This window comes from Kribbella antibiotica, assembly GCF_004349055.1.
Lineage (GTDB): Bacteria > Actinomycetota > Actinomycetes > Propionibacteriales > Kribbellaceae > Kribbella > Kribbella antibiotica.
Map to the genome: position 1 here is coordinate 115,343 of NZ_SMKX01000001.1, position 54,920 is coordinate 170,262.

Below are 54,920 nucleotides of genomic sequence, written 5' to 3' on the forward strand. Positions count from 1 at the left end.
CGCACAGCCACAGTTCGGTCGAGATGTACAGCATCGAGGCCGAGACCTGGACGCCGGTCGCCCCGCTGCCGATCGGTCGGGCTCGGCATCAGGCACTCGTTTTGCGCGACGGGCGGCTCCTTGTGAGTGGCGGCGCCGACGAGGCCAGCCTCCAGGTGGGCTATGCCTCGACTGTCATCTACGACCCGCTCTCCGGAAAGTGGTCGGCCACCGGAGGACTCGCGACCGGACGCTACGACCACGGAGCTGTCCTCCTGGAAGACGGACGTGTACTAGCAGCCGGAGGACTCGCAGCGGCCCAAACCGTCACGCCCACGACAGAGCTCTTCACCGCCTGACGCCGGTCTCCCACCGGCGTGGCCATTCCGGCCGTCCTTGCTCTCCTCAAGCATCCCGCCGACTCCCCAAGACTTTCGGGGTAGTCACTATCAAGGAGTCGTCCTTCGCGTGGATACGATCAAGCCGGGCGCTGCCCCCACCACTCCAGGCGTCGATTCGTCCAACAGTCGGCCGCCGAAGGAAGCCGGCCCACAGCGCGACCGGCCGTCGTTGTCCTTGCCGACAGCCGGTGGGGCTGTCCGCGGGATGGGCGAAAAGTTCGCCGCGAATCCGTTGACCGGTACCGCGTCCCTTACGGTGCCGATCGCCGTCACCGCCGCTCGTGCGGGTGGTACGCCCGAGCTGTCGCTGACCTACGACTCCGGCGGCGGCAACGGCCCGTTCGGCTTGGGGTGGTCGCTGGAGCTGCCGTCCGTGACCCGCAGGACCGACAAAGGCGTACCGCGCTATGTAGACGACGGCCCGCAGGCCGACGTCTTCCAGCTCAGCGGAGCGGAGGATCTGGTCCCGGTGCCCGGTACGGCGACCTATCGCCCGCGCACGGAAGGTCTGTCGTCACGCATCGAACGCATCGAGGAGCAGCGCTCCGGCGTACTGACCTGGCGGGTGACGACGACGGAGAACACAGTCAGCGTGTTCGGCAGCACCGACGCATCCCGAGTCTCCGACCCGAACGATCCGGGACGCGTCTATCGCTGGCTCCTGGACGAGACCATCGACGAGCGCGGCAACCGCATTCGGTACGACTACCAGGCCGATGGTGCCCAGCGGTATCTCAAGCGGGTTCGATACGGCAACCGGACCGCGACCGGCGACTTCTGCTTCGAGGTTGTTCTCGACTACGGCGAGCACGACCAGGCGCGGCCGACGCCGGACGAGAGTGGCCAGTGGACGACGCGGCCGGATGCGTTCTCGGTCCGGCGGTCCGGGTTCGAACTCCGGACCAAGCGATTGTGCAGCCGAGTGCTGATGTTTCACCGTCTGCCCGAGCTCGGCACCGATCCGGTGCTGGTCGCGTCGACCGATTTCGAGCACGCGCTTGAACCTGCGTCCACGAAGTTGACCTCCGTCACCCACTTCGGCTACCTCACATCGGAGGACGGCTATTCCCGTGAGAGGCTTCCACCACTGAGATTCGGTTACACCCCTCGCGTCGTCGCGCCTGTGCAGGGTGACCTGATCGGTGCGCCGGAGGAGAACGGCTACCGATGGACCGATCTCGACGGCGAGGGCATTCCAGGGGTCCTCAGCGAGCAAGCCGGTGCCTGGTACTACCGGCCTAATCTCGGCGGCGGCGTGCTCGCTCCGCCGCGCGCAGTGGATCCGCTGCCCTCCGGAGGCAGACTCAACAAAGGCGCCAGACTGGGCGATCTCGCCGGCGACGGCCGCCAGACACTGGCCGCCTTCGACGGCACAGCGCCGGGCTACCACCGTCGTACCAGTGACCGGAACTGGACCGACTTCTCGCCGTTCGATCGTTTGCCCCAGCTCGACTGGAACGACTCGAACCTGCGATTCGTCGACCTCACCGGTGACGGTCTGGCCGACCTACTGCAGACCAGTTCTGACGGGTTCACCTGGTTCCCCTCACTGGGTTTGCGCGGATATGACGACAGCTTCTGGCAGCCGGCGGCACGCACCGAGGACCATGGCCCGCGGTTGGTCTTCGCCGACCTGGCGCAGAGCATCTATCTCGCCGACATGACCGGCGACGGCCTCACCGATCTGGTCCGCATCGGCAACGGCGAGATCGGGTACTGGCCCAATCTCGGCCATGGCCGGTTCGGCGGACTGATCCGGATGGCGGCCGCGCCGGTGTTCGACCATCCCGACAAGTTCGACCAGCGGCGTGTGCGGCTGGCGGATGTGGACGGAAGCGCGCCGACCGATCTGCTGTACCTCGGGGAGCACGGCATCCGCGTCTGGTTCAACCAGGCTGGCAACTCGTGGAGTGCGCCGGAGTTGCTCGGTTGGGCGGGCGTCACCGAGCCCGACAGCGTCCAGTTGGTCGATCTGCTGGGCACCGGTACCGCATGTCTGGTCCGCGCCGAGCAGCGGCCGGACGGTGAGCCGCCGGTCCGCTACTTGGACCTGATGGCAGCCGGCAAGCCACACCTGATGACTACGGTGACTAGCGGGATGGGCTTGACCACGACGGTCCGCTACAGGTCGTCCACCACGTTCGCGCTGGCCGATGCGGCGGCGGGACGCCCGTGGCTGACCCACCTGCCCTTCCCCGTGCTCGTCGTTGCCGACACCACCGTCGAAGACGAGGTCGCTGATACCAGGTTGGTGACCAGCTACCGCTACCGGCATGGCTTCTACGACGGGGCCGAGCGCGAGTTTCGTGGCTTCGCCTATGTGGAGCAACGCGACGCGCTGTCGTTCAGTGGTTCGGTCGACAGACTTTACCAACTGCCTGCCGTGGTGAAGCGATGGCAACACACCGGCTGGTATCCCGACGCCGACCAGATCAGCCGCCAGTTCCTCGACGAGTACTGGCGATCCGGTGCCGGCCCGCTGCTCCAGGACACGATCATCCCCGAAGGGTTGTCGGTTGAGGAGGAGCGAGAGGTGGTCCGCGCGCTGCGCGGCCATGCGCTGCGGGAAGAGGTCTTCACCGAGGATGAGGATGGCCGGCTGGGAAATCCGTACACCGTCACCGAAACGAACTACCGCCTGCGGCTCCTTCAGCCCAAGGGCGACGCTCCGTACGGCGTAGTGATCGCGCTGCCAGGCGAGACGATCACTGCGCACACCGAGCGCCATTCTGACGACCCGCGGATCGCGCATACCGTCGCACTGGACGTCGACGACTGGGGCAACGTTCTGCAGTCGGTCACCATCGCCTATCCACGGCGCACCGGTGACGATCCGGAGCAGGCACGCCAGTACCTGACCCTCAGCGAACACGACATCGTCAACGTGTCCGGAGCGACCGGGCCGTGGCGGATCGGGATCGGCGCCGGGTCCCGGACCTACGAACTCGGCGGCCTGCCCCGGCACGCCGATATCTTCACTGCGCAGGAGATCAGCGACGGTCTGGCGATCGCCGACGACCTCCGCTTTCAGGACGAGGTTTCCGGATCGGTACCGCAGCGCCGCTTGCTCAGCCGGACCCGGCAGACGTACTACGCGTCGGATCTGAGCACGGAGCTGGGGTCGGAAGAGGTCTCGTTTCCGCTGCTGCCCTATCGCAGCTACGAGCAGGTATTCGACTCCGGCCAGGTGCCGCTCCTCTACGGCGACCGCGTCAGCGACACGCTGCTGATCGACGCCGGATATGTCGAGGCACAAGGCCTTTGGTGGACGCCGTCCGGGCGGAATGTGTTCGATCCGGCCAGGTTCTACCTGCCGACGTCCTCGATCGATCCGTTCGGATCTACCTGGCAGGTCGGCTACGACCGGCACCTGCTGCGCCAGGTACGGTTCGAGGACCCATTGGGCAACGTCAATCAGGCTGAGCTGAACTACCGGGTTCTCCAGGCCTGGTTGCTGACCGATCCCAACCTCAATCAGAGTGCGGTCCGGTTCGATCACCTGGGGATGGTGGTGGCCACCGCGCTGCTGGGCAAAGGCGAAGGAGACAGCCTCGATCTGTCGACGGCGGAGGCATCGGCCGCCGACCGGCCCAGCACCTGGCTGACCTATGACCTCGGCGTCCGCCCGGTCGTGGTCCGCACCTTCGCGCGCGAGCTGCACGCGAAGGCCGGGCCGATCCAGGAATCCAAGGCCTTCAGCGACGGGACCGGCCGGACCATCCTCACTAAGGTCCAGGCCGAGCCCGCGACGGACGGCGCTCCACGGTGGATCGGCACCGGCCGCACGATCTACGACAACAAGGGGAATCCGGTCAAGAAGTACGAGCCGTACTTCGCCGCCGACAGCGGATTCGACACCGAGCCAGCGATGGTGCAAAGCGGCGTCACCACGATTCTGCGGTACGACGCGCTGTCCCGGCTGATCGGTACGGACTACCCGGACGGCACCTTCTCCAAGGTCGTCTTCGACGCGTGGGACCGGGAGGACTGGGACCGCAACGACACCGTTCTGGACAGTCAGTGGTACGCGAGCCGCGCGGTGCTGCCGGTGGACGATCCACGCCGGCAGGCGGCTGACTCGGCGGCTGGACATGCGGGGACGCCGACGCGTTCGTCGTTCGACACCCTCGGCCACGCGCACGTGGTCCGCGCCGACAACGGGACGGGGTTCCTCGAGACGACGGTCGATCGCGATGTCCAGGGCAACGAGCGGTCGACCACGGACCCCCGCGGCCTCCGGGTGCTCGAGCAGCGTTTCGACATGCTCGGCCGAGTCGCTCACTCGATCAGCCCGGACTCCGGGCAACGGTGGCTGCTCGCGGACGTCGCGGGAAGCCCCGCGCACGGCTGGGACGACCGCGGAACGACGACCCGGGTCCGCTACGACCGGCTGCATCGCCCGACCCACTCGTACGCCGGTACCGTCGGTGGTCCGGAAATACTTCGGCTGCTGACCGTCTACGGCGAGCGCACCGCCGACGCGATCACCCACAATCTGCGCACCCGGCCCGCGATGGTTTTCGACGGAGCAGGGTTGCAACGGACGGCCGAGATCGACTTCAAGGGCAACACGCTGATCGCGGAGCGGCGACTCGCGATCGACCCCCGGTCGGAGCCGGACTGGACCGACCTCGAGAACCTGAGTGAGCCGGACGACGTACTGTCCACGGCCGACGCTCTCCTGGAGGACGTCACCTATCGGACATCGACCACGTTCGACGCCCTCAACCGTCCCAGCTCGTCCACCAATGCCGACGGAAGTCGGACCCGTCTGCACTACAACGCCGGGAAGCTCCTCGAGACCGTGGAGACCCGGTCGGACGGTGCGGCCGCGTGGACTCCGGTCGTGACGAACATCGACTACAACGCGCGCGGCGAGCGCGTTCAGTTGGTGCGCGGGAACGGGGCCCGCACCGTCTACGGCTATGAGCCCGACACGTTCCGCCTGTCGTCGGTCGACACCACGGCTACGGACTCGGTCATCCAGACGCTGCGCTATACCTACGATCCGGTCGGGAACGTCGTACAAGTCGCGGATCCGTCGCAGGACACGGTCTTCTACCGCAACACCGCGGTCGGTTCGACCCGTAGTTATCGATATGACCCGGTCTACCGGCTGTCGAGTGCGTCCGGCCGGGAACACATCGGCCAGACCGGCCAGCCCGCTGCGGCAGACCTCGACTTCGGCCCGCTGCCGCATGCCAACGACGGCACCGCGCTGCGGGAGTACACCGAGACGTACCGGTACGACCCCTCCGGCAATCTGACCGAACTCGCCCATCTCGCCACGGCCGGAAGCTGGACCCGGCAGCACCTCATCGATGCCTCCAGCAACCGGCTGGTGGCCAACAGCATCCCCGGCGACGATCCCGGAACCTTCTCTGCTCGCTACACCTATGACGCCGCGGGCAACACCCTCACTATGCCCCATTTGCCGAGCGTGGACTGGGACGTCGAGAACCGGCTCGTGCATGCGGGACTCGGTGGTGGTGGTGACGCACATTACCAGTACGACGGGAGCGGCCATCGGATTCGCGCGACCGTCACGCGGGCCGGCGCCACCGAGACCCGGATCTACCTCGGCTCGGTCGAGCTCTACGTCAAGCAGGTCGGTCAGTCGGCCCGGGTCCGTCGTGAGACCTTACGAGCTGCCGACGGCGTGGCACTGATCGAGACGACGACCGTTGACGACGGCCGTCCGGTCGCGAACCCGGTACCACTGCGACGCTTCCAGCTCACCGACCACCTGGGTTCGGCCACCGTCGAGCTCGACGACTCGTCGAACGTACTCAGCTACGAGGAATACCACCCGTTCGGTACGACGTCCTTCCACTCGGCGCCCCGCAACAATGTGAGCCGCAAGCGGTATCGCTACACCGGCAAGGAACGTGACGAGGAGACGGGTTTCTATTACCACGGCGCGCGGTACTACGCTCCCTGGCTGGCCCGCTGGACCATCCCCGATCCGGCCGGGCTGGTGGATGGACCGGGGCGCTACTCCTATGCCAGGAACAACCCGGTGCGACTGGTCGATCCGACGGGTCTGGAAGGTGACGACCCGCAGCGGTGGCTGAGTCAGAGCCGGCCCTACTGGCAGGAGGTCACCGCGACGGGAGCCACCCGTGGCATCACCGACGGGCATCGCGCGAACCTGGTCAAGGCCACCCAGATCTGGGGTGGGCCGGACGGCAAGATCCAGGCTGGGCACCTGGGCACGCCGTTCGTGATCACGCGGGCAGGGGAGAAGGGATTCGTCTTCGCCCAGAACGGTCCCGAGAACGCGAGAGATGCGAAAGGCGACAAGGCGATCGGCAATGCGGCCCGCGGCGCTGGGCAGTTTGCGCGGACGAACGAGGTCGATCTCACTGTTGCCCCAAGAACGAGGTACGGTGTGTCGCCCGACTCGCCCGCCTTTCTCGAGCCTGGGTTCAAGGATTTCAAGCTGCCGGCCGGCCCGACGGCGCCGAACGAAGGGCCGCGCGGTCAACTGCGGCTGCCGTTCGACCCGGAGGTCTTCGAACCCAAGCAGGGCCCGGCCGGTCCGTCGCCTCAGCTCGAGCTTCCGTTCGAGAAAGGTCTCGCGACCAAGGAACCGGCAGCGCCCGCCGCGCCGAAGCCACAGCAACTGAGTCTGCCCTCGGCCAAGAGGCAGGCAGTCGCGAGCGCTTCCCAGCCCCGGTCCTCCGGTATGACCGCCACCAGGGCGGGGAACGTGGGCGCGAGTGTCGCGCGCACAGTGCCGCTGGTCGCCGAGGCTGAGATCGCAACGAGCACCGCCGCGGTTTATGCGCATGCGTTGGGCTACACGGCGACCGGATCGGCGCTGACGACGGCCGCGGCGGCAGTCCCCGTGGCCGGTGCCGCAGTCGTCACCGGAGCGGCCGTCGGCAACCTGGCCGAAGCGTTTGCTACGCAACGCGGTGCCAGCCAGCCGACCGCGCAGGCGGCGGGTGTGGTCAGCGCGGCACTGGCGGGTGCCGGTGTCGGCGCTCTGGTCGGCTCCGCGGCGGGTGGGATCGGCGCGCTGCCGGGCGCAGCGGTTGGCGCGGCATTCGGTATGGGCGCCTACTACCTCAGCAAGATGTGGTGAACGTGCGCCGGAAACGCTCAAAGACAACTCTGAAAACCCTTAAGTTGCGGCGAGGGATGCGACCAGGGAGCGGGCTTCGTCGAATCCGGCCGCTGCCGGGCTGGTCCCCACCGCGGAGACGACCGTGGCAAGGGTCCGGCGGTCGTGGGCGTACATCCCTTTGCTTGTCTCCTGGCTGCAGACCAGGAATCCGGTCACGGCGGTGGCCACCGTCTGGTTGCCGAGCAGGAGCGCGGCATGGGCCAGATGCACGAGGTCGACGTGTTGTTGCTCCAGATCGCCGATCTCGGTGCGGATTCCGAGCGCGCCTAGGAGGAGGGGGACTGCCTCGATTGTCCGGCCGAGAGCGAGGAGGGATACTCCCATGCCGCTGAGGCCGTTGCCGGTCAGGTTCACGATTCCAACGCTCGGCGCCAGCGCCACGACGCGGAGGAATTCGAGACGGGCTGCGGCTGGCTGGCCCTCACCGAGTAGGAGAAACCCGAGTTCTTGCCGCGCGTAGGCCTCGAGCGACGTCGTGTTGGCCGCGAGCGCCATGGCGAGGGCTGTCTCGAGGTGAGGCCTGGCTGCCACCAGGTTGTTCTCCTTGAGGCTGACGATACCGAGGAACGCATGGGTATTCATCACGACGTCCATCAGCCCCGCCGTCGTGGCCGCCGCCAGCGCGTCTTCAAAGAACCTGCGGGCGGGGACGACCTCGTGCTGCATCTCATGCTCGCGGCCCCGTCTGAACAGCTCGTCGATGCGCTGACGTTCGGTCAGGTGCTGGCCGGCTTCAACTTGATCCGCCATGGGACAACTATTGCCGATCATGCTGCGAGGAGTAGGGGATTTCTTGACTCCGTCCGGTTGTGGGTCGAGACGACGGCGACCGCCGGCGCGACCCCTGCATGTGATGTGTGTTCCACGGGGCCATCCCTTCGCTACGTAGGAGATTTGTGGCGGTCAGGCGTCGAGGTTGTTCGATGCGCGACGAGCCTCGAGCAGTCGGCCTGAAGGCGGACGAGTGGGCGAACGGGCACATCGTGTCGCGCCCGGACGGTGTCGTGAACCCGCTGATTCGCCTGACCTGCAAAACCGGGACCGGCGACATTCGGCCGCCGCGCACCACCTGCGCGTCCGAGGGCACGCCATGGGTATCCACCTGGGAGGACAAGGCAGAGGCCTATATCTACAGGGGTGCCAACACGATCACGGCTGTCGGTGCGACGGACTGGAACGGCTGACACGGTCCGACTGACTCTGTGGGCTCCGTACGGCGACGTGCGGGGCAGCAGGGTGTCGGCGTCGGAGCTGGCTGGGCACCGGGCGTTGGCAACGGCGGCCGAAGGCGAGAACCCTGGAAGTCAGCAACGATGAGCAGCGATGTGACATGACGCACGGTCACGATCAGATCAAGACGGGCGGATGGCCGCCGGATCAAATGAGTGCGTTTTGAGTGTGTGCGGGCAACACGAAGGCCCGGTGCACATTGCGATGTGTGCCCGGGCCTTAATGTTTGTGCGCCGCCAGGGACTTGAACCCCGAACCCGCTGATTAAGAGTCAGCTGCTCTGCCAATTGAGCTAGCGGCGCATGTTCTTTTGTGGTCTTGCCTTCCAACGAAGAGGAGCTTAGCAGGGGTTTTGGGGAGATGTGAAATCGGTTAGCGGGTGAGGATCGTCATGGCTGCGTTGTGGCCGCCGAGGCCGGAGACGGCGCCGCCTCGGCGGGCGCCGGAGCCGCAGATGAGGAGGTTGGCGGTGTCGGTTTCGGTGCCCCAGCGGCCGACGGTTTGGTCGTCGGGGGACCAGGGCCATTGGAGGTCGCCGTGAAAGATGTGGCCGCCGGGCATGCCGACCGATTCCTCGATGTCGTACGGCGTTTTGGCCTCGATGCAGAGGTTGCCGTCGGCGTCGCGGGCGATGCAGTCTTCGAGGGGTTCGGCGAGGTAGGACTCAAGGCCGGCCAGGGTGCGGCGGGTGGCTTCGGCTCGGGCCGTTTCGTTGTCAGAGGCAAATAAACGGGCGGGGAAGTGGACGCCGAAGACGGTCAGGGTGTGGTGGCCGGAGGCAATCAGCTCGGGGGAGAGGATCGACGCGTCGGTCAGCGAATGGCAGTACACCTCGGACGGCGGTACGGCGGGGAGGGTGCCGCCGGCTGCGGAGCGGTAGGCGGTCTCGAGTTGGGTGTAGTCCTCGTCGATGTGGAAGGTGCCGGCGAAGGCTCGGGTGGGGTCGTCGCCGGAGCGCAGGGCGGGGAGCCGGGACAGGAGCAGGTTGATCTTGAGCTGCGAGCCCTCGGGCTTCAGGGAGACGTCACGACCACGCAGAGTGTCGAGTGTGGTCGGTGCGACGTTGGAGAGAACGTAGGAGCAGTCCACGGAGCGCTCTCCGTCGCCGCCGAGCCAGGTGACGGATCCGCGCACCCCGTCGACCTCGACGGACGTCACGGAGGCGTTGGTGATGAGTGAGGCGCCGGCCTGGCGCGCTGCGAAGGCCAGGGCGTCGGTGACAGCGCCCATGCCGCCGACGGGCACTCGCCACTCACCTGTGCCGTTGCCGATCAGGTGGTAGAGGAAGCAGCGGTTCTGGATGAGTGAGGGGTCGTGCAGGCTCGCGAAGGTGCCGATGACCGAGTCGGTCGCGACCACGCCGCGGACGGTGTCGTCGGCGAAGCGTCGCTCGACGGACTCACCGAAGGGGTGATCGACCAGCTCGTCCCACAACGCAGGGTCGAGGCGGGAGCGCAGTGTGGCAGCGGACTGGAGTGGTTCGAGCAGGGTGGGCGCGATGACCTCGGCCATGGCGCCGACTGAGCCGTAGAAGGCGGTCCACGCGTCGTACTCGGCGTCGCTGCCAGTGAGTCGTGCGAAGGACTCGCGGGTCGCCGCACCCTCCGGGCGCTCCACCATGAGGCCCAGGTCGCGACCAGAGCGCCGTACGGGGGTGTAGGACGCTACGGAACGGGAGCGGAGCTGCAGGGAGAGGTCTAGGTCCGTGATGATCTTCTGGGGGAGCAGGCTGACCAGGTACGAGTAGCGGGAGAGGCGGGCGTCCACTCCGGGGAACACCTGCTGGCTGACCGCTGCGCCACCGGTGTGGGGTTGCTGCTCGAGGACGAGTGTGGACAGGCCGGACTGCGCCAGGTAGGTGGCGGCGACCAGGCCGTTGTGCCCGCCACCGACGATCACTACGTCGTAGAAGTCCATCAATCACACCGGCCAATCGAGCTTGGTGTATGCGGCGTCCCAGAACATCCACTCGTAACGACAGGTCGTCGCGAAGTGCTGGTGACAACGTTCCCGCTCCGACGCTCCCACGTCCAGTGCGTCGGTCACTGCAAGAACGGACTCCACTACGGCATCGAATTCGTCCGAGCCGTAGGTCTCGATCCACTCCCGGTAGACCGGGTCGGGCGAGGACCGCTTCAGCAGTTCGCGCCCGACGTCGCGGTAGATCCAGTAGCAGGGCAGTACGGCGGCCACGGCCTCCGCGTACGTGCCCGTGGCGCACACCGCCGTCAGATACGACATGTACGCCGTTGTGGTCGGCTTCGACCCGGTTGCCTCGACATCGGCCGTGGTCAGGCCCAGTGAGCCAAGGAGTGAGCTATGGAGCTCCCGCTCGACCGCAATGGCGTTGGCCGCGTGCAGCGCGAACATGCTGACCGCATCCTCGTCAGTGGCGCGCGCTGCGACCAGGCTGAGCGCCCGCGAGTACGCCCGCAGGTAGTGACTGTCCTGGACGATGAAGTAACGGAACGCATCGTGGTCGAGTGTCCCGTCGGTGAGCCCGGTGATGAACGGATGCCGCACGATCTCGTCGTACACGCCAGCGCCGCCACGGGCCCACAACTCACCGGAGAACGTCATACCGACGACCCTATAGGCCGTGCTTCTTCTTGGTCAGGGACTCCTGGTAGACGTCTGCGTACGTCGGGATGTCCTGCAGCAGGCCGTCGACGAAGGCTGCGACGTCGGGGCCGGTGATCTGCAGCACGCCCTTGCCTGCCGCGACGCCCTCCTCGAAGAAGTCGACCAGCTCGGTGAGCAGGGGACCGTCGAGCAAGTCGACCGGTCCGACCTTGAAGACGTACCGCTGGATCTCGTGGTAGACGATCTGGTAGTCCGGCGGGAGGTTCTTGATCCGCGCAACGTGCGCCCGCCACTGCTTCTTGCCCTCGATGATGTCCCGGATGCCCATGTCAGCCTCCCAGCTTGTTGAGCTTCTTGGCGACATTCGCGTTCAGCTGCGCACGCCACTTGTCGCGGTAGTTGCGGGCACCTTCGCCGCCGGCCAGTGCTGCGCTGAAGCCCACGACGTCGTCACCCACCACCTGGTAGATGGTTTGCCCGTCGGCCGCCGACTCCTCGAGCAGCCCCAGTGCGCTGTCGAAGATCGGTGTCAGGTTGCGCCCGGTGAAGTCGCCGTACGACATCAGTGCGGTCTTGATCTCCTCCCAGGCGGCCCGGTAGTCGTTCGGCAGGGCCGCGGCCCGGGTCTCGAACGCGTTCCACTCCCGGGTCATGTCGCTGCCGGTGATGGTCTCCCAGAACGTCATCTCGCGCCCTCCTTCAGCTTGTCGATGCGTGATGTCATGAATTCCCACTTCGCCCAGAACGTCGTGAGCTCGGCGCGGCCGGCATCGTTGAGCGCATAGAACTTGCGCGGCGGGCCCTGCTCGGACGGTCGCTTCGTCACCTGGACGAGCGCGTTCTTCTCCAGCCGCAGCAAGATCGTGTAGACCGTGCCCTCGACGACATCGGTGAAGCCGAGCTCGTTCAGCCGGCGGGTGACGGCGTACCCATAGGTCTCTTCGGCGCCGATGATCTCCAGCACACAGCCTTCGAGCGTGCCTTTCAGCATCTCGGTCAAGCCGTCCATCCCGGACCTCCTTCCAGTACTCGGTGTTACTCAGTACCAGTGCAAAGTATCACCGAGTACCGGGGCTGCCAAGTCACCGCAGGCCGCTTACCCTGGCGGCATGACGATCCAGGACGACCGCGTGCAGGCTCCGCCGGACTCTCCGTTGCTGCGACGCATTCGCGCGTCGGTGATCGGGGACGACCAGGTGATGCCGGGGCCGTACGGGCCGCGGCGGGTGACGTATGCGGACTACACCGCGTCGGGCCGGGCGCTGACCTTCCTGGAGGACTTCATCCGCGAGGAGGTTCTGCCGCGGTACGCGAACACGCACACCGAGTCGAGCGGGACCGGGCTGCAGACCACGCGGCTGCGCGAAGATGCGCGGCGGATCATCCACGAGAGCGTGGGTGGCGACGATGAGACCGCGCTCATCTTCTGTGGCTCAGGCGCGACCGGTGCGATCGACAAACTCGTTGGTGTGCTGGGTTTGCGGATTCCCGCCGAGCTGGATGACACGTATCACCTGAGCGAGCAGATCCCGGCTGACCAGCGGCCGGTGGTGTTCATCGGGCCGTACGAGCACCACTCCAACGAGCTGCCGTGGCGTGAGTCGATCGCCGATGTGGTGACGATCAGCCAGGACGCCGACGGGCACATCGACATTCCGCAGCTCGAGGCGCGACTGATCGAGTACGCCGATCGCCCGCTCAAGATCGGCTCGTTCTCGGCCGCCAGCAATGTCACCGGGATCGTCAGCAACACGCATCGTGTCTCGGCGTTGCTGCACAAGCACGGTGCGTTGTCGTTCTGGGACTTCGCCGCGGCGGCGCCGTACATCGAGATCGACATGTACGGCGGTCGTGACGCGGACCCGCTGTCGTACAAGGACGCGATCTTCCTCAGCCCGCACAAGCTGATCGGCGGACCGGGGACCCCGGGCGTGCTCGTGGTGCGCCGCGAACTCCTGACGAACCGGGTTCCCGACGTACCGGGTGGTGGCACTGTCGCGTTCGTGAACCCTGCCGGGCATCGGTACGTCGACGACCCGATCCACCGCGAGGAGGGCGGGACGCCGGAGATCATCGGGTCGATCCGGGCCGGCCTGGCGTTCCAGCTCAAACAAGCCGTCGGAATCGACGTGATCCGGGCCCACGAGGACGCGTACCTGCAACGCGCGGTCGAGGCGTGGCGGAGCAACCCGAACATCGAGATCCTCGGGAACGTGGACGCCGAGCGGCTGTCGATCGTGTCGTTCGTGGTCAAGGCGCCGTCCGGGCGCTACCTGCACCACAACTACGTGGTCGCGCTGCTGAACGACCTGTTCGGCATCCAGTCTCGCGGCGGTTGTTCGTGTGCGGGGCCCTACGGGCACTCGCTGCTGAACATCGACCTGGCGCGCTCGGCCGAATTCGCCGAGGAGATCATGCACGGCTGTGAGGGCATCAAGCCCGGCTGGGTGCGGGTCAACTTCAACTACTTCATCTCCGAGGCAGTCTTCGAGTACGTCGTCGAGGCCGTGCAGCTGGTGGCCGAAGGCGGTGCGCGGTTGCTCGGCGACTATCGGTTCGACCCCGAGTCGGGCCTGTGGCGGCACCACCGTGGACCGGTGGAGCCGCCGATGCGGCTGTCCGCGGTCGGCTACGACGCCGACGGCAAACTGCGCTACCCGCGGCACGACCACACCGCCCCGGAGTCGGCCCTCCAGGACTACCTGGCCGAGGCCCGCGAGCTGCTCACCGGAAGTTCAGACCGCAGCGCAGAGGCCGAAGGCACCGTCAACACCGACTTCGACCAACTGCGCTGGTTCGACCTGCCGTCCCGCTGCCTGAGCTGAGCGGGACGGCCCAAGGGTCTACTTGGTGACCTTGGCCGGGAACTTCCACGCCTGGTCGTCGGCGAGCTTCGTCAGCTGGGCGACGGTCAGGATCGGCACGGCCCGGGTGTGCTTCGTGCCCTTCTCGGACACGCCGTTGTACGACGTCGCCGAGATCTGCCGACCGTCCTTGCGGGTGATCTCCACGTAGTTGTAGACGATTCCGAACTCCTGCTGGCGGTCGTCGGAGTACTCGGGAATCAGGCTCGACGACCGGATCGTCGACCCGTCAGGCCGCTTCTTGCACCCCGGCTCCCCGGCACAGCTGGCCGGTCCCTGGTGCCTCTCCAGCAAGACCTGGATCCGCGACCCGCCCTTGCCGTCGTCGACGACCAAGCCGGCCCCGAAGAAGCCATCTTGCGCCCCGCCCCAGGTCTCCGGCAGCGACAACGTCCGGCCGGGTCCCTGCACCAGCGACTTCAGCGTTGCCAGCGTCGGCCCACCCGCCTTGCTGGGAGGAGGCGTCTGCACCGTCGGCGTCGTACTGGCCGCAGGTGTCGAGATGGTGGGCGGTGCAGCGACCATCGGCCCACCGTCCGCACGTCCGTCGAAGTGCTGCACCGTGCCGACCACTACGCCCACGGTTGCCAGTACGGCGACGCCAGCCGCCGTACCGGCCAGCACACTCCGCCGCTGCCGTAATCGCGTTCCCTGCGCCACACTGCGCTCGACCAGGTCCACCGACTCCGGCTCGAGGTCCTCTGTCGCCTGGCGCATCAGCTCCGGCAACTTGCTGTCCAGATTGCTCACAATTCTCCTCATAGGGCGATCAGGTGGATGGCGTCATCACCCAGCACCGCACGCAGGCGCTCCAGCGCCCGCGCCGTCCGCGTAGTGATCGCACTCGGCTTCTTTCCAAGATCCAGCGCCACCTGCTCAACGCTGCGATCTTCGAAGTACCGCAGCACCAGCACAGCCCGATCCAAAGGCAGCAGCTCACCCAGCGCCCGCGCCAGCGCAATCCGCAGATCCGGGTCCCCGGACGCCTGCACCTGCTCCGGCAAGTCAGCCGTCGGCCGCTCCGACCAACTCCGCCGGCGGCGCTGCGAAACGAAGGTCCGCACCAACGCCGTACGGGCGTAGGCCTCCGGTGTGTCGATCCGGCCCCACACCTTCAGCATGTTCGCCAGGGTGTCCTGCACCAGATCCTCAGCGTGGTGCCGGTCCCCGCACAGCAACCAAGCGGTCCGGTACAGCGGCCCTACTCGAGCCCGAGCGAACTCCTCGAACTCCGTTATGCCTTTCATCCACCCTCCAGCCGTTGCCTACACCCCACTAGACGCACCCACCGCCGATTTGGGTCACACCCCTGGCAAGATGACCTTGTGAATGGAAGCTCCTGGTTCGCCTATGCAGTAGTCGTGGCCGTGACGTTCGTCGTAGCCCTGCTGGCTTTCACGACCTGGGTCCTGACGCTGGTCTTCTGAGGAGAAGAATCGGCGCGAGAAGGGTCATCCGGCGTTCGGGCAAGTAGGGATGGACTGCCTCCGTCTCGAAGGGCCTCATGACCCTCCATGCCCGTCTCGAAACCAGCCGCCCGAAACGCCTCGCCACGCCAGGGAAACTCCTGATCCGGACGAAGGAGCTCGGGTGGCTTGCGGCTGCCGACCGCACGGTCCTTAGCCTGTACTTGCTGACCCGGGTCGCGATCTGGCTGACGGCGTACGCTGCCGTCTGGGTGTTTCCCGCCGACGGGCGGGCTCGACAGCCCGCCGATGTGCGAACGGCGTTCGCGCGGTGGGACTGGAACCACCTCGTGAGCATCGCCCGCGAGGGCTACTTCCCAGGTGACACAGGGCCGTGGAGCGAGGGCTGGGACAACCGGGAAGCATTTTTCCCCGGCTTTCCGCTGGTACTGCGGGCTGTCCATTCCGCCGGCGGTGACTGGATCTGGGCTGGACTGCTGATCTCGTTCGTCAGCGGGGCCATCGTTGTGCTGGCCTTGGCGCGGATCGCTCGGCTGCACTGGCCCGGCACCGACGTCGACCGGACTGCGGTGCTGTTCTTCCTGACATCGCCGTGCTCGATCTTTCTGGCCGTCGGGTACACCGAGGCGCTCTTCCTCGCGTTGGCGCTACCGGCGTGGCTGGCCGCGCGGCGACACCGCTGGGCCCTTGCCGGCATTCTCTGCACCCTCGCGACGACCGTGCGCATCACCGGCCTGTTCGTCGCTGTTGCGATCGCGGTGCAGTTCCTCGTCGATATCGGGGTGCATCGGAACTGGCGCGCCGTCTCGTGGCTCGTGGCGCCAGTCTCGGCCGCGCTCGGCTACGGGATCTACTTGTTCGAGAAGACCAGCGATCCGCAGGCCTGGCGACACGCTCAGGAGCGGGGTTGGGACCGGAACGCCACCAACCCCTGGCACTCCTTGACGACCACCTGGGAGGCCGCCTTCGGTCACACCTACAGTACGGCGTACGCCGTCGAGTTCCGGGCCGAGTTGGTGGCCATAGGCATCGGCTTGGCGCTGCTCGTGTTCTTGCTGTTCCGCCGTTGCTGGGCTGAGGCGACCTACATCGCACTGAACCTGGCGGCCCTTGGTGCGTCGTACTGGTATCTGTCGATTCCCCGCGCGACCTTGCTGTGGTGGCCGTTGTGGCTGTGCCTAGCGGGCCTGCGGCACCCGTTCGTCCGCACGATGTATCTCTGCGTCATTGCACCTCTGTCGACGATCGTCGCCCTCGTCTTCCTCACTGGGCGCTGGGCAGGCTGACTACTGGAAGGTTGCCGTCATGGCCGGGGTGGTGGTCGTGGTCGAGGTCCCAGGCCGGGAGCGGATCCTCAAAACTGACCCAGCCGGCCGGTCCCAGGGCGAGCTCGTCGTCGGTGAGCAGGGCCGGGCCGAGCCGGCGGAACGGTTCCTCCGGATCGAGGTCGATCCCGATGAACACGAGTTCCTGACCCGGTGCAGCGTCGGGAGCACGCAGTCTCTCGCCCGGCTCGATGGTGAGGTTCGGCCCGGCCTGTGACCAGACTGCCACTACGTCCGGCCGGCTGGCGATCCAGCAGAAGCCCTTGCTGCGCAGCACTCCTTCCCAGTCCGCCAGCGCGTCCATCAGGCGGGCCGGATGAAAGGGCCGCGGGGACCGGTAGGTGGACGATCGGATGCCGTACTCCTCGGTCTCCGGTGTGTGTCCACCTTCCAGTTCGGCGATCCAGCCCGGCGACTGAGCCGCGACGACCGGGTCGTAGCGATGGGTGTCGAGGACCTCGCCGATCGGGATGTCGCCGTACCGGCCGTAGATCAGCCGGGCCGTGGGGTTGAACTTGCGCAGCACTCCAACGAGTCGGCCGAGTTCGTCGGGCGAGACCAGGTCGGCCTTGCTGATCACGAGGACATCGGCGAACTCGACCTGATCGACCAGCAGGTCCGAAATACTGCGTTCGTCCTCCGGCGCGGTCGCCAGGCCGCGCTCGCTCAACCGGTCGCCGACCGACAGTTCGCGCAGGAACCCGCTGGCGTCGACGACGGTCACCATGGTGTCGAGCCGGGCGTGGTCGGACAGGCTGCTGCCGTCCTCGAACTCCCACTCGAAGGTTGCGGCCACCGGCATCGGTTCCGAGATCCCGGTGGACTCGATCAGGATCGAGTCGAAGCGGCCGTCCGCGGCCAGCTCGGCCACGCTGGCCAGCAGGTCCTCGCGCAGCGTGCAGCAGATACAGCCGTTGGTCAGCTCGACCAGTCGCTCCTCGGTCCGGTCGAGTCGCCCCTGGCCGGCGATCAACGCGGCATCGATGTTCACCTCACTCATGTCGTTGACGATCACCGCGACCCGCCGGTTCTCCCGGTTGGCGAGTACGTGGTTGAGCAGGGTGGTCTTACCCGCCCCGAGGAATCCGGACAGCACGGTGACCGGAACCGGCTCGCCGCGAGGACGACGGACGGGAAAAGGCGGCGAGCTCGGTTCGAACACCATCGATTGTCACTTTCACTAGTGGGACAGCATGGTCAGTGGTTGATGCCGCTGAGCTCATTGGGGGCCTTCGGCAACGGAACTGTCGTCACGACCTTCCCGGCCGCGCCTCCTGCCACTCCAGCGGCTCCTGCCACTTCGTGAGGACTGAAATGGTCTTGGTGACCTTGCCCGCTTCGGGGTCGATCACATGGATCTGACCGTCGGTGCCCAGCAGGTTCCCGCCCTGGAGCGACGCCAGGGCGACACCCGGCAGCATGCCGTGCGCCATCGCGTCGCCCAGAAAGGCCATCCCCCGCAGGACGACCCAGGTGCCGGCCAGCGCACAGATCAGCGACACCAGAATGCCGCCCCACAAGGCCCGCTGAACGAATGTCACCTCGAAGGGTGCCGTCAACCAGTCCATGACCCAGACCCTATAATGAAAATGATTATCAATTCAAAAGGAGTCTCATGGCAGCCTCTCAGGTCACGCTCAGCGCTGTGGCGGCCGGGTACCTGGGCCGGCCGGTCCTGTCCGGCTTCGCTGCGCAGATCCCGGCGTTCGCGACCACTGCCGTCGTCGGGGCCAACGGATCAGGGAAGTCCACGCTGCTCGGCGTCCTGTCCGGCGTGATCCCGGTGACGGCCGGAACGGTCGTGCATCGCACCAAGGGCTGGCCCGCCTTTGTGGTGCAGCGCAGCGCGATCGCCGATACGTTCCCGCTCACCGTCCGCGAGACCGTTGCGATGGGCCGCTGGGGACATCGCGGACTGTGGAGGCGCCTGACCGCGCATGGTCCCAGGTCCGCAGGTTGGCGCCTTCGTCCATGACACAGTTCTCGACGTCGAAGTATTTGCCGCCCTTGATCGCGGAGATCGCGTACCGGTTGTCGAGCTGCTGCAGGTTCAGCGCGGGACGCAGAACCCACTGCTGGCTCGCGACGGCGGCGCAGGTCTGCTGTACGAGCGGTTTGGCGTTCTCCACCGAGTCTTTCTCCACGCCGGCACACTTCCCGCTGTGCGAACTTCAGCCGTACGACGGTGTCGTAGCTGGAGCCCTCGACGTACTCGACCGTCATCTGCTGGTTGGCCTGTCCCGCGCACGGCCATTGCACCAGCGCGACGCCGTCTTCGCTCGACTGGTTGCCGACGTCCAGGCAGCGTGGCTTGCCGTCGTCGGCATTGGAAGACGTCGGCCCGGATCGGCGCCGACATCGACACCAAGCTGCAGGCGCTGGAAGACGCCAAGAAGGTCGCCGACTCAGTTAAACAGAAGGAGGACGACGACAAGAAGTTCGCGGAGGACCAGGCAAAGAAGACCGAGGAATCGGCGACCAAGGCAGCGATCAAGTTCGGCATGGGGGTGGCGGCCGGCGTGGGCTGCGGCGCGATTCCAGGCGTCGGCGTCTTCCTGGCCGCTTCCTGCGGCGCCTATGGAGCCATGGTCGGAGATCTCGTCGCCGACCAGGCCTGGCTTGCAGTTGAGCGGCAGGAGCGCAATCGTCCAGCTGCCCTCGAAGCTGCGTCGAAGCGTTACCCGCCGGGTACCTGCCACTACGCGATGGGCTCGAACTTCTGCACCAAGTAGTCACGCGCTGAAAGGAACGAGCCCCCGGCCGGGATGATCCGGCCGGGGGCCGTCCAGCTTGTCCTGGTTGATGTCGGCCGTCTCGTAGCCCACCTTCAGGCCCTCGCCCGAATCCGTTCGCCGGACAGAGGCGTTCGATAGAGATAGACGTTCGATCGCACCCGTCCGCTGCGCCCGCCGCGCGCATTTCGTGACTGATCGAATGGATTGTCCGGCTCCAGCCGCCTGCCTAGGTTTTCCGGAACTGCATTCCCGACCCCAGGAGGATTGATGCGAGTTCATAGAAAGGCCGGCCTCGTTGCCGCCGGGCTTGCCGCGCTGGCTACCGCAGTCGGCGGCGTATCCGCCGCCCATGCCGCTGTTCCGGCTCCGGCTCCGGCTCCGGCTCCGGCGCCTGCTGCTGCCGGCTACGTGGTCGAGGCGACATCTGGAACAACGCCGCTGGCGGGCTTCCGGCTGCGCAACCGGGCGACTGGACGATGCCTCACCGCCGAGTGGAACGATCATGTCCACGCCGCCCCGTGCGACGGGCGGTGGAGCCAGGACTGGAACTGGGTAGCCACCAGCCAGGGCTGGAACGCGCTCAAGAACGATCAGACCAAGCGTTGTCTGGACGGGACGCGGGCCACCGGTGCGGTGTACGCCGGAGGCTGCAACGGTGGCCAGTACCAGAACTGGTCCCGGAACAGCGGCGGTCAGATCATCCAGCACGAGTCGACCCAGCGGCTGGACAGCAACGGTGCCGGCTCGGTCTACCTCTCCCCACCGAACAACGGTGACTTCCAGCGCTGGGACTGAGCCACCGCTGGAGAAGCCCCAGATCAGGCCCTCGCGGGCACCGATCTGGGGCTTCCCCCTTGAGGGTGAGTCCTGCTGGTCACCCTGTCCTCGGCCGTCGGGTCGTCGACGGTATGACGCTGGGCGCCGGTAAGTGACTGCGACCGAAAGCGAGTTGAGATGAAACGTCTGATGACGTCGATGCCCTTGATACTGCTCCTCGGACTGTTGGTCCCGTTAAGCGCTCCTACCGTCGCGGTCGCAGCCGGTCCTGCGGTGTGGATCCAGAACGCCGCCGACCGTGCGTACTACACGTCGCCCCAACCGCAGGATGCGGCCACCGCCGTCAGCCTGCACTCGGCCCGGAACGAGCACGAGGCCGCCCAGGTCCTGGTGCGGTCCGCCTCCGCCCAGAGCGCTGTCTCACTCCAGGCGGGTCCGTTGACCGGTCCGGGAGGTGCCCAGCTGCTGGCTTCGCAGATCACCGTCACCCGGGTCGAGCAGCACTCCGGTGTCAGGGTCATCGGGGGTGACTCCGAAACTCTGCCCGCTGGTAGTCCGCCGGGCGTCTACACCGATGCTCTGATCGAGAACTCCCCGATCGACATCCCCGCGCATCAGACCCGGCCCTACTGGTACAGCGTGCACGTCCCGGCGGACCAGCCGGTCGGCGTCTACCGCGGCCAGGTGACGGTGAAGAGCAGTCTCGGCGACGTGTCCGTCCCGGTGGCAGTGACGGTGTACGACGTCACGATCCCGCCGACGAACCGGTCCAGCTTCAAGATGAACAACTGGTTCGGCTCGGCCGGCTGGGACTACACCGGCACCGAGGACTCGATCACCTACCAGTACGGCGTACAGAAGTTCGACCCGAACTGGTGGAAGGTGATGGAGAACTTCGCGAAGAACCACGCGAAGCACCGCAACAACGTCATCTACGCCGACTTCCAGGCGTTGCTGATCGCGAACACCACGATCGCCGCCGACGGCACGTACAACTTCGGCTGGCAGACCTTCGACCGGTTCGTCCAGCTGTTCATCGACCAGGGCGCGCTGCAGTACATCTCGACGCCGCACCTGCTGGAGCCGCCGCCCGGTGACAACACGGTGCAGTTGCCGAAGCTGCTCGAGATGCTCAAGAACGACGGCACCGGCAAGGTACGGCGCGAACTGGTGCCGGTGAACACCGCGGAGTCGACCGCCTACCTGCACACGGTGTTCGCGGCCCTGAAGGCGCATCTCGATCAGAAGGGCTGGTCGGACAGGTTTTACATGGCGGCGCTCGACGAGCCGGTCAACACTCCTCAGCTGACGCAGGCGAACTGGTTCTTCAACATCTACAAGCAGCACTTCAGCGGTTCCAGCTACAAGACAGTCGAGGCGCATAACCATGCCTTGTTCGGGTCGGAGCACTCCGAGCTGGAAGGCCTGACGACGTCGGCCACTCCGGAGACAGGGCTGTACGATTTCTCCACCGCGCAATACCAGGACCTGCGGATCAGGGGTAAGGAACTGTGGCTGTACACGGCCATCGTCCCCCAGGACCGTTACATGAACCGCTTCATGTCCTACCACCTCGACAAGACCCGGCTGCTGCCCTGGCTGATCTGGAAGATCGGCGGCGTGGGCTACCTGCACTGGGGCTGGAGTTACTGGGAACGCAGCCAGACCATGGACGGCGGCGGCTCCAACGGCGGCGACCACTGGATTGTCCGGCCGAACAAACCGGCGCTCGACGTGTACGACAGCATCCGCAGTGAGGCTCAGCGCGATGGCCTCGAGGACTACGAACTGCTCAACCTGCTCAAGGCGAGCAAACCCGTTGCCGCGGCGGCCATCGCGAACTCACTGATCACCAACACGACCGAGTACACGCGCTCCGGCGCCGATGTCGTCGACCGGCACCGGCAGCTCCTGCAGCAGCTCAGCACCCAGCGTCCCGACCTGCGCTTCCCGTACGCCGACAGCTTCGGTGCCGGCGGCGACCAGAGCTGGGTGCACACCGTCGGCAACTGGTCGGTGAGCAACGGCTCCTACGTGCAGACCGACGCGACGAACTGGAATACCGTCTCGGCGCTGAAGGGCCGTGCGTACGGCGACGTCGTGATGACGTTCGACGCCAAGATCGACGCGGTCAACTCGGGTGGCGGGAACACCAACTGGATCGGCGCGGTCGTGCGAGGTATGAACGCGACCGATGTGGACACCGGCTATCTGGTGGCCGTCCGCAACAACGGCACCGTGTTCCTCTACCGATCCGGGAAGGAACTTGCCTCGGCGGCAGTCCCGGGCTACGTGCCGAACGCGGTGACCAGGATGAAGATTGTGGCCCAGGGCAACCGGATCAAGGTGTACGTGAAGGACCATCCGGCGCCACTGCTCGACGTCACTGACACCGCTTTCCGGACCGGGCACGCCGCGCTGGTCACCGGCAGTGTGGCGGGCAGGTTCGACAACGTCGTCCTCAACCCGGAGGTGAATCGCGCCGACGGGAAGGTGGTGACGGCAACCAATTCGATCACCGACTGGGGCTGGTCGCCGTACGGGCTGACCGACGGCAGAAACGGGACTACCGCGGCTTCCGGCGGCTTCAGCACTGAGGCCCTTCCGCAGGCGAGCAAGCAGTCGGTCACGGTCGATCTGGGCGCGCCCGGCCCGGTCAGCCGGGTCGACCTGTGGCCGCGGGACGACGGCGCCAACGCGGGCTACGGTTTTCCCGAGGACTTCACGATCCAGACCTCACCCGACAACAGCACCTGGACGACTCAGGTCACCCGGACCGGCTTCGCGAACCCGGGCGGCGCCGTACAGTCCTTTGCGTTCCCCAGCGCGACGGCCCGCTATGTCAGGGTCGAGGCCACCAAACACCGTGTCGAGGGCCCGGGCGGGAACACCTACCGGATGCAGTTCGCCGAGTTGCAGGCCTACGGGGGCAATCTCGCGGCCGGACGTCCGGCCACTGCGACGAGCAGTTACGAAGGTGACGGCTGGTCCGAGCGCAACGTCACCGACGGATCCTGGATGTCGATCCTGCAGCACTCGATGGGCTGGTCCAGCAACACGGATACCGGCATTCAGCACGACGAGGCGGTCACGGTCGACCTCGGAGCCAGGACCACCGTGAACAAGGTCGCGCTGACCCCGCGTACCGACGACCTTCTCGGCGCGTTCTTCCCCAGCAGCTTCGTCATCGAGACGTCACCCGACGGCGCCGCCTGGACCGTCCGGCGAACCGTGACCGGGCAGGCGCGCCCGGACAGTATCGAGCCGATTCCGTACACCTTCGGCGTCGCTGACGACGTGCGCTACGTCCGGGTGCGCAGCGCCGGCGGCCTGAGGCCGGAAGGCAGCGAGTTCCGCATGCAGTTCGCCGAGTTGGAGGTATCCGGACCGTAAAGGCTGAACACGAGTTCCTGACCCGGTCGCCGACCGTCAGATCCCGCAAGAATCCGCTGGCGTCGACGACGCTGTAGGCCACCGGCTGCTAAACGTCACCCCGCACCTGGTCGGCGAAGGCCACGGGGTCCGAGGGCAGGTCGTCGCCCCGCCAGGCGACATGGCCGTCGGGGCGGACCAGTACGAAGGAACGTTCGTAGAGCTTGGCAACCTCTCCATCGCCAATTTGCTGGATCGTCAGCGGCACGCCGCGCTCGGCGAACGCGCGTTCAATTCCCGCGAGTCCGTCGTGTGCGGCGGATTGCAGCAGGACGAACCCGTGCCCGAACAGGTCGAGCGTGGAAGTGGCGGCATCCCACCAAGCGTGCGCGGCGCGGTAGCCGGGCTCGCTGCCCGGGCGCCAGTTGGCGTCCGGCATGCCCTCGCGGAGCGGGACGTCGGCGTCCTCGATGATCAAGGGGGAGCGGTAGCGCAGGCCGAAGTGGATCTCTGGCGCGTCGAACTCGCGTGTCGCGCCGCTGTTCGCGAGTCGCTCAGCCATTTCCGCCCGCGCCTTTTCACCCTCAGGGCTGTTGAGGTGGAGCTCGATCGGCACCTGCCTGCGCATCGTGCGTTGTAGGTTCACGTTGGCCTCGTTCAGGCTCTCCACAGCGACCGGCCTGCGCTCGGTGTCATAGGTGTCGAGTAGTTGGGGCCCAGCCCAGCCGTCCAGCGTGGCGGCCAGTTTCCAGCCCAGGTCGGCGGCGTCGGCGATCCCGGTGTTGAGCCCGAAGCCGCCGGAGGGTGACAGCGTGTGCGCGGCATCTCCGGCGAGGAAGACGCGCCCGGCCCGGTACCGATCAGCCACTCGGTGGGTGAGATGCCACGCGCCGTCGCTCAGCAGTTCCACCGGGGTGTCGAAGGCGAGGGCGTCGCCGATCAACGACAGCGCGTCGATCCGGTCGGCGCCGTTGGCGTCATCCACGCCGACGACCAGGTTGTACAGGTCGCTGCCGTTCAGCGAGCGCAGAGGAAAGCGCAACGTGGACGACAGCATCAGGAAGTACACGAGGGCCACGCGGTCGCCGAGGCGCTCCTTGAGCTCGGGGGCGCGGAAGAGGATGTTGCGGAAGACCTGCGGACGGTGGCGAGCCGGGGCTTCGATCCCGCACGCCTGGCGGATGGGAGAGGAAGCGCCGTCACAAGCGACCAGGAACCGGGCCCGGACGGTACGGGTCGTACCGGTGGTGTGGTCGGTGAGGGTGGCATCGACGTGGTCGGCGGCCTGCTGCACCTGGTCGACTGTGGTCCGGAGCCGGAGCGGACCTTTCGGGTGGACGCCGATGGCCTGGATCAGCACCGGGTTCAGCCAGTGCGCCGGACAGATCTGGTCAGGCTCGGGCGTGTGCGCGAAGGCCGGGCGGTGCTCAGCCGTGCCTCGCCGGTACCGGTAGACCTCGTGGCCGCCGACCTGGGTCACCCAGGCGATGTCCAGTGGATGGTCGGCCGGCCAGCCGGCGGTGCGGATGGCGTCCGCGACCCCCCAGCGGCGGAACAGCTCCATCGAGCGCGGACCGATCGTGCTGACCTTGGGATGCCGGACCGTGCCGTCACCGGCATCGACCACCAGGCAGTCGATCCCGCGGTGCCTCAGATCCAGAGCCAGCGCTATTCCGACCGGGCCGCCGCCCACGATCAGTACGTCGGCCGACTGACCGGGTTGCGTCATCTCGTCCACACTCTTTCCCTTCGTGATCTGACGATCGGCTGACGCGCCGGGAGGGCTCGCGGGCACTCCCGGCGGTTCAGCGACTCACGGACGTTCTGCGGAGGCGAGCAGGCAGCCGAAGTCGTCGACGCCGGCCAGGTCCGACGGCTGGAACGCCTCGTCGGGGAAGAAGTTGCTCTCGTCCATCGCCGCCGGGCGGTCCTCGGCCGTCGCCAGCTTCGCCAGCTCCTCGCCCAGGCGCAGCGTGGACTGCTCGGTGATGTCGAGCAGTTCGCGCACCCGCAGGCCGGACCGCTGGAGCAGGCCGACGTAGTCCTCGATGTCCGCCATCGTCGACATCAGGCCGCTGCAGAACTTGTCGATCCCCGGGTTGCGGGGCACCTTGCGGGGGAAGCGCTCGAACACGTCGGTCAGGACGAGCCGGCCGCCGGGCTTGAGAACCCGGCTGATCTCGGTGAGCACCTGCTGCCGGTCAGGCATGTGGCACAGCGACTCCAGTGCCATCACGGCCTCGAACGACGCGTCCTCGAACGGCAGCTTCATCGCGTCGCCGTGCTGGAAGACGGCCCGGTCGGTGAGCCCGGCGTCAGCGGCCAGCCGGTTGGCGGTCTTGATCTGCTCTTCGCTGATGCTGATGCCGGTGACCCGCGCACCGGTGGTGGCGACCACCCGCAGACCGGGACCGCCGACCCCGCAGCCGAGGTCGAGGACGTGGGCCGAGGCGTCCACCTTCAGCCGCTCGATGAACACGTCGGTGAGCCGGTCCATCGCCTCCTCGATCGTGGCCTCGGAGTCCGGGGTGTCCCAGTACCCGATGTGGACGTTGGGGTTGAAGCTTCCGTCGGTCATCGCGCTCAGCGTCAGCGCGTCGTACAGCTTGCCGACCTCTCCCGGTACGGGCAGGGTCTGGGTGGAGTCAGTCATGGCACAGCCTTTCGGATCGACAGCTAGCGGAGGAGTAGTCAGGCGTTCACGATTACAGTTGCATCAGGCAACTTTCCCTTCTCGATCTCCTGACACCGGGCGTAGTCCGGCAGCAGACCCTGCTCGGCCGCCTCGGCCAAGGTGACCGCCACCCCGTCGCGCTCGGACAGCAGCGGTTCGATATCGGTGGGGATCGGCAGGCCGAGGGCCGGGTCGAGGGCGAACAGCGCGAGTTCGTTCGCCGGCACATAGCTCTCGGAGAGCATGTACGACATGACGGTGTCGTCCTCGAGCGCCACGAACGCGTGTCCCACGCCGACGGGGAGGTAGCTGGCCCGATGATCCTGCTGGTCCATCAGGACGACGTCCCACTGACCGAACGTGGGGGAGCCGACCCTGATGTCGACCACGATGTCGAGGGCCTTTCCCCGAGCGCAGTAGACGTACTTCGCCGTACCGGGGGGCGTGGTGGTGAAGTGAATTCCCCGGACGACGCCCCGCGCGGACAGGCTGTGGTTGGTCTGCGCGACGGGGAAGAGCGGGCTGCCGTGCGCCTCGACGAACGACTGCTCCTGGTACGGCGAGATGAACAGGCCCCGGTCGTCGGGGAAGACACGAGGGGTGAACTCGAGGGCGCCCTCGACGCGGAGTTTGCGTGCTTTCATTTCTGCTCCCGGGGTTGGCGGTCGGTGGATTCAGAGGCTTGCGAGCACCTCACGCACGGCGTGGATGACCTTGTCCTGCAGGTCTTCGGACAGCGAGGGGTACATCGGCAGCGAGAAGATCTCGGTCGCCAGCGCCTCGGTGACCGGGAGCGATCCGGCGGCATAACCGAGATGGGCGAAGCCGGTCATGGTGTGCACCGGCCACGGATAGCTGATGTTCAGCTGGATGTCGTAGGCCTTGAGGCGCTCGATGATGTCGTCGCGCCGGGGATGACGGACGACGTACACGTAGTACACGTGGGAGTTGCCCGGGACCGTGCGCGGAAGTTCGAGTCCGGTACCGGCCAGGCCTTCCTCGTAGCGCTGCGCGACCGCCCAGCGGCCGGCCAGGTAGGTGTCGAGCCGGCCGAGCTTGCGCCGCAGGATCTCGGCCTGCATCTCGTCGAGCCGGCTGTTGTGGGCCGGTGTTTCCAGGGTGTAGTAGCGCTCGTCCATGCCGTAGTACCGCAGCCGCTGCAGGCGTTTCGCCACGGACTCGTCCGACGTGATGGTCGCGCCGCCGTCGCCGTACGCACCGAGGACCTTGGTCGGGTAGAAGGAGAACGCCGCCACCTCGCCGGTCGTGCCCGCGATCGTGTCGCCCTGTCGGGCTCCGTGCGCCTGGGCGCAGTCCTCCAGGATGGACAGCCCGTGCTGGTCGGCGAGCTCCTTCAGGGGTGCCATGTCCACGCACTGTCCGTACAGGTGCACGGGAAGAAGGCACTTGGTGCGTTCGGTGATCGCGGCGGCCACCTGGCTGGTGTCCATCAGGAAGTCGTCCGCGCGCACGTCGACGAAGACCGGGGTGGCGCCGGTACCGTCGATGGCGACCACGGTCGGCGCGGCCGTGTTCGACACCGTGATCACCTCGTCACCCGGTCCGACACCCAGCGCCTGCAGACCGAGCTTGATCGCGTTCGTCCCGTTGTCGACGCCGACGCAGTACCCCGCCCCGTGGTACGCGGCGAACTCCGTCTCGAAGCCGCGCACACTGGCGCCGAGCACGAGTTGCCCCGAGTTGAAGACCGTCTCGACGGCGTCCAGGAGGTCCAGCCGCTCGGCCTCGTACTCGGCCCGGTAGTCCCATACGTATGTGGTCATCTGCCAGCCTTTTCGTCGTGGACCAGGGCGGCGACAGTGCGTCGTACCCCGTCGGGAAGCGAGATCTCCGGGCTCCAGCCGGTGACCGACCGGAACGCGGAGGAGTCGATGGTCACGCTCCGAAAGTCCGTCGCGGGAGCGTGGGACGGCGGTTCCACGGAGACCACGGCGACCGGGCCCCGGCCGGTGAGATCCGACATGGTCCGGGCGACGAGCCGGAAGACGTCGCCGAGTTCGTCACCGCGGCCGGCGCCGATCAGCCAGTGGCCGCCCACCAGGGAGTCCGGGTGGTCGAGCGCCGCCGCGAAAGCCGCCGCGATGTCGTCGACGTGGACCAGGTCACGCCGTACGGTGCCGTCGTGCCACATGGTGAGCGTCTGGTCGGCGAGGGCCCGCCGTGCCATCGCGGACAGGAAGCCACGGTCGCCGGCACCGGGCGTCGCGCTCTCCCCGAACACCGTCGGCAGACGCAGGCTGATCCCGCGGATCCGGCCCTCGGCCGTGGCCTTCTTCAAGAGCTCCTCGGCCGTCAGCTTCTGCCGGTCGTAGGTGGTCCCGGGCTGGTCCTGTTCGCTGCCATCGAGTGGCTCCCGCGGCGGTACTCCGACCTGGGAGGCGGCTCCGCCGTACAGCACCAGTGGCGGTACGGCGCCCGACGGCAGTACATCGATGAGGTCGCGCATCACCCCGACGTTCACCAGCTCGGCAGCCGGCTCGTTCTCGGCTGCCCGCCAGCCGCCGTCCGCGAGCAGCAGGTGGACCACCACATCCGAGCCCGCGACCGCCTCGGTGAGCGCGGCCCGGTCGGTGAGATCGGCGCTCACAACGGTCATCTCGGCCTCGCCCGGAACGAGTTCGATCGGCCTGCGTGCCACTGCCCGCAGCCGGATCGGGCGATCCGCCAGAGCCCGGGTGACTGCCGAACCGACGAAGCCCGAGGCGCCCAGTACGGTGACCAACGGCCTGTCCGTCATCTCACGACCCCTTTCTGGTGGCCGGGCGACGGACGCGCGGCGATGGCGTTGAGACAAGCCAGCAGGGTGCGGGCCTCCACGTTGATGTAATGCCCGTGCCGGGTGAGAGCGCGGAGCTGGGCGGGGGTGGCCCAGGTGTAGCCGGGGAGCGCCTGGATGTCGTCGACGTCGACGTCGACTGCGACGTACCGGCTCATCGCGTTCAGGAAGCGCCCACCCTCCTCGGAATGGACTGCCTGGTAACGGATGCGGGACGGAGGAGCGCTGAGGACGGCGTCGAGAAAAGGCGGGCGGTCCGCTGCCTGCACGTGGGCGTAGTTGCCGGGTGTGCACTGGACGGTCGGGGCCAACTCGACCGTGTCCAGCAGGCCGCCCTCGGCGCGGGCCTGCACGAGGACGTGGGGCACGCCGTCGAACTCACGGACCAGGAACGCGGTCAGGCCGAGCCCGATGGGTTCGATCAACGGCTGCGTCCACCGGACCACTTCGCGATTGCTGCCCCGCACCGAGACGGCGACGACCTTGAAGTACCGGCCGTCCTCGTGCTCGATCGTGGCGGGCCCCTGCTTCCAGCCGCGCACGGAGGCCAGCGGGATGCGATGGGAGCGGATGTCGCGACCGGAGCGCTCGCCGGTGAACCAGGACAGCAGTTGGGTGTCGGAGTGCAGTGCGCTCGGTGCCGTGTCGCCGTACGGGATGCAGGACAGCACCGTCCTGGCGTTCATGTTGACCAGGTTGTCCTCGTGCAGCAGTTCGGCGATCTGGCCGAGGGTGAGCCAGCGGAGGTCGTCCGAGGCGGGGACGTCGTCGAAGGTCTCGACGATCATGTTGCGGTTGGACTTGCGGAAGAACCAGGAGCCCTGCTCCGACTGGAGAACGTCGACGATGACCCGGTCGCGATCGGGCCGGACGAAGTAGTCGATCAGCTTCACGGCCGTGCCGCCGTGGGCCTTGGTGTAGTTGCTGCGGGTGGCCTGCACGGTCGGTGAGAGCTGCAGCAGGTTCGGGTTGCCCGGCTCCATCTTCGCCTGCATCAGGAAGTGCAGTACCCCGTCGAACTCCTTGCCCAGGATGCCGAGGATGCCCACTTCGGGCTGCCGGATGACCGGCTGCTGCCAGTCCCGGCGCGGATGGGGGCCGAGCGGGATGTCGTGTTCCACCACGTGCATTCCCTCGACCGTGAAGAACTGCCCGCTGCTGTGCACGAGATTGCCCGTGCCGCCCTCGAAGCTCCACTCCTTCAGCTCCTCGAACGGGATCCGCGCCACGTCGAAGTCGTTGGCCAGCCGGCGTTCGGCCAGCCAGGCCTGGACGTCCTCGGTCCGGATGTGCGCCCCGCGAACGGTCGCGGCCGACAGGGCGAGCCGGTCGGCCTGGGCGTGATCCTCACGGGGCCGGACTGCGGTGGGCGACGACATCAGGTCCGCCGCGCCGTGATCAGCACGTAGCCGGCTTGCGGGTGCTGCCCGTACGCCGCCATCAGCTCGGCCGCCGCGGTCATCTGCTCCGCCGCGGGACCTTCGAGCGCAGCGGCGATTCCCCGGAAAGCGGCCGAAGCGTGACCGTAACTGGGACGGACCTGCTCGCTGATGTCCGTCAGCTCCAGCAGCTCCCAGCCTGCTTCGGCCAGGAAGGCGCGATGCTCGTCGGGTGTGTTGATCCTGGCGATCTCGTAGACGTCCAGCATGCCGTCCAGCAAGGCTTTGTCCTCGCCGGTGAATGGTTGCCGTTGGCATTGATCGGCGATGACCAGCAGTCCGCCGGGGCGGACGGTGCGATGGATCTCCGTCAGCGCGGCGACCTGATCGGCGATGTGCAGCAGGGATTCGATCGCGAAGGCCCCGTCGAACGAACCGTCTTCGAAGGGCAGCCCCAGCACATCCCCGAACTGGAAGGAGACCCGATCGTTGCCTTCCGCCCGCTCCGCGGCCGTCGCGACCTGCTGCGCGCTGACGGTCACACCGGTGACGCGCACGTCGTACGCTTCCGCGACGCGCAGCGCCGGGACGCCGATACCGCAGCCCACGTCCAGCAGGTGCTGCCCTGACTGGAGGGTGAGCTGCCCGGCGACGAGATCGGTGAGGCGGTCGGTGGCCTCGGTGATCGGGACGTCGAGGTCGTCGTCCCAGTACCCGACGTGAATATTGCCGCCCATGGCATCCGCCGCGCCGGCATCGCCGAACTGGTCGTAGGTCTCACCGACGGCGTCTGAGGTGGTACCGGACTGCTGCGTCATGATTGCCTTCCTTCGGTGCGGTCGGACAGGGTGAGAACGAGGCGGGCCGGCCCGTGGAAGACCATGTCGTCGGCGTACTCGACCTGTTGATCGCCACCACCCAGACCAGGGATGCCGTGCAGCAGGGCGCTGAGGCCGATCTCGGCTTCGGCGCGGGCCAGCGTCGCGCCGAGGCAGTAGTGGATGCCCAGCCCGAAGCCAAGCTGACGGTCCGCAGGACGGTGGATGTCCAGTACGTCGGGTTGCGGGAAGCGCGCTGGGTCCCGGTTCGCCGAGCCCAGCAAGGCGACCACGCGGCTGCCGCGAGGCACCTCGCAATCACCGAGGAGGCTGTCCTGGTACGCCCACCGCGTCACCGCCTGCACCGGCGCGTCGTACCGCAGGAACTCCTCGGCCGCCGCGGGCATCAGTTCGGGTGCGCCGCGCAGTTCGTCGAGGACCAATGGGTGGGCGCGCAAAGCCAGCACCGCCTTGGCCAGCAGGTTGGTGGTGGTCTCGTGCCCGGCGGTGAGGAGGTGGACACAGGTGCCCACGATCCCGTCCACACTCAGTGGCGCACCACCGTCCCGGGCCCGGATGAGGAGCGTCAGCAGGTCTTCGCGAGCATCCCCGCGCCGCTGGTCCACCTCCCGCCGGAAGTACCTGGTGAACTCCTGGGCGGCTGCCTCGGCCCGCGCGTACCCGTTCGCGCCTTGGCGAGCTCGGGTCGTGCTGGCTTCTTGGAGGGCCACCGCGTTGGCGCGCAGCCATTCCTGGTCCTCCGCCGGAATGCCGAGCAGCTCGGAGATGACGAGGATGGGGAACGGCGCCGCGAAACCCTCGACAAGGTCGGCCTGCCGGCGCTGCCCGAGCCGGGCGACGAGCTCGTCCGCGAGCTGCCTGATGCGAGGCCGCAGCCCGGCCACCACCGACGGAGAGAACTCGGCGTTGAGCTGGGAGCGCAGCTCGGTGTGGCGCGGCGGGTCCATGAAGACCAGCCAGTTCCCGATGATGGACCGCAGGGCCTGCTGTTCGGCGGGAATCGGGCCGGACACCGCGGTGGCGTCACCCGAGGCCACCGCGGAATCCCGGCCGAACAGTCGGTTGGACAGCACCCGGACGACCTCTTCGTAGGAGAACACGAAGAACGTGTCCGGCCCGCCCGTGCCTGATGCCTCGCGATGCACCGGCGCGACCTCCCGGTAGCGCTGGTACACCGGGTAGGGGTTGGCGATGTCCGTCTTGTCCCAGCCCTTCAAGTCGAACCGCGGCAGCGTCGCGGATGACATGCGGTCTCCTTCGGTCGGCAGTGTGGGGTTCGTGTCTCGCCGGACGGGTTCAGTCGGACGGGTCAGTCGGGCGGCGGCCGGAACTGGTCGGCGTAGAACGCGGCCATCTCGCCCACCCGGGCGGGCACCAGCGGGCATTTGCCGCAGGCCGCCGCGAGGTGGTCCAGGCGCAATGCGATGGCGCGCCTGGCCACGTCCGGACGGGCGATGGCCGCGGGGACCTCGGTCAGCTCGAAGGACGGTCCGGCCGTCGTACCGCGTCGTCCCGAGGGCATGGTGACCAGCAGCTCCGCCAGCGGGCGCATCACCCCGGTCATCATGTCGATCGCGGCGTTCATCAGGGCGGACCGCCGCAGACTCGCGTCCGGACTCTCGCCGAAGTGCTGGACCATCAGCTGCAACGCCAGGAAGTAGCCGTGGTTGAACAGCTCCATGACCTCCCGGGCGTCAGGATCGCTGACCGTCGCCATCGCGGCGTTTCCCTGCCCGAGGGTCGGATTGCGGACGACGGGATAGGCCGGACTCCAGCGTTCGCCGCCAGGCCGCGGGGCCGGTGCGGTGCGGAGCAGCTCGCCGATCCGCAGGAACGACGCGTAGTGCGAGTCCTCGGCGGCCTCCGGGTCGAGCACCCCGCCCTCGCCCTGCTCGGTGATGATGTCGATCGCGAACAACGCGCTGGAGAGGTCGTCGACTTCGAGCTGGTAGTCGGGGTGGTGCCGGTTGACCGACTCCCGCAGGAAGAGGTGGTGCTCTCCGCCGCCCCGGCCCTTCGCCACCAAGAAGAGCTCCGGGACGCGGTGCAGGCCTTCCCGGATATCGCCGTACAGCTCACTCAACGAGGCATAGGGATGATCGTCCTGGTACGTCGTCGCCGCGTCACCTCGCCGTACGTCGCCGACGAGGTCGTCCGGCCGCTCGATCAGCGTGAACCGCTCGATACTGCCCGGGCTCAACTTCTCCAGGGAGAAGTCCAGCGGCACCGGCAGCTCGTGGTTGATGGTGCCGAAGTCGACCCGCGGGACGTGGAAGGGCTCGCCCATCGCGGTCAGGATGTTGTTGACCAGGAGGTAGTGGATCATCTCCTCGCGGGCGATGTTCAGCAGCATGCTGCGGATGCCCTCGTCGAGGGTCTCGCCGCCGTCGCCGCAGGCAAGCTGGAGCTGCTCGGACGTCCAGATGCCCCGCCGGACGTACTCCAGACCGGCGCCGTGCGTGGGGACCGAATAGGCCGCGTAGAGGTACTGCAGCATGACCGCCAGTTCGACCGTGGCGGCCTCACGCAGTACCTGAACCAGTTGGCCGCGGGTGGTGATCCGGTTGCTTCGCCGGGCGGCTGCCGGCACCGTCAGCAGAACCTCGTCCGGTACCTGCTGGGCCCGCAGGTACTTCAGCAGGAGCTGCGCCTTGGGCTCGGAAAGGTCCCGCGTCGGCGGCATGTAATAGGTCTTCGCCTTGTTCCGCGGATCGCACATCTGCCAGATCAGCTTCGCGTAGGTCTCCACCTTGCACCGGTCCGCCAGGCTGAAGACCTCCGCCTTCATGAACGAGTACAGGTGCTCGTAGAACGCGAAGATCTCCTGGTAGACAAGGTCGAACGTCACCTCGTCCTGGCTGATCCCGGCCAGTCGCCAGTCGTCCGGAAGCACCCGGACCGACAGGTACCCGGCGCCGGACCAGTAGCCGAGCGCGTCGTCTTCGTCGTACCCGATGGCCGCTGAGCCGGCCAGGTCCACGTCGCACGGCAGGTCTTCGGCGCCGGTGGACAGCAGGACGCGCGTCGTACCGGCTGCCGCGCCGCGCAGGGTGAACCACCCGCGGCCCGCGTCATCCGTGGTCAGGTCACAGGCGTTCGACCAGTTGCCCTGCCGATCCGTGCGCAGCCCGACGATGTCGACGTCGGAACACCGCGCCTCGGGCGAGCTCGCAGCCGGGTCGCGTGGGATCGCTCGAAGATTGAAGAACTGCCGTACGCCGATCCGGCCGACCGCGCCGGGACGACCCCGCACGAAAGACCGCACGAGTACGTCGACATCGTGGTCCCCGTCACTCGGGTCTCGCGGATGCTCCAGCAAGAGGCACGCGTCATCGACCTGAACGTTGAGCTCCTTCTCGCGAAGCTGCGTCACCGGGCCATCGGCGCCGATCGCCACCAGGCGCAGAGCCTCGTCGGCAGCGGCGTTCGCCGGGATCTCGCTGGGGACGGTCACGAGGCCACCGGTCAGAACGAATCGCTCTCCGAGGTACGCCTCCCGGGCCACCCGGGCCACGAGCCGGTCGCTGTCGGCCGTCCGCAGTTCGAGATCGCCTACGTCGACTGGTTCAGTACCGGCCGAGGGCACCGCGGTGATCATGTTGAGGGTGACGTGGTCGTCGGTCAGCTCGACGGAGATGTTGTGTAAACCACCGGTTGTGCGGCTGTCCGGGACGAGCAAGCGGCCCGCCGGGTAGGTCCGCAGCTCGTTTGGTCGCCAGGGTGCAATGGTCCCGTGCAGCTGCCACTGGCTCCGCTGGTCAGGTGCTTGTGGAGCGGCCAGATGGCTGAGCGCGAACTGGACGACCAAGCCGCCGGCCCCAATGGAGGCCACCGCGGCCTGGAGTTGCTGCACGGCCGGGGAAGCAGTTGCCCCGTCGAGCCAAGTCAGTTCGTCGTCCTCCGTGACGACGAACTGGTAGACCACAGACCGGCCCAGCCGCTTGGCCAGCCAGTGATCGCCGAGGTCGCCGCCGTGACCGGCGTTGTGCCACCTCGGGGGATGGAGACCGTTGACGGCTCCGGTGGCCATGGACCCGATGTCGTGGGAGCGGCCGTCGCGCCCGAAGCAGAACTGTCCGACCATCAACGCCGTGGTCCAGTCGGAGGACGGATCGACGTCGAAGACCCGAGCCCGGTTGACCGTGGTGGCGAGGTACTCGTTGTAGTGCCCCCACATGTCCACACTGCGCCCGACCACCGGGTCCACGGTGTCGATCTCACCCGCGCGGCCCTCGACACCGATGATCCGCGCATCGATCGCGAAGTGGCCATTGCCGGCGAAGTCCTCGCCCTTGGCCGCGCTGAACGCTCCGTCAGGGGCGGGCCTGCCCGTGCTGTCGTACGTCGGTCCCAGTTGGTCGAGGTAGTCGTGGTACTCGCTGGGCGGGCGATGGACGGGGAAGGGCTGTCCGTCCTCGGTGAGGGCCGTGTTCGTTGCCAGATCGACCAGACCGCTGCGTGGGCCGGTGGGCAGGTGTGTCATCGCCCCTCCGCGGAAGTGCAGCCGGGGCAGGTCAAAAACGCTCATGCCGACTTGTCCGCGCGGCTCAGTTTCTCCGAACGACTCAGCCGGGCGGTGGCGAAGACGTGGCTCGCACGCGGCTCGTACCACTCGATCTCGTGCGCGGCGTCGATCGCCGACTCGATCGCGCCCTCGATCCAGGCAGGCTTCGAAGAGCAGTGCTCACCGGCGAAGAAGAGCCCGCGCTGCGGCCGGGTCGCCTCCCGCCGCTCGGCCTCGCGGAGGGCGGCTTCCTGCCCCCAGCGGATCGTGGCCGCACCCGAGGACCAGCGGTGCGAACCCCAGGCCCGGCCCGCCATCCCCAGGATCATGCCCGGGCGGCGCAGTTCGGGATGCATCTCGCTCAGTTCCCTGGCAATGACCGCGTTCCGTTCCGCATCGCTCAGCCGGCTGAGCTCGTCGGCGTCCGGCCCGATGCTGTAGCTGGCCAGCAGCACCGCACCGTGCGCCGGATCGCCGTCAGCGGGCGGGTAGTAGGTCTGGCGCACGTGCCCGCCGGTGAAGGAGGCGCCGCCGGTGATCCCGTCCTTCTCCCAGAAGGCCTCTCGGCAGTGGAAGGCGACCTTCGTCGCCGGCCAGTACTCCGTCTTGTGGACGATGTCCAGCTTGTCGTCGTCGAAGCCGGTCAGCCGCATCTTCCTGAGCACGGTGAACGGAACGGTGCAGACCACGTAGTCGCAGGTCTTGCTGAAGGTCCTGATGCCCTGGCGCACCCGCAGATGGACCGCGTCGTCCCGTACGTCGATCGCCACCACCTCCTGGGCGGTGGTGATCTTTCCCCGGATCCGCGAGGCGAGCCGCCGCGGCAGCGCGTCCATCCCGTTCCGCAGCCGCACGATGGTGGAGCTGGTCTCGTCCAGCACGTCGTCCAGGAAACGCTCCAGGCGGGGCGGGCAGAACGACCGCACCTGGGGATGGTCGGCGAAGAAGGCGTGCAGGTCGATCCGGTTCCCCTCGGCGCCGCAGCGGTACGGCGTCAGGTCGATGTGGTCGACGAGGGCGAGCAACTGCACGTCGATCTCGTTGTGCACGCCGTTGTAGAACTGCCGGGGGGCGATGGCCCTGATGCTGGCATCCAGCCAGGCGCCGAACAGCAGGGTGTTCGGCCGGTACTGCCGGTTCGGCAGCCCGGCGGCGAACTCCTTGACCAGGGTCTCGTGGGCGTCGCGGACCCGGAGGTACCCCGACGCGGTGGGCAGGTAGGCGGCATCGTCGGAGAACAGGGTCCGGAACTCGCGGACCTGGTTCTGCAGGCCGAGTTCGGCGATGTAGTGCATGGTCAACCGGTGGCCGGCCGGGATCCGCATCGCACCGAGCTCGGCGAACGGGCCGATGGAGCCGTCGCGGCCGGGAAAGCGATGGGTCCGGATCCGGCCGCCGATATCGCGACTCGCTTCGATCACCTCGACCTCGTGCCCGAGGCGCTCCAGCTCATAGGCCGCCACCAGACCGGCGATGCCGGCACCGATGACGGTGATCTTCTTCGGTCCACCGGTGGCGCCGATCATCTCGTCGATTCCCCGCGAGGTTGCGGTCACAGGTTTTCCTCCAGTGCGCGATGTCCGAGGGCGGGGGCCAGGTCCTGGATGAACCCGGCCGAGGTGCGTGCCGGGATCGCTTGCGTCCATTGTTTGCTCCGTGAGAGCGCGTTCATATCGCGCGGCGGACCCCGGCACGGATGGTTTGACCGGTGCTCCGCCGAGGCGATCGGGGAGCTTGACGGCGCCATCCTGCGCGAACGCGCGGGGTTTGCCGCGCGTGCGGGTCCGGGCCGCGGAGTGCGGCAATGCTGGCGGGCGTGGCTGGACCGCTGGACCCACTGAGACCACCACGGAGGCGACGTTGACGCGAGTGTTGATCGCAACCACACCGGCACCTGGACACATCGTCGGGGTGCTCGAGGTCGCCCGTGAACTGGTCCGTCGCGGCCATCAGGTGCGCTGGTACACCGGCCGCGCGTTCCAGCGGCAGGTGGAGCAGACCGGGGCGCAGTTCGAACCGATGAGCGCCGACCTCGATTTCGGCGGCAGGAGCCGGGAGGAGGCCTTCCCCGACCATGCCGGCCTGACCGGACTGCCCAGTTTCAAGATCGGTGTCAGGGACATCTTCTACCGGACCGCACCAGGCCAGCTGGACGACCTGATGGCAGTGCTCGAAAGGTTTCCGGCCGACTGCCTTCTCGCCGACGACATGTGTTACGGAGCGTGTTTCGCCAGCGAACGCACCGGGATCCCGCTGGCCTGGCTGAGCAACTCGATCTACATCCTCGGCAGCAAGGACACCGGGCCGCTCGGTTTAGGGCTCCCGCCGAGCTCGTCGCCGTTCCGGCGGATCCGCAATGCGTTGCTCAGGTTCGCCGGAGACAAGGTGTCGATGCGGGATCTGCGCCAGGAGGCCGACCGGGTCCGGGCCCAGGTGAACCTGCCGCGGCTGACGACTAGGGCGATGGAGAACATCGCGCGCCCGCCCAGCCTCTACCTGGTGGGCACCGTGCCGTCCTTCGAGTTCCCGCGCACCGACCTGTTGCCGGGAACCCACTTCGTCGGTGGGCTGTTCGCACTCCCGCCCGAGGACTTCGATCCGCCTGGCTGGTGGGACGAGCTGCAGGACGGCCGGCCCGTGGTAGTGATCACCCAGGGCACTACCGCGAACGACGTCGACCGGCTGCTCGTCCCCGCCGTCCGGGCCTTGGCCGAACAAGACCTCCTGGTGGTGGTCACCACCGGGAGCGACCTGGACGTCGACCGGCTGCGGCCGCTGCCGGCCAATGTCCGGCTGGAGCGGTTCGTTCCGTACCACCACCTGATGCCGCACGTGAACGTGATGGTGACCAACGGGGGCTACAACGGCGTCACCGCGGCCCTGGCCCAGGGCGTCCCGCTGGTCGTCGCACCGGCCACGGAGGAGAACCCCGACGTCGCGGCGCGGATCGAGTTCGCCGGGGCGGGGGTGGTCGTCAAGAAGCGGGCCGTGTCGGAAGCCAGTCTGCGGGACGCGGTGACCGCCGTACTGACCGAAGAGCGTTACCGGCAGCGAGCACGCACGCTGGCGGCCGAGCACCAGGAGTCCGACGCCCCGCGCCGGGCCGCCGAGCTGATCGAGTCCCTGGCCGCTTCCACCGGCCAGATTTCCACCGGAGGGGTCACCCGATGAACGTCACGACACCAACCGAACTGCAGAACACCGGCCCGCTGGAAGCGCCGTGGGCGAGCATGCCGATCGACCCGGGGCCGTTCGACGCCATGCCCGACCTGCTGGCGGCGGCGAAGGTGGCGCCGGTGATCCGGATCCCGTACCTCGAGCACCACGCCTATGTCGTCTGCGACCCGGAGCTGGTGCGGACCGCCCTCACCCACCCCAAACTGCTCAAGGACATCACCCTGGTGCCCGAGTGGATGCGCAAGCCGGGCCTGATGGTCGGCTCGCAGCCGCCGCCGGAGTACGCCCGCGCGATGATCATGGCCGATGGTGAGAACCACGCGCGGATCCGGCGGATCCACGCGCCGGTGCTGAGCCCTCGCAACACCGAGCGATGGGGCGAGCGGGTCAGCGTCAAGGTCGACGGCTTCCTGGAGGAGCTGGGGCAGATCCAGGCGGATCAGGTCAATGTGGTCACGGACTTCACGCACCGGATCCCGCTCGCGTTCATCTCCGAGATGCTCGGCCTGCCGCTGGAGGCGGAGCGGGAACTGCGCGCCATCACCGACGTGATGCTCTACTCCGCCGACTATCCGGCTCGCACGGAGGCGGTCGGGGCGCTGTTCGGTGCGGTGCAGGGCTGGGTGCAGAACCCGGAGCCGCTGCGCGACGGCGTGATCACGGGTCTGCTGGCGGCCGAAGGAGACACGGTCACCGAGGGCGAGGTCGTCGTCTGGACGGTGGGCATGATCATCACCGGCTACGAGACGACCGGCAGCCTGATTTCCGCGGCGCTGTACGAGGCGCTGCGGCGACCGCCGGAGGAGCGACCGCAGGACGAAGAGGGCATCAAGGAGTGGATCGAGGAGACCCTCCGGGTGCATCCGCCGTTCCCACACCCGACCTGGCGGTTTGCTATCGAGGACATCGACCTCGGCGGCTACTCGATCCCGAAGGGCTCCGCGTTGCAGGTCAGCATCGCGGCGGCGAACCGGGGACCGGAGGAGGGCGCCGACAGCTTCGAGGCGGCGCGGAAGGGTGCTGGACACCTCACCTTCGGACTCGGCACGCACTACTGCATCGGCGCGTCACTGGTCCGGCTGGAGGCACAGATCGCGGTGCGCGGATTCCTGTACCGCTTCCCGCAGGCGCGGCTGGCCAGCGAAGCCGCGGTCGAATGGGAGTCGGAGTGGATGATCCGCCGGCTGGCAGTCCTCCCCGCCACCCTGACCTGATGACTCGCTGATGAAAGCCCTCGTACTTGCCGGCGGCTCCGGCTCGCGGCTCCGGCCGATCACCCACACCTCGGCGAAGCAGCTCGTCCCGGTCGCCAACAAACCAGTGCTGTTCTATGGTCTCGAGTCGATCGCCGCGGCGGGGATCCAGGAGGTCGGCATCGTGGTCGGCGACCGGGCCGCCGAGATCGAGGCCGCGGTCGGCGACGGCTCGCGGTTCGGCCTGGAAGTCACCTATCTCGTCCAGGACGCACCGCTGGGCCTGGCCCATGCCCTGCTGATCGCCCGGGACTACCTCGGCGAGGACGACTTCGTGATGTACCTCGGCGACAACTTCATCGTCGGCGGGATCAGCGAACTCGTGCAGCGCTTCCGCGACGACCGTCCGGACGCCCAGATCATGATGACCCAGGTGTCCGACCCGCGGGCGTTCGGCGTGGTCGAGCTCGATGCCGGTGGCCGGGTGATCGGCCTCGAGGAGAAGCCGGAGCATCCGAAGAGCGACCTCGCGCTGGTCGGCGTCTACCTGTTCACCGCCCGGGTGCACGACGTGGTGACCGGGCTCAAACCGTCGTCGCGGGGCGAGCTGGAGATCACCGACGCGATTCAGAAGCTGATCGACGCAGACTGCCGGGTGAGTTCGGTCGTCGTGTCCGGGTACTGGAAGGACACCGGCAACGTCGCCGACATGCTGGAGGTCAACCGGCTCGTTCTGGACGGCATGGCCGCCGACTGCTCCGGTGAGGTCCACGCCAGTGAGCTGGTCGGCCGGGTGGTGATCGAGAAAGGTGCCGTCGTCACCGGGTCGCGGATCGTCGGCCCGGTGGTGATCGCGGCCGGCTCGGTGATCCGCGACTCCTACATCGGTCCGTTCACCTCCATCGACAGGAACTGCGCGGTGATCGACTCCGAGGTCGAGTACTCCATCCTGCTGGGTGGCGCCGCCATCTCCGGAGTACGGCGAATCGAGCGTTCGCTGATCGGACGTGAGGTCGAGGTGACCTCGACACCCGAGATCCTGCGGGCCCTCCGTCTTGTCCTCGGCGACCACAGCTTGGTGCACATCGCTTCGTGAGCATTCTCGTCAGGGGGTGCTGGGCTTGAACCGAACCAGAGCCAGGGCTGTCCGGGACCGGATGCCGAGCTTGCGGTAGATCTGCCGCAAGTGGAACCCGACCGTGTGTGGGGAGATGAACAGGCGGCTGGCGGCCTGCTGGTTGGTGAGCCCGCTGGCCACCAGTTCTGCCACCTTCCGTTCGGTCTTGGTGAGGCTGTCCCAGCCGGAGGCCGGGCGCTTCGCGTGCGTCCAGTGCCGGCGCCGCACACCGAGCCGGCGCAGGTGGGCCCGTACCCGGGCGGCATCCCGCTCGCCGCCGAGCGCGGCGTACGCGCTCATCGCACCGTCCAGCTCGCTGATCGCGGTCTTGTGATCACCCCGGGTGAGCAGGAGACCGGCATGGTCCTCGGCGGCGGTGGCCCGGGCCCACGGGTTCCGGTGCAGCCGGCCTGCCTCAGCCAAAGTCTCCAGGTCTCCCTCGGCGAGCGCGCGGGCATGCATGGCCGCGGCTAGCACCGCGGGAACCTGCTGGTTGTGGTTGCGGAGGTACTCCGTTGTATCGATGACCGTTCGGGCGACATCCGGCCGGTCCGCCGCGAGCGCGCAGCGGACGAACCAGGGCGCGGCGGCCGGATCCTCCAGCACGAGTTCGCGGAGCGCGCCGTCGTCCACGCCGATCTCGGCCAGCACCGCGATCGCCGCGGGGGAGTCGGCTTGGGCCTCGGTCAGCTGTGCTTTCAGCAGCAGGTGGGAGGCCCACCAGGGACTTGACGAATGATAATGCGGGAAGTTCTTCTCCAGGGTCTTGAGGTGATCGCCGGCCAAGGGGAGCGCGCCCCGGCGCAGGGCGATCTGGGCCAGCACGAGCCAGGCCTGCGGAGCGAGCATCGGTACGCAGGGTCCATCCGTACCCGCCCCGATGCGCGCCGCCTTCTCTGCCTCGTCGAGGTGTCCCTGGGCGAGATGCAACGGCGCTCGGAGAACGGCCGGTACGGCGTCGGCCAGAGTGCGCACCTCCGCGGTGGCCGTCTGGACGAAGCTTTGGACGACCGCCTCGGCCTCCTCGTATTCGTCGGTCCTGGTCAGCGCGAAGGCCAGGAACCAGCGCGGATCGAGGAGTTGTACGTCCTCGCCCCAGCGGTCGAGCGCGACGGCCTCACGCAAGGTCGCCACCGAGTCGCCGACCCGGCCGTCATGCCACTGACCGAGCGCCTGGAAGGTCATCGCGCCGACCTGCACGGCCTGGGTGTGATAGTCGGGTGCTCTGAGAATCTTCTGTGCTTGTTCGACCGCAGTGTTGTCGCCGGTCAGGTAAGAGGTGGCGAGATGGGTGATCACGGCCTCGCCGCGGCGCTCGAAACAACCCTCCTGGGTGGCCAACGCCGCTCCAGCCGCCTGGCGGGCCAGCTGTATGTCTCCCAGCAGCAGCAGTGCGGTCGACATCGACGCTTGTAGCTCGGCGATGTCGTCGGCGAACGCAGTCTGCCCCGGGGGGGTTTGCTGCGCGGACTCCTCGATCGTGTCCGTCGCCAGGGCGATGGCCCGGTCCAGCTTGCCCGCTCTGGTGAACGCCTCGACCGCGATCTTCGCCAGGCGCACGTAGTCGGCCTGCCCCGGGGGTAGCAGCGCCAGACACCGGGTCGCCAGCGACGCCGCGGTGGACGGATCCGTGGCCAGCAGCCGTTGGGCTCCTTCGGCGATGAGGCGCAGCTCCTCCGTGTTGCCAGGCTTGACGATGTGCACCAGCTGCAAGGCGACCCGTTCGAGGCCGTCGGGACGTGACAGCAGGATCTCCGCGGCCTGCCGGCGAAGCAGCGCGCACACCGGAGGCGGCACGGAGTCGAGCAGCACCCGCCAGATCGGCTCACTGCGGAACGCGAGGTCGTGCTCGCCACACACCAGAAGTCGTCGGCTGACCGCTTCGTCCACGGCGGCCAGCAGACCGACAGGTCCTTCACCCAGTAGCGCCGACAGGTCCTCCGGTGCGCACGGTGATCCGAGCACCGCTGCCAGTCTGAGCGCTGTCATGGTGGGGGCGGACAGTGACCGGAGATCTTCCTGCATCAGGGTGGAAAAGCGTTTGGGTACCGGCGGAGGTGTGCAGACATCGAGCCCGGCGGGGGCGGCGCTGTGTGAGTCGGGTTGTAACCGCGAGGTGCCGTCGACAGTACAGATGTCGCCGTCCGTCATGAGTTCCTGGACCAGGTCGATGACTGCACGCGGTGTGCCGTTGAGGCTATCTGCCAGGGCAAGCAGTGCTGGACTGGGGACGGCTCCCGTGAGGTCGGCGACCAGTTGCGCCAACGCGTCACCCGAGAGCGGCTCCAGGTCCCGCAGGGGTTCCACCGGAACTCGGCCCCGGAGCTTGCCGAGCGAGGTCTTCAACGATTCGTTCTGCCCGGTATCGCGGTCAGAAGTGAAGGCGAGCAGCCAGAGGATCGGGCGATCGCTGGATGCCACGATGAGGTCACACAACTCCGCTAGTGAGCTGCAGCTCGCCAGTTGCAGATCGTCGAGCGCGACCATGGTGGGGAGGCGTTTCGCGTCCTTGCCCAGCCAGGTCCGGGTCTCCCCGATCTCGGCCGGGACGCCGCTGGCGACCGCGAAGCCTTTCCTTTCGGCGATGGCGGCCGCTTCCATCAGCAGACGGGTCTTGCCGATGCCGGGCGCCCCCTCCACCAGGAGGACTTTGCTCCGCTGAGTGGGTGTAACGCCGTACAGCAGCATGCTCATCTGAGCGAGCTGCACTTCTCGGCCGCGGACCGGCGGCATCGATCGCACGTTGGAATCCATCACGAACCCGGACTTCGGGATGCAGTGGCGGTCAGGCGGGGCGAGCAAGGCATGGCGGGCCTCCGATTTGAACGCGCAGTAGCTGGAGAATCGCAAGGTGTCATGCGATGGTTGACAATTTCAACGAAAATCCGTCGAAACAAGGGTTGCCAACAGGTGTAGAGCGTCATAGACGTTGGGCTTTGGCGATTGCTCCACGGGCGGTCACGCGCTCGTCGCCAGTCGGCAATCTCGGCGTGTTATTGCGGTTTACCGGGGAGCCCGGAAGAACTCCCACCTCAGAGTGTTCTTGTTCACCTTCCGGTGTTTCCTGCCGTGACCGGCACCACGTCCGTGCCCTGGGCAAATGCTTGGGCGGCACCGGCGGTCCAGACGGCCCTCGCAAGTTGCTGCCGCACATCGGACGCGACGTACAGATGGTCCTGCACCCGGTAGGTTCCGACTATGTTTCTGCGGCGGCCCGCGCCAGACTCGACGGTCGCTTGACAGACACTGACCCGATCACCGGTCACGAGGTGACATCGGTGATCGTCGGATGGGCTTGGCCACCCTGAGCCTTGATTCCTGCCGGATCAGTTGCGATATGAGTTGCCGAGGCCTGAGCCAGGCCCGATAGTCCGATTGCCAGGGCGGTGGCCGAAGCGACGGTAACAATGCCGATCCGCCTCGATCGTGGGATGGATACCACGAGGAGTCCCTTCCACTGCGGTTGTCCTCACGTCGACTCGACCGGCCGCCTCACAGTGCAGTGCCGTCGAGCCAGAAACCTCTTACCACTTGATTACCAGTTTAGTACAGCCGATCCTGAGGCGTATTCCACTGACTCGTCAAGAGATTTGGGCAAATGAGATCGAGATGACAACGAATCGTTGACCACTTCTATTCCAACTCGACCTGGCCCTGCTGCGCCAGCGTCTGGCTGCGAGGCCCGGACAGCAGGCTGGAGATCGTCACCTCGTGCAGCGCGGTGACGAAGACGAGCAGTCAGCCACCCAGCAGCACTGGCGCCACCGGGCGGCAGACGCACTTGTGCTGTTGCCGACCCCGGCGGCCGCGCTCATCAGTCCGGTCGCCGCATGGCGTCACCGCACTGGCGCCCACGGTCACCGCGCTGCTGGAAAGCGCGATCGCGGATACAGCCGCCGGGTATCCTGCTTGTCATGCGGCGGATGCTGGTCACGGGCGGGGCAGGCTTCATCGGTTCGAACTTCGTCCACGACACGGTGCGGCGCTTCCCGGACGTCGCGGTGACGGTGCTCGACGCGCTCACCTACGCCGGCAGCCGGCGTAACCTCGACCAGGTGTCGGACCAGGTCACCTTCGTCCACGGCGACATCTGCGACGCGGCCTTGGTTGACGGCCTGGTCCGCGACACCGACGTACTCGTGCACTTCGCCGCCGAGTCACACGTCGACAACTCGCTGAACGACCCGTCGCCGTTCATCCAGACCAATATCGTGGGCACCTTCACCCTGATCGAGGCCGTACGCCGCCACGACAAGCGCCTGCACCACATCTCGACCGACGAGGTCTTCGGCGACCTCCCGCTGGACTCGGTCGAACAGTTCACCGAGCAAACGGCGTACGACCCTTCCAGCCCATACTCCGCGAGCAAGGCAAGCTCTGACATGCTCGTCCGCGCTTGGGTCCGCTCGTACGGCGTACAGGCCACGATCTCCAACTGTGCCAACAACTACGGCCCTTACCAGCACGTCGAGAAGCTGATCCCGCGCCAGATCACCAACGTCCTGCTCGACGACAAACCCAAGCTCTACGGCGCCGGCGACAACGTCCGCGAATGGACCCACGTCACCGACCACAACGACGCAGTCCACCGCATCATCACAGCCGGCCAAATCGGCGAGACCTACCTGATCGGCTCCGGCGACGAACGCAGCAACAGACAGATCATCGAACAACTCCTGACCCTGATGGACCAGGAACCGACGGCCTACGACCACGTCCCCGACCGCCCCGGCCACGACCTCCGCTACTCCAACAACACCACCAAGCTCCGCACCGACCTGGGCTGGCAACCGACATACGACTTCGCAGCAGGCCTGGCAGCCACCATCACCTGGTACCGCGAAAACCCGACCTGGTGGAAGCCCGCGAAATCCCAGACCGAAGCCAGGTACAAACTCCTCGGCCGCTGACCTCGGTGTGCGTTACACCGATTGCACGAGCGGCAGGCCGTCCGGGGTGCAGGGACTGGAGCCGACCCACTCGAACGTCCGGCGGCCGCCGAGGCCAATGCTGGACAACGCGGTCGCCGAGTCCTTCTTCGCGACCGTGAAACCGAGCTGATCCAGCGCCACACCCAGCCGACCTACAAAGGCGTCACCAGCGCGATCTTCAACTACATCGAAGGCTGGTACAACCGCCGCCGACGCCACTCCACCCTCGGCTATCTCAGCCCCACCAGCTACGAATCATTCCACGCCACCACCCATCAACAGGTAGCGTGAACCACCCTCACATCAACCCTGTCCGTCGAACCGGGTCGACCCCATTCCGAAGGGTGCCGAACGACTCCTTCAGGATGCCGCCCTCCAGATACTCGTGGGACGGCCGGGCCGTGAAGGATCGAGGAAAGAAACGCAGGAGCGTGCGGGAGCGACGGGCGTCGTGGCAGTCGCAGCACAGCGTCGAGTTCTGGAGTACGTGAAGGGCCACCGGCTTGAAGGGGCATGGTGGCTGTCGATGCTCGGGCAGCTGCGCGCACAGGGCGACCTCATCAGCGAGGCCGGCGTGCGCTCGTGGATCGGCCGGCTTCGCAGGTCAGACGGGCTGCCGAAGGCGCCGTACGTGGGCAGCGGGCTGATGATGGTCGACGAGCTCGGCCAGCCATTGCGTCCGCAGTACTACTCAGACCTGTTTGAGCAGCTGACGAAGGAAGCCGGGCTGCCGCCGATCACAGACGTCCATCACCGAGCAGTACCAGCACGCGTTCCATGACGCGCTGCGCTCTGCGGGCGCGCAGCTCGGACAGGCCCTGCACAGTGGATTGTGAGATGTCTGTGATACGCCGCAGGGGCTCGCAGACCTTAGCGGTGACCGGCTAAGCGGGCGGACTGTTGGGTGTACATGAAGAAACCCCAGGTCAGGAGCCTTTCCAGGCTCCCTCTCTGGGGTTTCTTACCTCGGGTGAGTAACGGGACTTGAACCCGCGGCCACCTGGACCACAACCAGGTGCTCTACCAGCTGAGCTATACCCACCATCGCCACTCTTTACTGCAGCAGCGGAGCAATCATAGCGATGATGGACGGGAAGCAAAAATCGGGGGTTCAGACGCCGGGGGGCGGGGTGCTGACGGCGGTGGCTGCGGCTCTTGCGGTCTCGGAATCGGGGCCGGGCTGGGTGACGAAAACGGTCTGCCGGTAGTAGCGGAGTTCGGAGATGCTTTCGCGGATGTCGGCCAGGGCGCGGTGGTTGCCGGTTTTGGCGGGGGTGGCGTAGTAGACGCGCGGATACCAGCGGCGGACGAGCTCCTTGATGGAGCTGACGTCGACGTTGCGGTAGTGCAGGTGGGACTCGACGCGGGGCATGTCGCGGACCAGGAAGGTGCGGTCGGTGCCGACGGAGTTGCCGGCCAGGGCGGCCTTGCGGGGCTCCTTGACGTAGCCGGCGATGAAGTCGAGGACCTGCTGTTCGGCGTCGGCCAGCTCGATGCCTTGGTCGAGTTCGGCGAGCAGGCCGGACTCGGTGTGCATGTTGCGGACGAAGTCGCCCATCTGCTCCAGTGCGGCGGCCGGTGGCTTGATCACCAGGTCGATTCCGTCACCGAGCACATTCAGTTCGTAGTCGGTGACGAGCACCGCAACCTCGATCGTGGCGTCTGCCGCCAGGTCGAGGCCGGTCATCTCGCAGTCGATCCACACCAGCCGGTCATTCATGGGCACTCACCTTACGGCCGACCGTGGACACTCTGACGACCGGCTGGCCGCAGACGGGTTGTTTCAGTTCGGTACGGCGCCCCCGCGCCTACGTACTGTTGCTGCTCCGGCGACAATCCGGGACCATTCACCGGGGGAGGAGGTGCGGGACTGGTGGAATCTGTGCCAAGGGAATCTGGGACGGGGACGGTGGAGCGGCCGCGGCTGACCGCGTTGCTCGACGAAGGCGTGCAGCGACGGCTGCTGACTGTCGTTGCGGATGCAGGTTTCGGCAAGTCGACCTTGCTGTCTGCCTGGGCGGCCGGGCGCACCTGTGCCTGGCACACCGTGCGAGCCGAGGATGCGTCGCTGGCTGGCATGGTTGCGCGCCTGGTGGACGCACTGCGCACTCAGGTCCCAGCGCTCGCCGCTATCCCGGCAGAGCTTCAGAGTCCCCGCGGCCCGGACGCAGACGCCGAGCAGGAGACCAGAGCGCTCGCGTACGCCGCCCTGCTGGCAGATGCCCTGAGCGAGAACCTCGACGAGGACCTGGTTCTGGTGCTCGACGATCTGCACGAGCTGGGCCCAGAGGCGCCGGCCACTCGACTGATCGAGGGTCTGGTCCGCATTGCCCCGGCCAATGTGCACCTGGTCGTTGCCTCGCGCACCTCAATGCCGTTCGGGATCGACCGGCTCCGCGGCCGTGGGCAGGTCCTGGAGATCGACGCTACCGCTCTGGCCTTCACAGTTCCCGAAACCCTCGCCGTACTGGAGAAGGTGCTTGGTGAAGGTACCGAGGACCTCGCGGAGTCGTTGCAGCTGGCGGTGCAGGGCTGGCCGGCCGCCGTACGGCTTGCTGTTGAGGCGCTGCGGACAGCGCCCCCGGCAGAGCGTGCTGGTCGGCTGCGGCGGGCCCTGCGATCGGACGGGCCGCTGTACGACTACCTGGCTGAGGAGGTCTTCGCTGCAGAGCCTCCCTCCGTACGGCGCTTGGTCGCGGCCGTGGCTGTGCTTCCGCGGTTCGGAACCGAGCTCTGTCAGGCGATCGGCCTCACCGACAACCCGGACACCCTGCACCAGTTGCGCACCCGAGGACTGCTGGTCTCGGCCGGCGAGGCGGACGGCTACGAACTCAATCCACTCGTCAAGAACTTCGCCAACGACAGGTTGGTTGTCGACGAGCAGGACCAGGCGGAGCTGACTCTGCAAGCAGGTAAGTGGTTTGAGTCGGTGGGTGAGCACCGTGATGCACTGGCCTGCTATCAGTCGGTGGACCCAGCCAGAGTCGCGCAGATGCTCACTGAGACAGGCCATGCGATGGTCGCTGGCGGGATGGCCGAGGTAGTGGTCGCAGCGGTCGCCGCACTGCCGACAGAGCTACGTGACGCAGCCATGGACCAGCTGGAAGGCGAAGCACGCCAAGTGCTCGGCGACTGGCAAGGTGCGGTCGAGTGTTTTGACCGCATCATCGATCCGGACGGCGAGATCCCAGTAGGCGTGGCTTGGCGGCTCGGCCTGATCCACCATCTGCGCGGACAGACCGATGTGGCGATCGCGACGTACCGGCGTGGTCGCATTGATGGGCAGCAGCCGTCAGACGAGGCACTGCTGCAAGCGTGGTGGGCGGGTGCGCACTGGCTGCGTGGTGAGTTCGAGGAGTGCCGGGCGCTCGTCGGCTCGGCGTATCAGACCGCCAAGCTGGCTGGTGACGACAGGGCGCTGGCGATCTCGCACACCGTGCTGGCGATGCTGGCCGCGGTCGACAGCGACCCGAGCGGCAACTCTTCGCACTACCTGCATGCGCTGGAACACGCAGAGCGCGCTGGTGATCTCCTGCAGTCGATCCGGATCCGGGTGAACCGCTCGTCGCACCACATCGTCGAGGGCGACTACGAGCTCGGTCTGCAGCAGCTCGACATCGCACTGGAGCTTGCGGACCGCGCGGGCTTCGCAGTGTTCCGTGCGCTGGCCCTGAACAACCGTGGCGAGGCGCTGCTGCGACTGGGCCGGTTGGACGAGGCCATCGGTGAGCTGGAGGCGTCCCGCTCGCTCTACCAGAAGCTGGACTCCAAACGCGTCGCGCAACCGCTCTCGGTGCTGGGCGAGGTCTACCGCCAGCGTGGCGACCGCGCGATGGCCAGGGCCTGCTTCGAGGAAGCCATCGCGATCAGTGAGGCGACCAAGGACATGCAGTCGCTGGTCCCGTCGCTGGCCGGCCTGGCGAGAGTGCTGGCAGTGGAGGAGCCGCGGCGCGCTGCGGAGCTGGCCGAGATGGCACGGCAGGCCGTTGCCTATGGCCCGGTCCTCGGTCTCTCCGGTGCACTGGTCGCGCTGGGCTGGGTCACGCTGCATGCGGGCAACAACGCCGAGGCTGCGGCCAGTGCGGAGGAGGCTGCGGCGCTCTGTCGCAAGCGTCGCGACCGCGCCGGTCTGGCCGACGCACTCGAGCTGTACGCCGAGGCTGGTGGCGGATCGGTCCTCCACGAGGTGCTGAACATCCGCAGCGAGCTAGGCGACCAGTTGGGCGAGGCTCGGGCCGAGCTGATGCTCGCGCAGCGCACCACCGGCGTCGAGGGCCGCGAGCTGGCCATGCGAGCCCACCAGCGCTTCCTGGCAGCCGGTGCGACCCGCTATGCGGCCGCGGCGCTGGCCACCAGCGACCAGACCGGTCCTCCTGCGGTGAAAGTGGAGTGCCTCGGTGGCTTCCGTGTCCTGCGTGGCGGGAAGGCGATCCAGCTGGGGGAGTGGCCATCGAAGAAGGCACGGGACCTGCTCAAGATCCTGGTGGCTCGCCGATGCCGCCCAGTTGCCCGCGTGCAGCTCCTGGACCTGCTCTGGCCGGATCAGGACGAGTCCGTGGCGTCACCGCGCCTATCGGTGGCGCTGTCGACTGTGCGCTCAGTTCTCGACCCAGAGAAGAAGTACCCGCCGGACCGCTTCATCGGCGCCGACCGGGCGACCATCTGGCTCGACGGTGACCAGACTGCTGTCGACGTCGAGCAGTTCCTGCACAACGCCCGGGAAGGGCTCAACACGAGCGACCTGCGACTCCTCCGGTCGGCGGAGGCGGCGTACAGCGGTGACTTCCTTGAAGAGGACGTGTACGCCGACTGGGCGGCCGGCATGCGTGAGGAGGCCCGGGCACTCTATGTCCGGGTGGCACGGGTCCTGGCCGAGCGGGGACGTCGGGACCCGGATGCGACGGCTGGGTACCTGCTGCGGATCCTCCAGCGCGACCAGTACGACGAGCGCGCCCACCTGGGCCTGGTCTCGGCGTTCCAGGCGAGCGGTGCGCACGGTGAGGCACGCCGGGCCTACCGCACGTACGTCCAGCGGATGGGTGAGTTAGAGGTCGAGCCGGCTCCCTACCCGGCCGTTCCAGCGCGACTTTAAGACTGGCTGAAGATTCGCCAGCACCATCTGCTCATGGCAGCGCCGGTGCACAAACCAGAGGTGGTCCGTGACTTCGACCCGGCCGGCCATACCGGTCGTGACTACCGCACGGTGCCCGGAGGAACGGTCCGGGCGGCTTTGGCCGGTGTGGTGGTGCACGTGGATGGTGACCAGGTCGTGCTCGAGTCGAACGCGATCTGGCACCTCTACCGGCGGCTGTCCGAACCAACGGTCAGCCAGGGGGAGACCGTGGAAACAGGCGAACTGCTCGGGTGCGCCGCCGAATCCTCGCTGCACTACGAGGAGCGGGTCGCGCCGTACCAGGCCGGCGACCATCGCAAGCCCCAGTTCGACCTGCACACCAACGCCCGTATGCGGGTGGTGGCGCCGGGTGAGTCGGCCGTGGAGGGAGCTGCCGAGCCGCCCGGCGCTACCGTGATCACGTGATCGCGGCCCCTTTCAGCACTGCCCGCCTGCGCCTGCTCCCGCTCGAACCTCGGTACGCCGAGCAGATGGCCGCCGTACTGGCTGATCCGGCGCTCTATGCGTTCACAGGTGGTGAGCCGCCGACGGTGGAGGCGCTACAGGCTCGGTACGAGCGTCAGGTCGCCGGACCGGCCAAATCTGACGAGCACAGGATCGACGAGCACTGGCTCAACTGGGTGATCCAGGTTGGTGACGAGCTCATCGGCTATGTGCAGAGCACAGTGACCGGTAGGACGGCGGAGATCGCCTGGGTGATCGGCACTGCCTGGCAGGGCCACGGCTACGCCAAGGAGGCGGCTGTCGGGTTGGCCGACCGGCTCAGGGCTCAGGACCTGCGGGTGATCGCCCACATCCACCCTGATCATGGAGCGTCAACTGCTGTCGCAGCAGCCGTCGGGCTCACTCGCACCGACGAGATGGACGACGGCGAGCACCTCTGGGCATAGAAAAAGGCCCGGTCACCGAAGTGACCGGGCCTTCTCTAAGTCATTCAGACCGGGCGAACGTTCTCCGCCTGCGGGCCCTTCTGGCCCTGGGTCAGGTCGAACTCGACCTTCTGGTTCTCGTCGAGGCTACGGAAGCCGTCGGTCGCGATCGCCGAGTAGTGCACGAACACGTCCGCGCCGCCGCCGTCCGGGGAGATGAAGCCGAAGCCCTTTTCGCCGTTGAACCACTTCACTGTACCGCTGGCCATGATGTACCGCTTTCTAAAGAAATTGTTGTGTTGGTTGCGGTAAACCCGGCCGATAAACAAGAAAACGCCCGAGCGGATCACAAATCCGCGGGCGTCAATGAACGATCGAGGAACTGCAAGAACTGCAACCGGTGACAACACTAGCACAGGGCGCCGGTCCGCAACCGGCGAATCACGAGAACCTTCGTCGTTGAGTGTGACCTTGACCTCACTCCCTGCTCGGCCTACTGTATGCGGTATACAAAGCCAGTTCGGAGGGTGAGGTCGATGAATACTGCCCGGTTCGCGGTCAACTGCTCGATCCTGTTCACCGAGCTGCCGCTGCTCGAGCGTCCCGCTGCGGCGAAGGCGGCTGGATTCGAGGCGGTCGAGTTCTGGTGGCCGTTCGACTCGCATCTGCCTGGTGATGCCGAGGTCGACGCCTTCGAGCGGGCGATCACGGACGCTGGTGTCCAGCTCATCGGGCTGAATTTCGCGGCCGGCGACCTGCCGGCCGGTGATCGCGGTCTGCTGTCGTCACCCTCCACGGCTCGCGAGTTTCGCGACAACATCCCGGTTGTACTCGGGATCGGGGAGCGGCTCGGCTGCCGCGCGTTCAATGCGCTCTACGGCAACCGTGTCGACGGCGTGAGTGCCGAGGAGCAGGACGAGCTCGCCGCCGAGAACCTTGCGCTGGCTGCAACTGCCGCCGGGGCGCTGGGCGGCGTCGTACTAATCGAGCCGGTCAGTGGTGTCGATCGCTACCCGCTCAAGACCGCAGCCGACGCGGTCGCAGTCGTCGATCGGGTTCGGCAGCAGTCCGGTGCGATCGGCCTGCTGCTCGACATCTATCACCTGACCGTCAACGGGGACGACGTGAGTGCGGCGATTTCGACGTACGCGGACCGGATCGCGCACGTCCAGCTCGCCGATGCGCCCGGCCGGAACGAACCCGGCACCGGGAAGATCCCGGTCGACCAGTACCTCGCCGAGCTCGCCACCGCGGGCTACGCCGGCTGGATCGCACTGGAGTACAAGCCGTCCGGCAGTACTGCCGAAAGCTTCGCCTGGATCCGCTGATCCAGCTGCCCCACCGGTCCCGCTCGATTGGAGCTGGTATGCCCCGAATGACCGCTGCCCGCGCTGCCGTGGAGATCCTCCGCCACGAAGGCACCACCCATCTGTTGGTTACTGCGTCCGGGCCGAGGGAGTGATGACGATGAAGGTTGCGGTTCTCGGCGCCGGGGCGATCGGCGCGTACGTCGGTGCTGCGTTGTACCGAGGTGGGACCGAGGTGCACCTGATCGCCCGCGGTGCGCATCTGGAGGCGATTCGGCGGGACGGCGTACGGGTGTTGAGTCCGCGCGGCGACTTCGAGGCGCGGACCCCGGCGACGGATGATCCGGCTGAGGTCGGACCGGTCGACTATGTGTTCCTTGGGCTGAAGGCCAACTCGTATGCGTCGGCCGGCCCGTTGATCGAGCCGTTGCTGCATGCTGACACGGTCGTCATCGCAGCGCAGAACGGGATTCCGTGGTGGTACTTCCACGGGCTGAAGGGTCCGTACGAAGGTCGCCGGGTCGAGTCGGTGGACCCGGGCGGTTCGGTGACGCGGGTGCTCGATCTGGACCGGGCGGTCGGGTGCGTCGTCTACTGCTCGACCGAGCTCGAAGGGCCTGGTCTCGTCCGGCATCTGGAGGGGACGCGGTTCTCGATCGGGGAGCCGGGAGGGGGAGTCTCCGATCGGTGTACGGCGTTCAGCGACGCGATGATCGCGGGCGGGCTGAAGTGTCCGGTCGAGGACGACATCCGCAAGGACATCTGGATCAAGCTGCTCGGGAACGCGGCGTTCAACCCGATCAGCGCGCTCGCCCGGGCGACCATGGTCGAGATCGCGACCCATCAGGGGACACGGGCGATGATCCGCTTGATGATGGAGGAGTCGCTGGAGATCGCCGCCGCGGTCGGCTGCCGGCCGGACATCTCGGTCGACAAGCGCATCGACGGCGCCGAGCGAGTAGGCGGACACAAGACGTCGATGCTCCAGGACCTCGAGAAAGACAAACCCCTGGAGCTGGACGTCATCCTCGCCGCCGTAGTCGAGCTGGCCGACCTGACTAGTACGCCTGCCCCGACCTTGCGCGCCGTACATGCCGTCGCTGATCTCCTCTCCACCAAAATCGGCACCGGACCGGTCCTGGCCCCTGTCTCTTATACACCTCTGACGCTGCCG

Annotated in this window: 43 protein-coding genes, 2 tRNA genes and 1 pseudogene (1 of these 46 cut by a window edge); 20 read left to right on the forward strand and 26 right to left on the reverse strand. The window is 67.2% G+C overall.

Annotated features, from left to right (window positions below; genetic code table 11):
* Window positions 1-338: the 3' portion of a Kelch repeat-containing protein gene (locus tag E1263_RS00475; protein WP_165956411.1), read on the forward strand. 790 nt of this gene lie to the left of the window's left edge; the window shows 338 of its 1,128 coding nt (coding positions 791-1,128); its start codon lies off the left edge, out of view; it ends in the stop codon at window positions 336-338.
* A 109-nt stretch (window positions 339-447) separates the two neighbouring features.
* Window positions 448-7,470: a SpvB/TcaC N-terminal domain-containing protein gene (locus E1263_RS00480; protein WP_132164088.1), complete on the forward strand. Its 7,023-nt coding sequence runs from the start codon at window positions 448-450 to the stop codon at window positions 7,468-7,470.
* 39 nt (window positions 7,471-7,509) lie between these two features.
* Here E1263_RS00480 and E1263_RS00485 read toward each other — a convergent pair whose 3' ends face one another.
* Window positions 7,510-8,262 carry a hypothetical protein gene (locus E1263_RS00485; protein WP_132164090.1) on the reverse strand — a complete coding sequence of 251 codons (753 nt, stop codon included), beginning with the start codon at window positions 8,260-8,262 and terminating at the stop codon, window positions 7,510-7,512.
* 173 nt (window positions 8,263-8,435) lie between these two features.
* Between E1263_RS00485 and E1263_RS00490 the strand changes: the two genes are divergently transcribed.
* Window positions 8,436-8,696 carry a hypothetical protein gene (locus E1263_RS00490; RefSeq protein ID WP_132164092.1) on the forward strand — a complete coding sequence of 87 codons (261 nt, stop codon included), beginning with the start codon at window positions 8,436-8,438 and terminating at the stop codon, window positions 8,694-8,696.
* Window positions 8,697-8,971: 275 nt separating this feature from the next.
* On the opposite strand, the gene E1263_RS00495 is transcribed toward E1263_RS00490, so the two are convergent.
* The 6 genes from E1263_RS00495 to E1263_RS00520 all read right to left on the reverse strand — a co-directional run bounded on the left by E1263_RS00495 (window position 8,972) and on the right by E1263_RS00520 (window position 12,334).
* Window positions 8,972-9,044 (reverse strand) — tRNA-Lys (locus E1263_RS00495).
* 70 nt (window positions 9,045-9,114) lie between these two features.
* Entirely contained in the window at window positions 9,115-10,659 is a 1,545-nt protein-coding gene (locus tag E1263_RS00500) for a phytoene desaturase family protein (RefSeq protein WP_165956412.1), read from the reverse strand.
* 3 nt (window positions 10,660-10,662) lie between these two features.
* Window positions 10,663-11,322, reverse strand: coding sequence for a thiaminase II (gene tenA / locus E1263_RS00505; protein ID WP_132164096.1), 660 nt, complete (start codon window positions 11,320-11,322; stop codon window positions 10,663-10,665).
* Between the two features lie 10 nt (window positions 11,323-11,332).
* The gene (locus tag E1263_RS00510) at window positions 11,333-11,653 is read right to left on the reverse strand and encodes a DUF1048 domain-containing protein (RefSeq protein WP_132164098.1); all 321 of its coding nucleotides are present in this window, start codon (window positions 11,651-11,653) and stop codon (window positions 11,333-11,335) included.
* 1 nt (window position 11,654) lies between these two features.
* Window positions 11,655-12,011, reverse strand: a complete 357-nt coding sequence (locus E1263_RS00515) for a DUF1048 domain-containing protein (RefSeq protein ID WP_132164100.1) — start codon at window positions 12,009-12,011, stop codon at window positions 11,655-11,657.
* Complete coding sequence (locus E1263_RS00520; RefSeq protein ID WP_132164102.1) at window positions 12,008-12,334, reverse strand: PadR family transcriptional regulator; 327 nt, start codon at window positions 12,332-12,334, stop codon at window positions 12,008-12,010. The genes E1263_RS00515 and E1263_RS00520 overlap by 4 nt, the downstream gene beginning before the upstream one ends.
* A gap of 100 nt (window positions 12,335-12,434) precedes the next feature.
* Between E1263_RS00520 and E1263_RS00525 the strand changes: the two genes are divergently transcribed.
* Window positions 12,435-14,150 carry an aminotransferase class V-fold PLP-dependent enzyme gene (locus E1263_RS00525; protein WP_132164104.1) on the forward strand — a complete coding sequence of 572 codons (1,716 nt, stop codon included), beginning with the start codon at window positions 12,435-12,437 and terminating at the stop codon, window positions 14,148-14,150.
* 18 nt (window positions 14,151-14,168) lie between these two features.
* On the opposite strand, the gene E1263_RS00530 is transcribed toward E1263_RS00525, so the two are convergent.
* Together E1263_RS00530 and E1263_RS00535 are read right to left on the reverse strand one after the other, a co-directional pair.
* Window positions 14,169-14,939: a hypothetical protein gene (locus tag E1263_RS00530; RefSeq protein ID WP_132164106.1), complete on the reverse strand. Its 771-nt coding sequence runs from the start codon at window positions 14,937-14,939 to the stop codon at window positions 14,169-14,171.
* 8 nt (window positions 14,940-14,947) lie between these two features.
* Window positions 14,948-15,436: a SigE family RNA polymerase sigma factor gene (locus tag E1263_RS00535; RefSeq protein WP_132164108.1), complete on the reverse strand. Its 489-nt coding sequence runs from the start codon at window positions 15,434-15,436 to the stop codon at window positions 14,948-14,950.
* Window positions 15,437-15,693: 257 nt separating this feature from the next.
* Here E1263_RS00535 and E1263_RS00540 point away from each other — a divergent pair, with 257 nt between their 5' ends.
* Window positions 15,694-16,902: a glycosyltransferase 87 family protein gene (locus tag E1263_RS00540; protein WP_132164110.1), complete on the forward strand. Its 1,209-nt coding sequence runs from the start codon at window positions 15,694-15,696 to the stop codon at window positions 16,900-16,902.
* On the opposite strand, the gene E1263_RS00545 is transcribed toward E1263_RS00540, so the two are convergent.
* Both E1263_RS00545 and E1263_RS43440 read right to left on the reverse strand, forming a co-directional pair.
* A complete protein-coding gene (locus E1263_RS00545; RefSeq protein ID WP_132164112.1) occupies window positions 16,880-18,106 on the reverse strand; it encodes a GTP-binding protein in 1,227 nt (408 codons plus the stop codon). The genes E1263_RS00540 and E1263_RS00545 overlap by 23 nt on opposite strands.
* An 85-nt stretch (window positions 18,107-18,191) precedes the next feature.
* Window positions 18,192-18,509, reverse strand: coding sequence for a metal ABC transporter permease (locus E1263_RS43440; protein ID WP_238161007.1), 318 nt, complete (start codon window positions 18,507-18,509; stop codon window positions 18,192-18,194).
* Window positions 18,510-18,556: 47 nt separating this feature from the next.
* Here E1263_RS43440 and E1263_RS00555 point away from each other — a divergent pair, with 47 nt between their 5' ends.
* Window positions 18,557-18,916, forward strand: coding sequence for an ATP-binding cassette domain-containing protein (locus E1263_RS00555; protein ID WP_132164114.1), 360 nt, complete (start codon window positions 18,557-18,559; stop codon window positions 18,914-18,916).
* On the opposite strand, the gene E1263_RS44245 is transcribed toward E1263_RS00555, so the two are convergent.
* Window positions 18,810-19,085 carry an RICIN domain-containing protein gene (locus E1263_RS44245; protein WP_132164116.1) on the reverse strand — a complete coding sequence of 92 codons (276 nt, stop codon included), beginning with the start codon at window positions 19,083-19,085 and terminating at the stop codon, window positions 18,810-18,812. The two genes, E1263_RS00555 and E1263_RS44245, sit on opposite strands and share 107 nt — an antisense overlap.
* A 162-nt stretch (window positions 19,086-19,247) precedes the next feature.
* Here E1263_RS44245 and E1263_RS00565 point away from each other — a divergent pair, with 162 nt between their 5' ends.
* The 3 genes from E1263_RS00565 to E1263_RS00575 all read left to right on the forward strand — a co-directional run bounded on the left by E1263_RS00565 (window position 19,248) and on the right by E1263_RS00575 (window position 23,846).
* A complete protein-coding gene (locus tag E1263_RS00565; protein ID WP_132164118.1) occupies window positions 19,248-19,673 on the forward strand; it encodes a hypothetical protein in 426 nt (141 codons plus the stop codon).
* Between the two features lie 270 nt (window positions 19,674-19,943).
* Window positions 19,944-20,471, forward strand: a complete 528-nt coding sequence (locus E1263_RS00570; protein WP_132164120.1) for an RICIN domain-containing protein — start codon at window positions 19,944-19,946, stop codon at window positions 20,469-20,471.
* Window positions 20,472-20,651: 180 nt separating this feature from the next.
* Window positions 20,652-23,846, forward strand: a complete 3,195-nt coding sequence (locus E1263_RS00575; protein WP_165956413.1) for a glycoside hydrolase domain-containing protein — start codon at window positions 20,652-20,654, stop codon at window positions 23,844-23,846.
* An 88-nt stretch (window positions 23,847-23,934) separates the two neighbouring features.
* Here E1263_RS00575 and E1263_RS00580 read toward each other — a convergent pair whose 3' ends face one another.
* The 10 genes from E1263_RS00580 to E1263_RS00625 form a co-directional block, all read right to left on the reverse strand.
* Complete coding sequence (locus tag E1263_RS00580) at window positions 23,935-25,554, reverse strand: FAD-dependent monooxygenase (protein WP_132164124.1); 1,620 nt, start codon at window positions 25,552-25,554, stop codon at window positions 23,935-23,937.
* A gap of 84 nt (window positions 25,555-25,638) precedes the next feature.
* On the reverse strand, window positions 25,639-26,478 hold the full coding sequence (locus E1263_RS00585) for an SAM-dependent methyltransferase (RefSeq protein ID WP_132164130.1): 840 nt from the start codon (window positions 26,476-26,478) through the stop codon (window positions 25,639-25,641).
* 38 nt (window positions 26,479-26,516) lie between these two features.
* Window positions 26,517-27,143, reverse strand: coding sequence for a dTDP-4-dehydrorhamnose 3,5-epimerase family protein (locus E1263_RS00590; RefSeq protein WP_132164132.1), 627 nt, complete (start codon window positions 27,141-27,143; stop codon window positions 26,517-26,519).
* A gap of 30 nt (window positions 27,144-27,173) precedes the next feature.
* Window positions 27,174-28,283 carry a DegT/DnrJ/EryC1/StrS family aminotransferase gene (locus E1263_RS00595; RefSeq protein WP_132164134.1) on the reverse strand — a complete coding sequence of 370 codons (1,110 nt, stop codon included), beginning with the start codon at window positions 28,281-28,283 and terminating at the stop codon, window positions 27,174-27,176.
* Complete coding sequence (locus tag E1263_RS00600) at window positions 28,280-29,257, reverse strand: NAD-dependent epimerase/dehydratase family protein (protein WP_132164136.1); 978 nt, start codon at window positions 29,255-29,257, stop codon at window positions 28,280-28,282. Before E1263_RS00600 ends, E1263_RS00595 begins: the two co-directional genes overlap by 4 nt.
* Complete coding sequence (locus E1263_RS00605) at window positions 29,254-30,675, reverse strand: NDP-hexose 2,3-dehydratase family protein (protein ID WP_132164138.1); 1,422 nt, start codon at window positions 30,673-30,675, stop codon at window positions 29,254-29,256. Before E1263_RS00605 ends, E1263_RS00600 begins: the two co-directional genes overlap by 4 nt.
* On the reverse strand, window positions 30,675-31,493 hold the full coding sequence (locus E1263_RS00610; RefSeq protein ID WP_132164140.1) for a class I SAM-dependent methyltransferase: 819 nt from the start codon (window positions 31,491-31,493) through the stop codon (window positions 30,675-30,677). Before E1263_RS00610 ends, E1263_RS00605 begins: the two co-directional genes overlap by 1 nt.
* On the reverse strand, window positions 31,490-32,761 hold the full coding sequence (locus E1263_RS00615) for a cytochrome P450 (protein ID WP_132164142.1): 1,272 nt from the start codon (window positions 32,759-32,761) through the stop codon (window positions 31,490-31,492). Before E1263_RS00615 ends, E1263_RS00610 begins: the two co-directional genes overlap by 4 nt.
* 62 nt (window positions 32,762-32,823) lie before the next feature.
* Entirely contained in the window at window positions 32,824-35,997 is a 3,174-nt protein-coding gene (locus tag E1263_RS00620; protein WP_202868647.1) for a ferritin-like domain-containing protein, read from the reverse strand.
* 41 nt (window positions 35,998-36,038) lie between these two features.
* Window positions 36,039-37,574, reverse strand: a complete 1,536-nt coding sequence (locus tag E1263_RS00625; protein ID WP_202868648.1) for a flavin monoamine oxidase family protein — start codon at window positions 37,572-37,574, stop codon at window positions 36,039-36,041.
* A 313-nt stretch (window positions 37,575-37,887) separates the two neighbouring features.
* Here E1263_RS00625 and E1263_RS00630 point away from each other — a divergent pair, with 313 nt between their 5' ends.
* From E1263_RS00630 to E1263_RS00640, 3 genes are read left to right on the forward strand one after another with little or no spacing between them, the layout of a single operon-like run.
* The gene (locus tag E1263_RS00630) at window positions 37,888-39,189 is read left to right on the forward strand and encodes a glycosyltransferase (protein WP_132164182.1); all 1,302 of its coding nucleotides are present in this window, start codon (window positions 37,888-37,890) and stop codon (window positions 39,187-39,189) included.
* Window positions 39,186-40,409 carry a cytochrome P450 gene (locus E1263_RS00635; RefSeq protein ID WP_132164146.1) on the forward strand — a complete coding sequence of 408 codons (1,224 nt, stop codon included), beginning with the start codon at window positions 39,186-39,188 and terminating at the stop codon, window positions 40,407-40,409. Before E1263_RS00630 ends, E1263_RS00635 begins: the two co-directional genes overlap by 4 nt.
* A 10-nt stretch (window positions 40,410-40,419) precedes the next feature.
* Entirely contained in the window at window positions 40,420-41,484 is a 1,065-nt protein-coding gene (locus E1263_RS00640; protein ID WP_132164148.1) for a glucose-1-phosphate thymidylyltransferase, read from the forward strand.
* A 9-nt stretch (window positions 41,485-41,493) separates the two neighbouring features.
* On the opposite strand, the gene E1263_RS00645 is transcribed toward E1263_RS00640, so the two are convergent.
* Window positions 41,494-44,238 (reverse strand): LuxR family transcriptional regulator, encoded by a 2,745-nt coding sequence (locus tag E1263_RS00645; protein ID WP_238161011.1) that lies wholly within the window; start codon window positions 44,236-44,238, stop codon window positions 41,494-41,496.
* A gap of 1,181 nt (window positions 44,239-45,419) precedes the next feature.
* On the opposite strand from E1263_RS00645, the gene rfbB reads away from it, so the two are divergent.
* The 3 genes and pseudogenes from rfbB (at window position 45,420) to E1263_RS00660 (ending at window position 47,217) form a co-directional block, all read left to right on the forward strand.
* Complete coding sequence (gene rfbB / locus E1263_RS00650; protein WP_202868651.1) at window positions 45,420-46,415, forward strand: dTDP-glucose 4,6-dehydratase; 996 nt, start codon at window positions 45,420-45,422, stop codon at window positions 46,413-46,415.
* A gap of 77 nt (window positions 46,416-46,492) precedes the next feature.
* Window positions 46,493-46,727, forward strand: a pseudogene (locus E1263_RS44250) (integrase core domain-containing protein); the annotation flags it as partial.
* Window positions 46,728-46,887: 160 nt separating this feature from the next.
* On the forward strand, window positions 46,888-47,217 hold the full coding sequence (locus E1263_RS00660; RefSeq protein ID WP_132164152.1) for a hypothetical protein: 330 nt from the start codon (window positions 46,888-46,890) through the stop codon (window positions 47,215-47,217).
* Window positions 47,218-47,405: 188 nt separating this feature from the next.
* Here E1263_RS00660 and E1263_RS00665 read toward each other — a convergent pair.
* Window positions 47,406-47,478, reverse strand: a tRNA-His gene (locus tag E1263_RS00665).
* 69 nt (window positions 47,479-47,547) lie between these two features.
* On the reverse strand, window positions 47,548-48,156 hold the full coding sequence (orn, locus tag E1263_RS00670; RefSeq protein WP_132164154.1) for an oligoribonuclease: 609 nt from the start codon (window positions 48,154-48,156) through the stop codon (window positions 47,548-47,550).
* 162 nt (window positions 48,157-48,318) lie between these two features.
* Between orn and E1263_RS00675 the strand changes: the two genes are divergently transcribed.
* From E1263_RS00675 to E1263_RS00685, 3 genes are read left to right on the forward strand one after another with little or no spacing between them, the layout of a single operon-like run.
* Window positions 48,319-51,528, forward strand: coding sequence for a tetratricopeptide repeat protein (locus tag E1263_RS00675; RefSeq protein WP_238161009.1), 3,210 nt, complete (start codon window positions 48,319-48,321; stop codon window positions 51,526-51,528).
* A gap of 33 nt (window positions 51,529-51,561) precedes the next feature.
* Complete coding sequence (locus E1263_RS00680) at window positions 51,562-51,975, forward strand: M23 family metallopeptidase (protein WP_132164158.1); 414 nt, start codon at window positions 51,562-51,564, stop codon at window positions 51,973-51,975.
* Window positions 51,972-52,460 (forward strand): GNAT family N-acetyltransferase, encoded by a 489-nt coding sequence (locus tag E1263_RS00685; protein ID WP_132164160.1) that lies wholly within the window; start codon window positions 51,972-51,974, stop codon window positions 52,458-52,460. The genes E1263_RS00680 and E1263_RS00685 overlap by 4 nt, the downstream gene beginning before the upstream one ends.
* Window positions 52,461-52,504: 44 nt before the next feature.
* Here the strand turns inward: E1263_RS00685 and E1263_RS00690 are convergent, their stop codons facing one another.
* On the reverse strand, window positions 52,505-52,708 hold the full coding sequence (locus E1263_RS00690; RefSeq protein ID WP_132164162.1) for a cold-shock protein: 204 nt from the start codon (window positions 52,706-52,708) through the stop codon (window positions 52,505-52,507).
* Between the two features lie 267 nt (window positions 52,709-52,975).
* Between E1263_RS00690 and E1263_RS00695 the strand changes: the two genes are divergently transcribed.
* The gene (locus E1263_RS00695) at window positions 52,976-53,767 is read left to right on the forward strand and encodes a hydroxypyruvate isomerase family protein (protein ID WP_132164164.1); all 792 of its coding nucleotides are present in this window, start codon (window positions 52,976-52,978) and stop codon (window positions 53,765-53,767) included.
* Between the two features lie 133 nt (window positions 53,768-53,900).
* Window positions 53,901-54,920 (forward strand): 2-dehydropantoate 2-reductase (locus E1263_RS00700; RefSeq protein WP_238161010.1); only part of this gene is annotated, 1,020 nt, incomplete at its 3' end.

What these genes read in the sequence shown, in the direction of transcription:
- E1263_RS00485 (WP_132164090.1), bottom strand. Translation starts at nt 8,262, where the DNA reads ATGGCGGATCAAGTTGAAGCCGGCCAGCACCTGACCGAACGTCAGCGC.
- E1263_RS00490 (WP_132164092.1), top strand. Translation starts at nt 8,436, where the DNA reads ATGCGCGACGAGCCTCGAGCAGTCGGCCTGAAGGCGGACGAGTGGGCG.
- E1263_RS00500 (WP_165956412.1), bottom strand. Translation starts at nt 10,659, where the DNA reads ATGGACTTCTACGACGTAGTGATCGTCGGTGGCGGGCACAACGGCCTG.
- tenA (WP_132164096.1), bottom strand. Translation starts at nt 11,322, where the DNA reads ATGACGTTCTCCGGTGAGTTGTGGGCCCGTGGCGGCGCTGGCGTGTAC.
- E1263_RS00510 (WP_132164098.1), bottom strand. Translation starts at nt 11,653, where the DNA reads ATGGGCATCCGGGACATCATCGAGGGCAAGAAGCAGTGGCGGGCGCAC.
- E1263_RS00515 (WP_132164100.1), bottom strand. Translation starts at nt 12,011, where the DNA reads ATGACGTTCTGGGAGACCATCACCGGCAGCGACATGACCCGGGAGTGG.
- E1263_RS00520 (WP_132164102.1), bottom strand. Translation starts at nt 12,334, where the DNA reads ATGGACGGCTTGACCGAGATGCTGAAAGGCACGCTCGAAGGCTGTGTG.
- E1263_RS00525 (WP_132164104.1), top strand. Translation starts at nt 12,435, where the DNA reads ATGACGATCCAGGACGACCGCGTGCAGGCTCCGCCGGACTCTCCGTTG.
- E1263_RS00535 (WP_132164108.1), bottom strand. Translation starts at nt 15,436, where the DNA reads ATGAAAGGCATAACGGAGTTCGAGGAGTTCGCTCGGGCTCGAGTAGGG.
- E1263_RS00540 (WP_132164110.1), top strand. Translation starts at nt 15,694, where the DNA reads ATGACCCTCCATGCCCGTCTCGAAACCAGCCGCCCGAAACGCCTCGCC.
- E1263_RS00545 (WP_132164112.1), bottom strand. Translation starts at nt 18,106, where the DNA reads ATGGTGTTCGAACCGAGCTCGCCGCCTTTTCCCGTCCGTCGTCCTCGC.
- E1263_RS43440 (WP_238161007.1), bottom strand. Translation starts at nt 18,509, where the DNA reads ATGGACTGGTTGACGGCACCCTTCGAGGTGACATTCGTTCAGCGGGCC.
- E1263_RS00555 (WP_132164114.1), top strand. Translation starts at nt 18,557, where the DNA reads ATGGCAGCCTCTCAGGTCACGCTCAGCGCTGTGGCGGCCGGGTACCTG.
- E1263_RS00570 (WP_132164120.1), top strand. Translation starts at nt 19,944, where the DNA reads ATGCGAGTTCATAGAAAGGCCGGCCTCGTTGCCGCCGGGCTTGCCGCG.
- E1263_RS00575 (WP_165956413.1), top strand. Translation starts at nt 20,652, where the DNA reads ATGCCCTTGATACTGCTCCTCGGACTGTTGGTCCCGTTAAGCGCTCCT.
- E1263_RS00580 (WP_132164124.1), bottom strand. Translation starts at nt 25,554, where the DNA reads ATGACGCAACCCGGTCAGTCGGCCGACGTACTGATCGTGGGCGGCGGC.
- E1263_RS00585 (WP_132164130.1), bottom strand. Translation starts at nt 26,478, where the DNA reads ATGACTGACTCCACCCAGACCCTGCCCGTACCGGGAGAGGTCGGCAAG.
- E1263_RS00590 (WP_132164132.1), bottom strand. Translation starts at nt 27,143, where the DNA reads ATGAAAGCACGCAAACTCCGCGTCGAGGGCGCCCTCGAGTTCACCCCT.
- E1263_RS00595 (WP_132164134.1), bottom strand. Translation starts at nt 28,283, where the DNA reads ATGACCACATACGTATGGGACTACCGGGCCGAGTACGAGGCCGAGCGG.
- E1263_RS00600 (WP_132164136.1), bottom strand. Translation starts at nt 29,257, where the DNA reads ATGACGGACAGGCCGTTGGTCACCGTACTGGGCGCCTCGGGCTTCGTC.
- E1263_RS00605 (WP_132164138.1), bottom strand. Translation starts at nt 30,675, where the DNA reads ATGTCGTCGCCCACCGCAGTCCGGCCCCGTGAGGATCACGCCCAGGCC.
- E1263_RS00610 (WP_132164140.1), bottom strand. Translation starts at nt 31,493, where the DNA reads ATGACGCAGCAGTCCGGTACCACCTCAGACGCCGTCGGTGAGACCTAC.
- E1263_RS00615 (WP_132164142.1), bottom strand. Translation starts at nt 32,761, where the DNA reads ATGTCATCCGCGACGCTGCCGCGGTTCGACTTGAAGGGCTGGGACAAG.
- E1263_RS00620 (WP_202868647.1), bottom strand. Translation starts at nt 35,997, where the DNA reads ATGACACACCTGCCCACCGGCCCACGCAGCGGTCTGGTCGATCTGGCA.
- E1263_RS00635 (WP_132164146.1), top strand. Translation starts at nt 39,186, where the DNA reads ATGAACGTCACGACACCAACCGAACTGCAGAACACCGGCCCGCTGGAA.
- E1263_RS00640 (WP_132164148.1), top strand. Translation starts at nt 40,420, where the DNA reads ATGAAAGCCCTCGTACTTGCCGGCGGCTCCGGCTCGCGGCTCCGGCCG.
- E1263_RS00645 (WP_238161011.1), bottom strand. Translation starts at nt 44,238, where the DNA reads ATGCCGCCGGTCCGCGGCCGAGAAGTGCAGCTCGCTCAGATGAGCATG.
- rfbB (WP_202868651.1), top strand. Translation starts at nt 45,420, where the DNA reads ATGCGGCGGATGCTGGTCACGGGCGGGGCAGGCTTCATCGGTTCGAAC.
- orn (WP_132164154.1), bottom strand. Translation starts at nt 48,156, where the DNA reads ATGAATGACCGGCTGGTGTGGATCGACTGCGAGATGACCGGCCTCGAC.
- E1263_RS00680 (WP_132164158.1), top strand. Translation starts at nt 51,562, where the DNA reads ATGGCAGCGCCGGTGCACAAACCAGAGGTGGTCCGTGACTTCGACCCG.
- E1263_RS00690 (WP_132164162.1), bottom strand. Translation starts at nt 52,708, where the DNA reads ATGGCCAGCGGTACAGTGAAGTGGTTCAACGGCGAAAAGGGCTTCGGC.
- E1263_RS00695 (WP_132164164.1), top strand. Translation starts at nt 52,976, where the DNA reads ATGAATACTGCCCGGTTCGCGGTCAACTGCTCGATCCTGTTCACCGAG.